Consider the following 57671-nt stretch of genomic DNA (forward strand, 5'->3'; position numbering starts at 1 on the left):
GAGCGCGGCGCCGTCGGTCGCGGCCTCCGCGAGCGGCGCAGCGACCGGCGCGCGCCCGGTGGCGACCGCCTCCGGCGCGCCGATCAAGCCAGGCACCCTGCCGCGACCACCGCGGTCGACCAGCGAGGACGATATGCTGAGGAGCCGCCATTGAGATCGTTTCGAGCACGACACGCGGGCGCATGGCTCGCGCTGCTCTCCGGGATGAGCCTGACCTCGCCGCTCTGGGCCCAGCCGACGGCGGCGGACAAGGCGCTCGCCGAGGGGTTGTTCCAGGACGGGAAGAAGCTCATGGACGAGGACAGGCTCCAGGAGGCGTGCCCCAAGTTCGCCGAGAGCCAGCGCGTGGATCCCACGGTCGGGACGCTGCTGAACCTGGCGGTCTGCCACGAGAAAGAGGGCAAGACGGCCAGCGCGTGGGCCGAGTTCAAGGAGGCGTCCGCGCTCGCGGCGAGCGCCGGGCAGCAGGATCGCTCCCAGTTCGCGGCCAAGCGCGCGTCCGACCTGGAAGCCCGGCTGACGCGCCTCGTCCTGGAGGTCGCGCAGGCGGCGCCGGGGATGGCGATCACGCTGAACGGCAAAGAGCTGAGCGCCGCCGCGGCCATCGGCACGGGCATCCCCGTGGATCCGGGCACGGCGATGATCGAGGCCAGGGCGCCGGGCAAGCAGCCGTGGTCGCAACAGGTGACGCTCGATCCCGGTCCCAGCACGCCGCGGGTGATCATCCCGCCGCTCGCGGACGTTGCCGCTCAGGCGAAGGCCGCGCCCCCTGCCCTGCCGGCGCCGGTCGTCCGGCCGGAGGCTGCGAAGCCCGGGGCGGCCGGCAGCCCTCTGCGCACGCTCGGCTTCGTCGCCGGCGGCGTCGGGCTCGCCGGGATCGGCGTGGGCGCGGTGTTCGGGATCATGGCGTTCCAGGAAGCCGGGGACGTCGAGGTGGGCTGCAGCGGCAACTTCCGCTGCAGCCGCGCGGACGTCGAGGCGAACGAGAGCGCCCGGTCGACCGCGATGGTGTCGAACATCGCGGCCGGCGCTGGTCTTGTGTGCCTCGGCGCCGGCGTCGCGATGGTGCTGATGTCGCGTTCGCCTGAGAAGCCCGTCGCGAGCGAGCGCGTCTGGCTCTCGCCGAGCGTCGCATCGGATGGGGGGCGCGTGACGCTCGGAGGCCAGTGGTGATGCGAAGGTCGAGGAGCTCTGCCGTCATGCTCGCGCTCGCGCTCGCGCCGGGCCTCCAGGGGTGCGCGGAGATCGCGGGGATCGAGGATCGCGAGGTGACCCCGCTGATCGTGATCGCCAGCAGCCAGGCGGCGCCTCAGGGCATCGCGCTCGACGAGGAGGCGATCTACTGGACCAACGCGAGCGACGACCGGAGCCAGGGCGGCGCGCTCCGGAAGCAGATCAAGGATGACCGGGAGGTCGTCGACCTGCTCGCGCCTTCCAGCGAGGCGCCCGGGGTCATTGCCCTGGACACGACGCACATCTACTGGTCGAGCACCGACCAGGCGTTCACCGGCGACTGCGACGGCGGCAGGGCGGAGCGGGACAAGCTGTGGAAGCTGCCGAAGACAGCGCAGTTTCCGGCGGCTGGTGGGGAGCCGCTGTGGGGCGTCTGCGGCAACGTGACGGAGATCGCGCTCAGCGCCGACAACATCTACGGCGCTCGCCCCAGCGGCGACCGCATCAGCTGGATCCCCAAGGGGGGCGGCACCCGCAAGGATCTGACGGAGGGCGGCGCGCCCGTCGGGGTCGCGGCCGACGGCGCCGTCGTTTACTGGACCAATCGCGCCGACAACACGCTCTGGGTCGACAACAGGAGCGACGGCGCCGACGCGGAGCAACTCTGCACGAGCCCCGCGGAGCCGGGTCTGCTCGTGCTGGATGAAGCCAACCTCTACTGGCTCATCCAGACCAACGTGTTGCGGTATCCGCGGAGCCCATCGGACGGCGACGCCCCGGTGCCCCTCCTCGACGACCTGTCGAGCCCTCCCACCGGGATCGCCGCGCACGGGGACCATCTCTACGTCACCGTCAGGGCGGCGGGGAGCGTCTACCGGATTCGCAAGGACAGGGCCGCCGATGCGGAGATCATCGCGACGGGTCAGGGGGGCCCGACGGGCATCGCCGCGGATGGGACAGGCGTCTACTGGACGAACACCGACTCCGGAATCATCGTCAGGTTCAACGACGAGTGATCGCGGCCGCCGCGCGCGGGCCGCTCGGTGTCCCGGGATCAATCGATCTGCAGATGGTAGTGGGGCGGCCGCGACTCCTCGAGCGCGAACACGCCCCCGACCTCGTCGACCCCATCGAGAAACGCGCGCTTCTCGGCCGGCGTCATGTCCCGGTTCCGGATGTCGACCGCGCCCTCCCTGAGGTGCGCCGAGATGAACACGCCGCGGTCGACCTGGGCGCGGATCACCCGCTCGAGGGCCGCGATCACGGCCTCGGAGGGCTGCTCGTCCGAGAGCTCCTCCTCGTAGGCGCCCTTGATCTCGCGCGCCGCCGTCTTGTCCTTGTAGAGGCCGAGGACATCGGCGCCGTGCCGGAAGAGATCGTGCATCGCCTCGGCCTGCCGCGCGGGGTCTCGCGTGCCGCTCGTGACCACGAGCTCCTTTCCGGTCCGCCGATGATAGGCGGAGGCGATCTCCGCGACCTTCTGCTCCACGGCGGGCGCCAGATCGACGCCGGGCAGGATCACGTAGCGGCGCTCCTCGTCGGCCTCCGCCGACGTCGCGCCCCGCGACCGGACGAGCGCGGACGGATCGGCGTCGGCCGGCTCGACGTCGGAGGGATCGTCCTCGGTGTCCTCCGGGACCTGCAGCGACAGCACCCTGGCCGCGGGTCCATCGGGCAGCCAGAAGTCGAGCTCCACCTGCTCGGCGAGAGCGCAGGCGAGCGCGAGCGAGCGCCGCGGCCCGGCGGCGTCGGGCTCCCGGGCGACGCGGGAGACGCAGCCTCCCGCGGCGAGCGCGAGGACGAGCACGGCGGCGCGACGGGCGCGCCGGAGCAAGGCGGGGTGCGAGCGCAACATGCGAGCCACGGGCGCCTCCTACGTCGTGATCGTGAACGAGGCGCGCGCGAGCTCCTTGCCCGCCGCGTCGCTGACCGTCACCGACCAGAGCCCCGCCGCGCGCGCCTTCCGCGTGGCCGCCCAGGTGCGAAAGCGCCGCTGCGCGCCGACCGCCAGGGGGATGCGCAGCGGTGCGCTCCCGTCGGGCGGCGTGAAGACGACGCGGATCTCGGAGGCGGCCAGGTCCTTGTTCGAGAGCTCGACGAAGGCGTAGATGCGGTCGATCTCCGCGCTCGCGAACGAGGTCGCCGGCTCGACCGGCTCGCGGCCGGAGATGCCCTTCGAGACGACGAGCCGCGTCACCTGGAGCTCGGGCGCCGCGGGAGCGCCCTCGTCAGCACCGCCGTCTTGCGCCGGGCGCCCGGCGCCCTCCGCGGCGCGCGCCTCGAGGGCCGACCCCGACCTGCGGCGCCGCTCCCGCGCCGGGCCACGGGCCGCGCGCGCTGCGCCGAGGCGATCTGCGTCGCTCCGGCCTTCCTCCACGGCAGCGCCGTCGGCCGATCGCGCCTCGCCGTCCTGCGCCGCTGCGCTCGCTTGCCCCTCGGCCCCGCCGCCCGGCCGCCCCTGGGCCGCGCGGCTCAGCGCGGGAGCCTCTTCCCGGGCGATCCGCGCGATCACCTCGCTCGGATCGCTGCAACCGAGCGCCGCCCCGCCGAAGGCGGCGACGGCGAGCGCCAGGACCATGGTTTTCCGCGTCGTTCCCCGGGTGTTCACACCGACGAGGTGCCACGATTCAGCGGAGCGGGCGAAAAAACGGCAACCCAGCCGCCGGAGGGCCCGCCGCCTGCGCTGGGCTCACGAAGCGCCGCGGGTGCTGAACGGACGCTGGGTTCGGCGCGAAGCGCCGGCAAAACGAAACCAGCTACACATGGAAAGAGGCCCCATCAGGGATGAGATAACGCACCGCGTTGCAGCGCGGTTGTGTGCGCTCCCCCGGGACCGCTGGAACGGAAGGCGCTCCGGGCGCCGAGCGTCAGCGCTTCGGACGGGGCCAGCGCCTACCGTTGGCCAACTCACTCTCTTGTGTGGGACCAAAGCTCGCGATCGCGCTGTCTTCGATCATCAGGATGAGCAGGCCTCCGCTCGCGCCTCGTGCCGTCGTCGCCCGGGATCCCTGGCTTGTCTCCCGTGGCGAGTGGTCCGAGCTTTCCGCTGCGATCTGCTTCATCTCCAACTCCTTCGACACTTCAGTCTGGCTGTTCACGCCCCGGCTGGCTGGCCAGCCTGTACTTCCGTGCACCGCGTCTGGGGCGAAAAACTGACCTGGGCGCGAGAGCGCCGAGAGTCGCAGAATAGTCACGGCTTCGAGCGAAAATCATCAGGAAAGAAACTCGCCCGAGGATTTCTGTCCGGCACAGCTTCTACGTTGGCACCTTGGCGCTTATTGGCCGTGGCGCAAGGGCACAGGTGCTTCAGCGGCGGCCGAAGCCGGACAGCTGGCGGGTTGCGGCCACCACCTCGTCGCAGTCGATACAGCGCATGAGCCCGTCGACGAGCTCCATGCTGCCCAGGCTGCCGCACTCCGGACAGCGGTTGGCGAGCTGGTGCTTGCTCTCATCGCAAAGCCGGTTCTGCTCCGCCTCGGCCTCCGCCTCGACGCGGAAGATCTCGGCCGGCGAGCGGACATCGCGCTTTCGGTCATCCATGGCGCGCAACGTATCACGCGCGCCGCGCGCCCCGCGAGCGCCGCGCGCCCCGGCACACGGGGACGCGCGCAGCCGCGCGACCGCCGCATCCGCCTACCGCAGCGACTCGAGCAGGCTCCGGAACGCGGAGCGCGCCGACTGCACCGTCTCGTCCGGGCCGACCATCCTGAAGAACCAGTTGCCGCGATCGGGCGTCCTCACCGCTGCGCCGACGAGCCGGTAGCCGTCCTTCACCATCTCCACGGGCGCGCGCCTGCGGGCGCCCGCCTGAGGCCCGAGCGGGATCTTGTAGGTGCCGGCCACCTCGACCAGCTCGACCCGCATGCCGCGAACCTCGAACGAATCGCGCCTCGCCTTCGCACCGACGTCGCCGTCGAACTGCGCGAACCACTCCCTGAAATTCGCCTCGACGTCCCCTTGGCTCCCCATGCCGAACGAGAGGACCTGCACCTCGACGTCGTCCTTGTCGTCCGCCGCCCTCCGCACCTTGTAGAGGGCCTTGCGCGGGCCGGCGCGCGGCGCCTCGAGCGCCGCCCAGCTCCCCGGGACGTCCCACGCGAGCGGCGCTACGGCCGGCGCGCCGGAGACGGCCGGCGGCGGCTCCGGCTCCGGCTCCGCCGCGGTCCGCGAGCAGGCCGAGACCGCGAGCGCCAGGATCGCGGCTCGGGCGAGCGACGCCCGACGTGTGTGCATGGAGGCCGGTTCTACCACCGGATACGAAATCGGGTGTAAGCCATTGGCACCGCTCGCACGTAGAAGAGACGCCCCGGCCAGGGAGAGGAGACGGCGCGCATGGACCAGATCGGCGAGTACCTCGTTCGACGCCTCGTCGGCGAGGGGGGGATGGGCAAGGTGTACGAGGGCGAAGAGCGCCTGTCGCGCCGGCGCGTCGCGCTGAAGGTGCTCCGCCCGGAGCTCGCCCGGAGCGAGCAGGGGCGGCGGCTCTTCCTCAACGAGATGCAGATCCTCGCGCACCTCGAGCACCCGAACATCGTCCGGAGCCTCGCCAGCATCGAGGCCTCCGGCGAGCTCGTGATGGTGCTCGAGTACCTGGACGGCCAGACGCTGCGCTCCGTCCTCGGCGCCGCCGGCCGCCTCCCCTGGCCGGAAGCGGTGCGGATCACGGCCAGCGTGGCCAGCGCCCTCGCTGCGGCCCACGGACAGAAGCCGCCCGTGATCCACCGCGATCTCAAGCCCGAGAACATCATGGTTCAGAAGGACGGCAGCGTGAAGGTGATGGATTTCGGCATCGCCAAGGTCGTCGAGGCGATGAACCAGACAAACACGCAGAGCGTCGGGACCCTGCAGTACATGAGCCCGGAGCAGATCGACGCGCGCTCCATCGATCACCGGTCGGATCTCTACTGCCTCGGGCTCATCCTGTACGAGGCGCTCTCCGGGCTCCCGCCGTTCCAGTCGGCCTCGCCGCGGGAGCTGCTCAACCTGCAGTGCACGGCAGAGCCCCCGCCGCTCGGTGACGACGTGCGGAACGGGCTTCCCCGCGGCATCGAGCAGCTGCTTTTCCAGCTGCTCGAGAAGGCGCCCGAGGACCGACCGTACCTCGCGCAGGACGTCGTGGATCGGCTGGAGCCGTTCCAGACCGCCGCGATCGCGCCGCGCAGCACGGCGAGCGGCGAGCGCCCGGCCGGCAGCCACGACCGCGCGAGCACGCCGCACCGCGCCGGCAGCCGGGATCGCGCGAGCACGCCGCATCGCGCCGGCGATCAGGACCGCCTGAGCACGCCGCACCGCGCTGGAGACCAGGACCGCGCCAGCGCGGCGGGAGCAGCGCGCGTCACCGGCGGAGCGGGCGCGCCGCGCGCCGACACGATCGCGCTCGTCGAGCAGATCGACCGGAAGCGCGACGTCCCGGCCGGGCTCGCGATCGCCATCATCGTGGCGCTGTCGGCGCTCGCGGGCCTCGGGACCTGCGCGATGCGCTCGACGAGCGGCGCGCCAGAGCCGCCCGCCAGCGCCGCGACGCCGGCCCCGCCGGTGGGGGCGCGATGAGGAGAGCGTCGCCGGAGCAGGCGGGCTACACGGAAGGCGCGCCCCTCCCGGCCGTAGGCTGCGCAACGCGCTCGCGCTGCGGCGCGGCCGAGGAGCTGTGGCGGCTCGGCGAGGCGGACCGGGGCGGCCCGGCAGGGCCCGAGCGCGAGGCCGTCGCGGCGCGCCTCCTGGAGCTCGGCAGCGCAGGGATCGGCGGCTTCATCGACGGCGGCATCGCCGCGCCGGCCGAGGGCGCGGCCGCCGCCGCGAGCCCGGACGGCGCGCGCGTCTGGCTCGTGCGGAGGCTCGCGGGCGCCCCCCTCGCGGATCGGATGCGCGCGCGGCGCGGGCCCTTCCCGTTCCAGGAGGCGCTCCGGCTCGCCCTCCCGATCGCCCGCGCGCTCGCCGCCTGCGAGCGGGCCAGCCTGTTCCCCGGGCCGCTCTCGCCCGACGCGCTCCTCGTGGACGACGCAGGCCAGGTGACGCTGCCCGCGAGCGCGCTCGTCGGCGCGCTCGTCGGGGCGTCGGTGAGCGGCGGCGGCTCGGCGCCCCACGCCGAGGGAGCGCGGGTGTCCTCGGAGATCCCGCCGCTCTGGACGCCGCCCGCGCAGGCCGACGGCGCGGTCTGGGACAGCGCCGCGAACCGGTACGCGCTCGGGCTCGTGCTCTACCGCCTGCTCGCAGGCGAGCACCCGTTCGCGGGCGCAGGCCTGCGGCACGCGCTCGGCGAGGCCGCTCGCCGCGAGCCTCCGCCGTTCGTCGAGAGCGTCGCGACGTCGCTGCCCGCGGGCCTGCAGGGCCACGTCTTGCGGCTGCTCCATCCAGACCCTGCGCAGCGGCCGCCGCGCGCCGAGGCGATCGCGGACGCGCTGAGCGGGTTCCTCGAGGGGGACCCGCCGGCGCGGCCGGCGCAGGTCGCCCGGGCGTCCCGCCGCGCCGGCGCGGCGGCCGAGGCGAGCGCCGGCGCGGCGCCGCGCGCGCCGCGGGGCGAGCCGCGCGCCCGCCGCCCGCCGCCCGGGCCCGCCGGCGCCGCGGCGCGGCTGTGGCGGCTCGCGCCGCTCGGCGCCGGCGCGCTTGTCGCGTCGGCCGCGCTCGCGCTCTCGCGGGCCGCGCCCGGGCCGGCGGCGCCGCAGGCGGTCTCCGTGGCGCCGGTCGTGCCGCTCGCGCAGGCGCAGACGGCCGCGGAGGACTGCGCGGCGTGCCACGGCCGCCAGGCCGCGGAGTGGCGCCGCTCGGTGATGGCGCACGCGGTGAAGAGCCCGCTCTTCAACGCGCTGGAGAGCCTCATCGAGGAGCAGGTCGGGCGCGACGCCGACTGCCCGAACGGCGCGGGCATCCTGCGCAAGGCCGATCCCGCGCGCGCCTGCCGCGACAGGCGCAGCGGCGTCGTTGTGACCGGCTCGGGCGGCGAGCACTGGTGCGTGAACTGCCACAGCCCGGCGGAGAACCTCGACGTCGCCATGCCCGCGTGGGACGGCCGCCCCGGCGGCGATCCCCGCACGCGCCTCCCGGTGCGCGACCTGCTCACCCGCCGCGGCATGGAGGGGATCTCCTGCGGCTTCTGCCATCAGGTGCACGGCCCTGTCGGCCCGCGCGGGCGCCCCGGGTACCAGGGCAACGCGACGTGGACGTCCTTCGTGACCGGCGCCGTCTTCGCGGCGCGCCCCGAGGACGCGCGCGGCCTGTTCGGGATCGCGAACAGCGGCTACGACCTCCGCCCCGAGGAGCTGCTGCTCCCCGGCGGCCCGGGCGCCGACCGGCGCGCCGGGACCTCGCCGGCGAGGCCGGCGGGCGCCGACGACCCCGTCGTGCACGGCCGCCCGTCGGCGAGCGCCAGGGCGTACCTGCGATCGAGCGAGTTCTGCGGGGCCTGTCACGACGTGCGCCTCTTCGGCAGCGACAGCCTCGCGGCGGCGCGGGGCGAGCACTTCAAGCGGCTGCGCAACGCCTACACCGAGTGGGCGGAGTGGGCGAGGTCCGAGGAGCGCGCCGGCCGCACCGCGGCGAGCTGCCAGGACTGCCACATGAGCACCTACCCGGGCGTCTGCGAGGCGCTCCCGGCGGGCGCCGCGCCGGCGGCGGCGCCGGATCCCGGGTGCCCGCCCGGCACGCGCTTCGCCCCGCGCCCGCCGGGGGCGCGGCCGCGTGGCCGGATCGCGGATCATTCCACCGCTCCGGCGGACGTCGTGACCCACTACTTCTCTGGCGTGGATGTGCCGCTGTCGGACGAGTTCCCGGAGGCGCTCATCGATGAGCCGTCGCTCGATGTGCACGGCATCCCGGCCAGCGCCCGCCGCCGCCGCGATCTGCTGCTCCGCCGCACGTTCCGCTTCGAGCTCGGCGCCGCGCGGCGCGCCGGCGCGGCCGGGGGTCGCCTCGAGATCCCGATTGAGATCGAGAACACCGGCGCGGGGCACAAGGTGCCGGCCGGCTTCAGCCAGGAGCGCGAGATCTGGGTTCACCTCGTGGTCAGGGACCGAGATCGGCGGGTGATCTACGAGGTCGGCCGGGTCGACCGCGCAGAGGAGGACCTGAGAGACAAGGTGTTCACCCGGGTGACCACCCACCCAGACGCGAACAACCCGTTCGGGCCGACGAGCGTGCAAGGGGGGTTGTTCGGGGCAGACGTGCGCGACGGGCCGGACGTCCCGCTCTGGGACCCACCTCCGCGGCTCGGCGGCACCTCGTTCCGTGGGCGAGGGCTCATCAACTTCCAGAACGGATTTTTGCGCTGCGTCCGCTGCATCGGTGTCGTGGCCGCGGACGGCAGCTGCCGGCCCGGGCCCGGCCAGGGGCTGCACCACGCCGACCGGTACGCGGACGGCGACTACGATCCAGACACCGGCGCGTGCGGCTCGAACCTCACGGGCCCGAACGCCTTTCTGGAGATCTATTTCCCCGTCGGGGCGCTGGACGCGAGCCGCGGCGTCGTCAGGGGGCCGGACGCGATCATCGATACGCGCTCCGTGCCGCCCGGCGTGCCGATCCGGTACACGTACGAGCTCCCGGCCGGCGCCCTTCGCGGCCCGTTCCGGGCCGAGGCGAGGCTGCTCTTCCGGGCGTTTCCCCCCTTCCTGATCCGCGCCTTCGCCGGGTACGAGCGGGAGCAGGCGCGGCGCGGCCTCAGGCCGTCCGGCCCGCTGGTCGCCGAGTCGATGCTCGCGCGCCTCGAGATCGTCGAGCTCGCGCGGGCCGAGATCGAGATCCCCTGAGCCGAGATCACCGCGATGGAGCAACCGGCGAGGCAGGCCGCTCGGCGAACGGGCGAACAAAAAGGGGCGAGCCCCTACCCCGGCCCGCGGGGTAAGGGCTTCGCTGGTCGGGAGCTGAAGGGCTCAGCTCGCCGTGATCGTGAAAAGCATCCCCGGCGATCAGGGAGGGGGCGGGGGATCCTCGGTCGACATCGGGTCCGGCAGCTTGAACAGCCTGCCGATCCGGAAGGGCCGCGTCATGGGGGAGTAGTAGCTCGTCGTCGACGACGTGACGCTCCACGTGTAGCCGAGCAAGTAGCCCGTGATCGCGTCGGTGTACACGCGCATGGTGGCCGTCCCGGCCCCCGCCTTCATATTGCCGCCGGTGCACGGTCCGCTCCACCGGCTGTCCGAGTAATCCTTCTCCGGGTCCGCCGCCGGGGCGAGGCACCCGTGCGACGAGGAGGTCGAGTCCACGATCGGCACGGCGAACTGCCTCGTACCCGAGTAACGCGGCTGGATCTGCGGGAAGATCTCCTTGGCCGGGCCCGTGATGATGACCGTGTGACCGGCGTAGGTGGAGGTGGCGCCGATGGCGAGGACATCGCCCTTCTGGATGTCGACCGCCCTGTTGACGCGGCGGAAGGACGTCTCGTCATCTGGAGATGGCGGGGGCGCGCCGGTCGCCGGGCTCATGTTGATCCAGTCGAAGAGGTTATCGGACGTAAGGCCATACGCGCCCCAGATTCTGCGAATATCGCTCTCCGCGTACCCCTTCGCCTTCTGCAGCGACATGATGAAGAAGCACGCGCCCTTGGTCCTGCCGGACCAGGCCGGCACCTCGACGGTCGCTCCATCGACGCTCAGGACCTGCGGCTCCTCCCAGGTCATGAAGCACTTCTCGGCCCCGCTGGCGAATTGGTTGTGGTCCGTGCCGTCCTGCTCGCCCGCGCTCTCCGCGCTGTCGACGAAATCGAGGGCCCAGTCCACGTGGTCCTTGGCGCTCGCGGACGCCGAACCCAACATGATGAAAGACGCGGCAGCCAGGGATGCAACAGCCAAACTCGTCGTGCGCCTGCTCATACTTCTACCTCGTTGGTTTGAATGACCTTGCATGTGCACTCTGGAACAGATGCTAGTCATTTCATGCCGAACCATCAAACGAACCCTGGCGCCGAAGATGCCGAGTCTAGCAGGATGGATATTCACTATGATCGGCTTAGGTGTCAAGGCTTTTTCGGGGCGCTCATCCTTTTTTTGCAGTCGTTCGAGCGCTCGCGAGCGCTCGAACGTGAAGTAAGACCATGTCGTCCCTTACGACAGCTGATGCGCGATGGTATGAAGCGAGTCGCACGCCGGGCGCCGCGTTTCCGGCTGTGCTCGGCGGACGGGAGCCCTGCTTCTGCTTATGCACTCATCGGACCACAGTGACGTCGGCGCGCGCGGCGCGGCGCACGACCGCCCCGACGCCTGGCCGCCGGGGGTGTTCAACGCCCCCTTGCTGCGAGGCCTCGACGAGCGCGCCCGGCGCGAGATCGCCGAGGCAGGTAGGCTCCGCTCCCCCGCGGCCGACGAGGTCGTCTATCGCGCCGGCGACGCGGGCGATGCGTTCTTCGTCGTCGCTTCCGGGCGCATCGCCCTGCGCGCGACACGCCGCGGAGACGATCGCGATACCGAGGTGCGCGCCGCCGCTGTAGGCGATGTCCTCGGGGAGGAGGCGGTCGTGGGGATGTCGCGCAGGACCACCGCGGTCGCGCTCGCGCCCAGCGTGCTCGCGGAGATTCCGGTCCACCTGTTCCGCCGCGCGGCCGGCCGCTCCGGCAAGGCCGAGGTCGCCGAGAAGCTCGAGCGCGGCCTGCGGAGGAGCGCCACACGCGACCTCCTGAGCACCCTTGCCTTCACGCGCGATCTCGATCCAGAGGACGTCGAGATTCTCCTTGACGCGGTGAGTCACCGTCGCCTCGAGCGCGGTCAGGCCATCTATCGTGCCGGGGATCCCGCGACCGAGCTGTGGCTCATCGCCGACGGAATGGTGCAAATTCAGACCGAGGACGGAAATCGGATTCATGTGCGCGCGTACCTCACCCGGGGCGATTTCTTCGGAGACGTGGAGCTCGACGAGGGTCGCTGCCGGACGGCGAGCGCCGTGGCCAGCGGCGCCGCGGCGCTCCTGTCGGTACCGTCGAAGACGTTCGCCGCGCTCGCGCGGAGGCACCCTGATCTGATCCCGCGACTCCGGCGCATCACCGGCGAGCAGCACGCCGCCCAGGAGGCGATCGTCGCCGGGCAGGCGCGCAACAACACGGCGCATCTCTTCCGGGACCTCTATCGCCTCCAGGTGGCGCGGTCGCTCCTCGTCATCGATCTCGATACGTGCGCCCGCTGCGGGCACTGCGCATGGTCCTGCGCCGACGTACACGGGGTCTCGCGACTCGTCCGCCGTGGCGACAAAATACGCGCACAGGTGGACGACGACGCGCATGGAGCGCTGGAGGAAGCGCCGCGGAGCCTGCTCCTGCCGAACTCCTGCCAGCACTGCGAGAGCCCCGCCTGCATGATCGAGTGCCCGACCGGCGCCATCGGCAAGGACACGGGGGGCGAGGTGTTCATCCGCGACGCGCTCTGCACCGGCTGCGGCGCCTGCGCCAAGGCGTGCCCCTGGGAGAACATCGCGATCGCGCCGCGCCCCGCCGCCGCGCCGCGCCCGGGCGGCGCGGGCTTCCCGGACCTCGCCGTCAAGTGCGATCTGTGCCGCGAGCACGACGGCCCCGCATGCGTGAAGGCCTGCCCCACGGGGTCGATCTTCCGCGTGAACCCGGCGGAGGAGATCGCCGACGTGCGCGACCTGCTCGGCGGGGCGCGGCGCGAGCAGGAGCGCTCCGCAGGGCAGCGGGGCGACGCGGCGCTCCTCGCCGGGAGCGCGATCGCGGCGGCAGGGCTCGGCGCGGCCGGGCTGTCGGCGCACGCCCACGGCGGGGCGCGACCGGGCGAGGGCGCCGCGTGGTGGGCGGGCGCCGCCGCGGCCGTGGGGATCGCGCTGCTGCTCTTGTACGCCGTCCCGAAGCGCGCGGGACGGCGCGTGTGGATGCGGCCCAGGCGGCACGACGCCGCGGCCGAGGAGGCCAGCGACGCCGCGCCCGTGAGGAGCCGACTGCGCCCGCAGCTGGCCGGGCACCTCGCGATCGGCCTCGTCACGGCCGGCCTCGCGCTGGCGCACGCGCCGTGGCCGCGGTCCGGCCGCCCGACGCTCGGCGCGGCGCTGCACCTCGCCTTCTGGGCGACCGCGGCGGCCGGCGCCTTCACGGCGCTCGCGTACCGGCTCGCGCCGCGGCGCCTCGCCCGGATCGAGCGCACCGCCGCGCTCCCCGAGGACTTCGCCGCCGCCCGCCGCGAGCTCCTCGACCGCTTCTACCGCGAGGTGAGCGGGCGCAGCGATCTGGTCAAGAAGATCGTCGAGAAGGTCCTCGTGCCCTACCTGAAGAGCCCCCTCGGCCCGCTCGCGCTCCTCGCCTCGGGGCGCGGGCTGCGCGAGGAGGAGCGCGCGCTGCGCGCCCGCATCGACGCCATCCTCGAAGGGCGCGGCGCAGAGCGCCTGGCCGGCCTGGCGGAGCTCACCCGGATCGCCGTGGAGCTGCGCGCGCTCCCGGCCCAGCGCGCGCTCCTCGGCGCGCTCCGCGGAGGGCTGCCGGCGCACATCATCACGTTCGGGGTCGCCGCCGCGCTGCTCGTGCTCCACGCCATCACGGCGGCGAGCGCCCCCCGATGAGCGCGCGGCGGACCGGGAGCGCGCGCACGCCGCCCCACACGGCCTCGGGCGCGGCGCGCGGCCCGCGACGCGCGCCGCGGTCGGCCGACCGCGTTTCTGACGCGCTATGCAATCGTTGCGAGGCACGGCATTTCTTTGTGCCTTGCGCACGTCGCCGCGCGCGGCGACGTCCGCGCCTCCGCGCAGCGGCCGTCTTTTTCGCGGCAGGCAGCGCGCGGGCGAGAGGCCTGGACTTTGCCTTCAACGCCCAGGTACAATTTTCCCGACACCACCCCAGTGGAAGGTAGAGAAGCTGATGGCTGGTCCCTCGACCAAGTGGATGGGAGCGCTCTCCCGATCAGGCTCCGCCGAGGCGTGGGCGCCGAGAGCGCTGCTGCTGGTCACGCTGCTCACGGCGTCGGCGGTGATCGCCGGGGCGTGCAGCGGAGACGACAGCGGCCCCCCGGGGCCGCAGGACGGGACGGGCGGGCCCGACGCGGGGACGGGCACGGGTGACCCGTGCGTCGACGGCGAAGAAATCGAGTGTCACATCACCGTCGGTGAGCACGAGGGCGTGCTGACATGCATGGACGGCATCCGCCGGTGTCAGGACGGGCGCTACGGAAGCTGCGAGGGGACGTTGACGATGCGGAGGTCGCCGCTCGGGCCTTCGCCCCGCGGGAGCGGCGAGAGCGGGTATCCGCGCCCGCTCGCCAACTCGGAGGCTTCCGACGCGGGTCTCTGCGCGACAAACCCGTGCGACCCGTCGTGCCAGTCGTTCGAGGAGACGCCGGACGGGGGGCCCATCGACCTCTCGGGGGCCGGCACCACGTACACGTGGTCGGTCGGGGACATCAACGAGCTGCCCGAGGGCGTCGCGCGGCAGGGCACGCACCAGCCCTGCACGACCAGCGAGGATTGCCAGTTCGACCAGTACTGCGAGCACCCCGCGCAGGGCGCGTGCGCCCACAATCCGTGCGAGACGGGCCTCTCGCTCCTGTCGACCTGCAGCGGCTGCGTCGCGAAGGTCTGCGAGGCGAACCCGAACTGCTGCACCCAGACGACCATCCCGGCCGACTGCGGGCATGACGCCTGCGAGTATGCCCCCGGCGTCGCGACCCACATGACCGCGACGTGCGGTGACCCGTGCATCGCCAACATCTGCGCGGCCAACCCGCTCTGCTGCGACTTCAGGTGCACGTCGACCATGGAGTGCACGGCCGTCTTCGGAATGAACTTCACCTGCCCTATCGTGCTGCCCGGCACCCCGCGACGTTGCCTCCCGCTCAGCGGCGTGTGCCCGTCGGGAAGCGTCCTCTCCAACGGCAGGTGCGCGGGGACCTGGAGCTCAGAGTGCGTCAATCTCGTGGCTACCGAGTGCCCTGGGAAGACGTGCGCCCCAGCGACCCAGGTCTGGGACGCCACGTGCGTCGACCTTGTCGAGCAGCTGTGCGGCTCCACCTGCAGCACCGATCCAGACCAGCAACGGGGCCTCTGCAAGGCCTACCTACCGAACCAGACGAACCCCGCATGCACCGGCGTGGATCTCACGGTCGGCGTGCCCTGCGGCGGGACGATCCCGGTCTGCAACCGCGGCAACACGCCGGCCCCCGCGGGCATCGCGATTCACCGCTACGCCGCGGGCGCGGGCCAGCTCCCTTCCTCGGCGCCGAGCCAGGTGCTGGACTCCTGCAGCCCGAGCGGCGGCACCCCCGCCTGCACGACCGCGCAGCCGATCGCCCCGGGCGAGTGCATCAGCGTGGCCGGCTGCACGGGCGTCGCCGACGGCATGGAGCTCATCGTCAACCCGCCGGGCCCAGGGCAGATCGCCGAGTGCGAGTGCGCCAACAACGGGAGCATCTATCAATCGGCCATGTGCGAGTCGCCGGGCTGCATCGCCACGGCCAGCGTCTCGCTGATCAGGCCGGCCACCCTGTTCGTGGCGCTCGATCGATCCACCTCGATGGTGCAGAACTCGTCGGGAGAGGACGTGAGCGGCTCCCGATGGAACCCGGCGCGCGAGGCCCTCAGGGAGTTCTTCCGCGATCCGGCGTCGGCGGGGCTCGGCGTCGCGTTCCGGTTCTGGCCGCACGACAACCCCGGCCCTTGCAACGACAACCCCGGCTGCCCGTCCGTCGACGACGGCGGCGGCTGTGCACTGCCGCTCGTCCCGTTCAACGGCGCCGCAGCCGACAGGTTGACCGAGCAATCCGCGATGATGGGCGATCAGCAAGAGCTCAAGCTCCTGCAGGCGTTCATTAATTTCCCGGTGGCCGACGGCGATACGCCGATGTTCCCGGCGCTCAACGGCGCCACGACCTGGGCGATCAACTACAAGAACGCCCACCCCGAGGAGGAGGTCGCGGTCGTGTTCGTGACCGACGGCATCCCGTCGCACTGCGATACCGTCCCGAACCACATCGGGGACCTGGCGGGAAAAGCCTTCGAGAACCACGGCGTCCGCGTGCACGCGGTGGGCTTCGGCAACTCGAACGCCGAGATCATCAACCTCATCGCCGCTCGCGGCGGCGGACAGGCGTACAACCTCACCGCAGGCACGACGCTGCAAGGCAGCCTCCTCGACGCGCTCGTCTCGATCCGCGGAGAGGCGCTCCCCTGCGACGTGACGGTCCCCCTCGCCGGCGTCGCGGATCCCGCCTCGGTGTCCGTCGTCCACGTGAACAACGCCGGCACCGAGACCGTCCTCATTCCCCGGGCCGGGCTGGGCAGCTGCGGCAACGGCTGGTACTTCGCCGACGCGACGAACACGAGCGTCAAGCTCTGCCCGCAGACGTGCGCCGATCTCCGCGATAGCCCGGGGAAGGTCCGCGCGACGGTCCCGTGCGTGACCACGAGCCTCACGCCCATCACCACGAGCTGGGAGCGTTACCACGGCGTCTGTCCGCCGGGGACCAAGACCCAGTGGGGGTATCTCAGGTACAGGACGGCGACGCCGGGCGACTCGAGCGTCGAGTTCTTCGTGCGATCGGCCGACGATCCCGACGATCTCAGCGGGGCGACGGCGCGGCTCGCCGCCACCGCGCAAGCGGCGCCGACCGACACGCGGATCTGCGATGAGAGCTCGGCGCCGCCGTGCGCGATCGATCTGTTCGACGTGCTGGAAGAGCTCCCGGACGCCCGGACCGAGTACCTCGAGATCCAGATGAGGCTCAACCCGACGAGCACGGGCGGAGGCGGTGTTCAGGTGCAGGACTGGGAGATCACGTATTCATGTCCGGATTCCGAGTGAGCCGCCGCATCACGGCCTTCGCGCTGCTCTCCGCCGCGGCGATCGCCGCGGCGGCGTGCGGCGAAGACGACGACAACCGGCCGAGGCCGTCTCCCGCCGGCGGAACGGGGGCCGCCGGCGGTGAAGGCGGCGGCGGGGGCGGCGGCGAGGGCGGCGGCGGCGCCGCGCCCGGCGCCTGCGGCAACGACGCCGCCGAGCTGGACGAGGCGTGCGACGGGCCCGATGTCAGGAACGCCACGTGCCAGAGCTTCGGCTTCGAGAGCGGCCAGCTCGGGTGCAGCGCCGAGTGCACCGTCGACACGTCGGGCTGCGCTGGCGTCGAGGGGTGCCAGGACGGCCGCGACAACGACGGCGACGGCAGCGCCGACTGCGCCGATCCGGAGTGCGCGGCGGCGTGCGCGGACCTGTGCGCCGCCCCGGTGGCGCTGCCGGATCCCGCGTTCGTCACCGGCGACATCAGCGGCCACGCGGCCGTCGAGGGCGGGTGCACGGCGGGGCTCCCGGGCGTCGCCTACACGTTCACGGCGACCACCACCGGGTTCCTCGACGTGGTGCTGACCCCGGGGACCGACGCCGCGCTCATGGCCGTGCTGCGCGGCGCCTGCGACGACGCCGCGACGGAGCTCCATTGCGGCGGCATCAGCGCCGGCGCGGGCATCGAGAACCGGCTCACCGTCCCCGTCCGCGAGGGCGATGCGTTCTATGTGGTCGTCGCGGGCGCGGCGGACGAGGGGCAGACCGGCGCGTTCGAGCTCGGCGTGAGGAGCCGCGAGACGGTCTGCGGCGACCGCATCCAGGATCCGGCCGAGGAGTGCGACAACCTCGTCGGTCAGCCGGACGACGGGTGCACCGACGACTGCCGGCTCGAGGTGACGGAGGTCGAGCCGAACAACGCCATCGCCTCGGCCAACCCCCACGCGGTCCCGTTCTTCGCCTCCATCGATCCGCCGGATGACGTGGACGTCGTGCGCGTCACCGTGCCGAGCGGCCCCACGGTGCTCATCGCGGAGACCTCCGACGTTACGAGCTCCGACTGCCTCAACGGCCGGCTCGACACCGCGGTCGAAATCCTGGACGAGAGCGGCGCGCTGCTCGTGCGACGCGAGTTCGGGGGCGTCGGCCACTGCGCCCGCGCCGTCGCGCCGGCGCTCCCGGCGGGCGACTACTACGTCCGCGTCACGGCGAACGTCGCCGCCGACCAGGGGACTCCCTACCGGCTCATCGTGACGCTCGTTCCCGAGGTCTGCGGCGACGGGGTCGCGACCGAGGGCGAGCAGTGCGACGACGGCAACACGACGGCCGGCGACGGGTGCAGCGCCGCCTGCCGCTTCGAGCTCGACGAGGTGGAGCCCAACAACACGCCAGCGCAGGCCGGCGCCCACGCCGCCCCGTGGCTCGCGGAGATCTCTCCGGCAGGCGACGTCGACGTGGTCGCCGTGAGCGTGCCCGGGCCGAGCTCGACCCTGATCGCAACCGTCAGCGACAATGGCACCGGGACGTGCATGACCGGGCAGCTCGACAGCTACATCGAGATCCTGGGCGACAATGGGGCCGCCGTGCTCGCATCGGACGAAGACTCGGGGCTCGGCTATTGCTCCTCCGCGTTGGTCACCGGCCTGGCCGCGGGCACCTACCATGTGAGGGTCAGGGCCGCAGAGATCGTCCCCGACGCGACCTTCTTCTATCGACTGAATGTCACGATCCTCTAGCCCGGGCGGCCGGGGGAGCCGTACGGAGGCGCCGTCCGGCGGCGCCGCCGGGGAGGCGGCGCGCTCGCCCGACCCATCGAGGACGCTCTACCGCGCCGACCTGTCGGATCCGCGCCAGCGCGCCGCCCAGCCGCGGGAGGTCGTCCGCGGGCGCGCCGCGCGCCGCGCCGAGTCGACCTCCGACGTCACCCGCTTCCGCGGCGTGCTGCCGGCCACGCTGGCCGGCGCCGTCGCGACCGGCGCGGCGGCGCTGCTCTTCCCGCCGCCGGGGGGGCATGCTGCGCCGGGGCCGCTCTCGCTGCCCCACGCGCGCGCGCAGCTCGCGTGCGCGTCGTGCCACGTCGAGCAGGCGCCCTCCGCGCCGCGCGAAGCGGCCGCGGGCGCGCGCCTGGACCAGGCCTGCACGGGGTGCCACGGCGACCACGGGTCCACCCGCAGGAGCCACGCGCAGCTGCTCGCGAGCGGCGCGCTGGGCTGCGCCACATGCCACCCGATCCACCGCGGAGACCAGGGCGTCGTGTTCGACCCCACGAGGCCGCCGGTGCGCTTCGCGCCGGGCGCCGAGGTGGAGCTCCCGCCAACGGCCTTCCGCCCGAGCCAGCCGACCACCGTCGCGATCGTCACCGCCGGGAGCTGCACGCCGTGCCACGACCTCGCCGCGCCGCGCGACCCGATCGCGCGCTGCCTCGTCGCGGCGCAGGCGCCGCTCGGCGACGCCCGGCCGATCACCTGCTTCGACGAGCACCGCCCCGCCCTCCCCGAGGACGCCGCCATCGTCCGCGCCGGCAGCAGCGGCGGCCGCCGCGGCAGCAGCAGCAGCGGCGTCTGCAGCGGCCAGCACACCGAGGACCGCGCCCTCGCGTGGGACGCGGCGCGCGACGCCGCCGCGGCCTTGCCGGTCGTGACGGGCGCGGCGCCCCACGGGAACGCTCCCCCCGGCCGCGCGCTGCCCCCCGGCCGCGCGCTGCTCTGGATGGGCGCCGGCCTCGCCGCGGCCGGCCTCGCGTTCGCGGGCGCCCGCGGCGCCCACGCGCGGCGCGCGCGGCGGCCTTCGCGCGGCCCCGAAGCCGCCGACGCGGCCGAGGCGATGCTGCGCCCCGCGGCGCGCGTGCGCCTTCCCCGCATCGACACGACCACCTGCCTCGGCTGCTACGCGTGCGTCGACGCGTGCCCGTACGACGTGCTCGCCATCGAGCGGTACGTCGCCGTCGTGGCCCGCCCCGAGGCGTGCTGCGGCCTCACCCTGTGCGAGCAGCGCTGCCCCAACGGGTCGCTCACCATCGAGGGCGGCGCGCCCATCGCCGATCGCCCGCGCCTCGGCGACGACCTCGGGAGCCTCGACGTGCCGGGCCTGTACCTCGCCGGCGACGTCACCGGCCTCCCCCTCATCAAGAACGCCATCCACCAGGGCGCGCACGCGGCGACGCGCGTCGCGGAGGACCTGCGCCAGGCCGGCCCGCGCGGCCCGGGGCTCGATCTGATCATCGTCGGCGCCGGGCCCGCCGGGATCAGCGCCGCGCTGCGCGCCAAGGAGCTCGGCCTCTCGTTCGAGGTGATCGAGCAGGGCAGCGTGGCGCAGAGCATCCAGAGCTTTCCGCGCGGCAAGCTGGTCTTCGATCAGCCGCTCGACCTGCCCATGACCGGGAAGCTGTGGCTGAAGGAGTCGACAAAGGAGGAGCTCCTCTCCCACTGGCTCCGCATCGTGCGCAAGGAGCGGCTCCCCATCCTGCAAGATACCCGGATGGTGTCGGTCGCGCGCCTCGGCGGCCATGACGCGCGCTCCGCCGGCGAGGCCGCGCCAGATTTCGTCGTCGTCACCGAGCCGCGCGACGGCGGGCCGCGCACCGAGCGCCGGGCGCGACGCGTGCTGCTCGCCCTCGGCCAGCGCGGCTCGCCGCGCCGCCTTCCGTGCGCGCTGTCCGCCGAGGTGGAGGGGCGCGTGTACTACCACCTCGCCGATGCGCGGAGCCTCGCCGGCAGCCGGGTGCTGATCGTCGGGCTCGGCGACGTCGCCATGGAGGCCGCCATCGCGCTGTCCCGCCAGCCGGCCACCGAGGTCACCGTCGTCTACCGCGGCGGCGGGTTCCGGCGCGGGAAGACGCGAAATATCGAGGAGATACGGCGACTTGCGGCCACGTCCCGCCTCTCGCTCCGGTTCGAGACCGACGTCGCCGCGCTCGCCGGGGATCCGCGCGGCGCGCTCGTGGCGACCCTCGCCTCGCCGTCGGGGGCGCTGGCGCACCCCTGCGACGCCGTGCTCGTCCTCATCGGGAGCATCCCGCCGTGGAGCGCCCTCCGCGCCGCCGGGATCCGGCCGACCGTGGAGCCGTCAGATCGTTCCGGGCCCGACGACGTAGAAGGGCTCACGCCTGCGGTCCCTCCGGCGTGAGCCCGGCATGAGGGCGTAAGATCGAGGGGCGCAGGCAGTTCTCTGGAGGAGCCATGAAGCCGACCCATGTCGCCCTGTTCTCCGCCCTCGGCATGATGTTCACGAGCCTCTCGGTCTACTCGCTCGCACCGTCCGGGGGCCGGGGCGCGACGGAGGGGACCACCGAGGTGACCGCCGAGCCGCCCCGCGTGGTCCCGGAGGTGGCGGGCGGCGCCGTGGCCGCGGTCGACCCGAGCCGCTTCACCGCCGGATCCAGGCTGATGCTGGAGGGGCGCGTCGGTCACGCCCGCCTCCCCCGCTCGGCGCAGGAGACGTTCCTGAGCTTCGAGGTCCGCAGCGACGGGTCGCCCACGAAGACGCAGGCGCAGGCGAGCCTCTCGCTGGTCATCGATCGCTCCGGCTCGATGAAGGGCACCCGCCTCGCCAACGCCGTCCAGGCGGCGACGACCGCCGTGAGCCGCATGAACGACGGCGACGTCGTGTCGGTGGTCACCTTCGACACGAGGACGACCGTTGTCGTCCCGCCCACGACCGTCGGGCCGGACACGCGCGGCCGCATCCTCGCGAGCGTCCGCGGCATCTCGCTCGGCGGCGACACGTGCATCTCCTGCGGCATCGAGGAGGGCCTCTCGCTGCTCGGGCAGACGGGCGGCGGCGTGAGCCGGATGCTCGTCCTCAGCGACGGCGACACGAACCACGGGGTCCGCGACCTCCCGGGCTTCCGCGCGATGGCCCAGCGGGCGCGCGATCGCGGCGTGAGCATCACGACCATCGGGGTCGACGTCGATTACAACGAGAAGATCCTGTCGGCGATCGCGCTCGACTCGAACGGCCGGCACTACTTCGTCGAGAACGACGCCGCGCTCGCGCGCATCTTCGAGGCGGAGGCGGAGCAGCTCACCGCCACCATCGCGAACGGCGCGGAGCTCGCGATCGATCTCGCGCCCGGCGTCACGCTCGATCGGGTCTTCGATCGCTCGTTCCGGCGGGCCGGCGACCAGGTCATCGTGCCGCTCGGCGCGTTCGCGGCGGGCGAGGTGAAGACGGTGCTGCTCAAGGTGCGCCTCGACGGCCTCGGCGGCGACGGGCGCGGCGAGTCTCCCATCGCCGACGTCGGCCTCGCTTACCGGGACCTCGTCGCGAAGACCGACGCCCGGTGCGAGGGCAAGCTCGGCGTCGCGATCGCGGACCGCGACGCCGACGCGAGCGAGCTCGACGCGCTCGTCGCGGGGCGCGTGCAGCGCAGCGAGACGGCGGCGACGCTGAAGCAGGCCAACTTCCTGTTCGAGCAAGGTCGGCTCGACGAGGCGCGCAGCAAGCTCGACGCGCAGCAGCGGTCGCTGCGGAGCGCGGCCGACAAGGCCAAGCGCAGCGCGCCGGCGAGCCGCGCGAAGGACGTGGCGTCCGATTTCGAGGGCCAGCTCGCCGCGCTGGAGCGGGCCGACACGGGCTTCGCCACGCCGCCGCCGGCCGCCCCCGCGAAGCCGGGCGGCTTCGCGCAGGCCCCGGCGGCGCGGCCGGCCCCGGCGAAGTCCCGCGAGGGCAAGGCCGCCGTCCGCCGCAACGAGGCGGACGCCTTCGATCTCGCCCGCTGACGCGCGGCGCGACGCGGCGCGGGCGGCGGCGGCGCGGCGAACGCCGGCGCCGGCCAGCCGCGCGCGCGCCGCGGCCCGGGCGTTGACGCGGGTCGGGCTTTCGGGTTTTGACTCCCGGCGGTGGGCGTTCGATCTAGGCCGAGCCGGCCGGGAAACCGACGGATGGGTGGCGACGGCGCGCAGGGCTCGCCCCCGCGCGAGCCCTCGCCGTCGAACCGGAAGACCACCCCTGCGCGGCGCGCGCGCGGCGCGGGGCAGCGCGCGCCCGCGTCGCGGCGCCCGGCGCGGCCCTGGCCGAAGCGCGGGCGGGCGCTGCTCCTCGGGTTCGCGGGCGCGCTCGCGGCGGCGGGCGCGGCGCTGCTCGCGCTGGTGATCGGCTTCGGGCGCATGAGGACCCCGGACCGGGGGCGCGTCGTGGAGATCAACTGGCCGGAGGGGCTCGACGCGGGCGAGGCGGCCTCGCTCCTCTGGGCCGAGGGGCTCGTGGAGAGCGAGCGCGCGATGGCGCTCTACCTCGGCGCCACGGGCGGCACCGAGGGGTTCGTGCCGGGCCCGCACCTGCTCTTCGAGGGCGCGACGCCGCGGGAGCTGCGGCAGCTGCTCACGCGCGCGGAGGGGCGCCCCACGGCGAAGGTCACGATCCCCGAGGGCTGGAACCGCTTCGACGTCGCGGCCCGGCTGGAGAAGCTGCACGTCGCCGGCAGGAAGACGTTCCTCGCCGCGACCGCGGACGGCGCGTTCCTGGACGCGCTCGGCATCGAGAACGGCGGCGCCGTGGGGGCCGAGAGCGCGGAGGGGTACCTCTTTCCGGCGACGTACGAGCTCGCGCTGGACACCGACGCGCGCGAGGTCGCGAAGCGCCTCGTCGCCGAGTCCGACCGGCGCTGGAACGCGCTCGTGGGCGAGAGCAAAGACGGGCTCGCCGCGCTCCAGGCGACGCTCGGCTGGGGTCGCCGCGAGGTGCTGACGCTCGCCTCCATCGTCGAGAAGGAGGCGGTCGTCGCGGAGGAGCGGCCGCTCATCGCGAGCGTGTTCCTGAACCGGCTCCTGGATCCGACGTTCCGCTCGCGGCGGCTCCAGTCCGACGCGACGGCGCTCTACGGCTGCGTCGCGTGGCCCGAGCAGGCGCCGTCGTGCGCCGAGTGGGGCGGCAAGCCCACGCCCGCCGTGGTGCGCGACCCGAGGAACCGCTACAGCACCTACGCGCACGCGGGGCTGCCGCCCGGGCCGATCGCCAACCCGGGGGCGCCGTCGATCGCGGCCGTGCTCGCGCCGGCGGCGACGAAGTACCTCTACTTCGTGGCGGCCGGCGGGGGTCGCCACAGGTTCAGCGAGAGCCTGGACGAGCACAACAACGCGGTGCGGAAGCGGCGGGACGCGACGGGGCAGTAGAGAGAGAACAGAAAAAACGCAAAGGCGCCGAGGCGCACCGCGCCGTCCGCGCTTCCTGGATCGCCGCGAGCCGCAGTAGATTCGCGCGCCATCATGCGCCGCCCCGCCCCGCTCCTCCTCGCGCTCTCTGCTCCCCTCGCCTTCGCCGCCGCGGCAGCAGGCTGCTCGCCCCGCACCACGCCCCCGAGCGAGCGCACCGACCGCAGCGTCGCGCCCCCGACTGCGGCGACGCAATCCGCGCCCCCGAGCGCCGCGCCGTCGCCGCCCTCCGCAGCCGCGAGCGCAGCTCCCGCGGCGAGCGCCGCAGCCTCCGCCGCGCCCGCCGCCCCCACCGCCAGCGCCGCGGCCGACCCGACGGCCCCGGCCGACGCCGCGCCGCTCCCGAACGTGAAGGTCGCGAACATCGGCATGCACATCGGCGGCGGGCCGCACGACGACTTCACCAAGGAGCCGATCAAGCGCTCGGTCGCCCCTCACTTCGACGACTTCCGCCGCTGCTTCGCGCTCGCGGAGGACCCGGCGAAGGCCGGCGACTTCGGGATCGACCTGCGCATCGAGAAGGACGGCGGCAAGGCCGAGGTGCGCAAGCCGCGGACGGCGCTCAAGGGCGAGGCGTTCACGGCGTGCGTCGTCGGCGTCTTCGAGCGGATCGACTTCCTCAAGCCGAGGAAAGGCCCCACCGTGGTGAGCTACTCGCTCCGGTTCACCCCGTGAGCCGGCCGCAGATCACCCGTGGCGCCCGATGTTCGGCAGCGACCCGCGCGAGGCCTCGACGGCCGTCTCGCCGGCGCGGTCGAGCGCGTACTTGAAGAGGATCGGACCGACCACCTCGTTCAGCGCCACGCACCCGACGACGAGCGCGCGGAAGCCGGCGCCCAGGCTCGGGAACGCGCGCTCGATCGTCAGGCTGATGCCCAGCGTGAGCCCGGCCTGCGAGACCAGCCCGCACCAGGCCCACTTCCGGAGCACCGGCGGGTCGTCCGCGAGCCGGTTGCCGATCCGGCTCGCGACGAAGGTCACGAGGGCGCGCGACACGCCGAAGAGCAGCGCGACAGGCCACATCAGCCGGAGCAACGGCAAGTCGAGGTGCGCGCCCGCGGTCGCGAAGAACAGCACGAACACCACGCTCGCGGCGTCCTCGACGGCGTGCACCAGCTTCTCGCCCTGCTTCGACAGGTTCGCGACGACGAACCCGGCGACCACGAACACGAGCAGCGCGTCGAAGCGGAGGTACCGCAGCACCTCGGTGGCGCCGAAGCCGAGCGCCACGAACACAAGGATGAGCTGCCGGCCGATGAGCCGCATGTAGGCCGCGAGCGCGAGCCCGAGGGTCGTGCCGATCGAGATGCTCCCGAGGATCTCGCGGCCGAGCAGCTCGATCTCGTGCATGGACATCGTCGTGCCCGGCTCGATGAGCGGCCGCACCGTGGAGAGCGCGATCGCCGTCACGACGATGACGACGATGTCCGACGTCATCACGAAAGCGAGCGTGTTCATCGCGACAGGCCCCGTCGCCCGCGTCTGCGAGAGGATGCCGAGCACGGCCGAAGGGCTGCGGGTGACCGAGATCACGCCCCAGAGGATCGCCACGCCGAGCGCCGCGGTCGTCGAGAGCTCGGCGGCGAACGGGACGAGCGAGCGCGCGGCGTAGAAGACGCCGGTCATCGCCACGAAGACGAGGACGGTCTGGACGACGTTGTGCAAGAGGAGGCTCTTCAGGCTCTTCTTGACGATCTCGATCCGGAGCTCGGCCCCGCCGGCGAGCGCGATGAGCGCCAGCGCCAGCGTGTTGACCCGGGAGATCTCCTCGACGGCGTGGTGATCGACGAGCTTGAGGACGTGCGGCCCCGCGATGACGCCCGCGAGGATGTAGCCCGAGAGGTGCGGCAGGCCGAGCGGCTCGACGAGCTCGCTCGCGAGCGTGCCGGCGAGCAGGAGGAAGCCGATCGAGGCGATGGTGCCCGCCAGCCCCTGGTCGTGGGGGACCGCGCGCGTCGTCGCGTAGAGCACCCCGAACAGGATCACCAGCGCGACCGCGTGCGTGAGGTGGTTCAGCGGCCCCTTGGGGGCCGACCCATGATGGCGGGCCGCAGGCGCGCCTTGTGGCTCGGCGGGCCCGGCAGGCCCAGCGGGCGCGGCAGGCCCGGCGGGCGAAACGGGCCCAGCGTCAGGAAGTGCTGCAGCGCTCACGGTGACACCTCCTAGCCCTCCCCCCGCCTGGCCGCGGACGACGGCGAGGCATCCCCGTCGCCCGGCGGGGCGTCACGCGCGGCGCGGGCCAGCCCGCGGCCGAAGAAGAGCGACTCCCGCTCGGGCGCGGCGAGCTCGCCGGCCTTGCGGAGCGTGGCGCGCAGCGCCTGCGGCCCGACGAGCTCGCCGAACACGGCCGCGGCCGCCGCGGCGAAGAGGACCGTGTGCCCGACCGGGCCCGGAAAGCGCAGCGCGAAGGCGAGGCCGACGCTGATGGCCACCGCGCCGGACGAGAGCAGCCCCAGGCCGAGCCACGGCGACGTGCCGCGGGCGTCCGGCGACATGACCCGGAAGGCGAGGCCCGTCCCGAGCTTTCCAGCGACCCGCGCCGCGAGCGCAATCCCCACGATCCAGGGCAGGAACGGCGCCGCCTTCGGGTTCACGTGCGCGCCCGCGAGCAGCAGCGCCGGCAGGATGACCGGCCGCTCGGTCGGCGCGACCATCGCGACGATCTCCTCGCGGTGCCGGGAGATCGCGGCGATCGTCACGCCCATCGCGAACGTCGCGAAGAGCGGCGACAGGCCGACCCGGGCGCTCGTGCCGATCGTCAGCAGCGACGTGCCGAGCAGCACGCCCCAGCTCTGGATCAGGCGGAAATCGCTGCCGAGGAGCACGACCGCGATGAGCCCGAGCACCACGCCGATGAGCGCCGTGACGATCGTCCACCCCCAGAACGGGAGCGGCCAGTGGCCCGTCGCCTGCGGGACGAGCGCGAACGCGCCGCCCATCATGAGCAGCGGCCCGAGGTCGTCGCAGTCGGCGATGTCGGCGATGAGGTCCGAGAGCCTGCCGCTCGCGCTGTAGCGCTGCGTGACCCAGAGCACGGCGTGCCGCGTCGTCTCGGCGGAGACGGCGCCCACGCCCGCCGCGAGCAGCCCCCGGTCGCCGGGCTCCAGCGACGGCGCGCCGCGGGCCGCCGCGAACCACACCGCGGCGGCCACCGCGCCGCCGGTCAAGAGGCTCATCAGCACGCAGAGCGCGATGCGTGACGGGCGGACGCGGCGGTTGCCGACGAAGCCGAAATCGAGGCCGACGACCATCGCGAGCCAGCCGAGCGCGACGCCCGCCACGGGCTCGAACGCGGCGAGCGACGAGGGCTCGAGCAGCCCGAGCGCCGAGGGCCCGAGCACGAAGCCGAGCACCACGTACTCGGCGCCCGAGGGGAGGCCGATGCCCCGCAGCACGCGGCCGCTGACGAGCGAGCTGCCGAGGTACGACAGCACGAGGAGCCCCATCAGCAGCCAGATGGCGTTCACGAGGCCGCGCCCCGGTCCTGCGGCGCGCTGCGCGGCGCGGCGCCGGAGGGCACAGGCGCGCGCCCGAGCCGGATGCCCGCGGCGAGCAGCGCCTGCGCCACGGCGGTGAGCCAGCGGCTGCGCACGTCGTCGCCGTCGCAGGCCATCGTGGCCCGGAAGTGCGCGCCCCCGTCGTCGATCGCGACGAGCGCGGCGCGGGCGCGGCTGCCGAGGCCCGAGCCCGTCTTCAGGAGCAGCTCCCGCACCCGATCGAGATCGGCGGAGGGGTCGACGCTGATCTCGAGGGTCACGAGGGGCGGACGGCCGCGGACGCGCGTCGGATGGAACAGGCTGAGCAGGTGGGGCACGCGCACGACGCACCCGTCCTCGTCCTCGAGGCGCGCCTCGAGCAGCGTCAGCTCGCGGACCCGCCCGGACCGGCCGCCCACGTCGGCGACGTCGCCGACGCGCAGGCGCCGCCCGAAGATGACCGAGAGGCCGACGGCCGCCGAGGCGATGAGCGGCGTGCCGGCGAGCCCGGCCGACGCGAGCACCACGAAGCCGACCCGCGTGATCGGCCCCTCGTCGGTGCCGGTGATGAGCGGCGCCGCGAGGAGCAGCGCGGCCACGAGGATCCCGAAGCGGACGAGGACCCCGGTCGCGACCGCCAGATCGGAGGGGAGCCACCCGAGCGACGTCTCGCCGCGGCTGACGCTCCCGAAGAACAGCCCCACGAAGCGGATGACGACGATGACCGCGAGCGTCGCGAGGATCGCGAGCACGAGCACGGGGACGCTCCGCGCGATGCGCCCCATGAGATCCGACATCGGCGCGAGCACGAAGCCGGTGAGCTTCTGGCTGTAGTTGCGCGTGGACTCGAACAGGGAGAGCGTGAAGAGGATCCAGATGTAGGCGATGCCCAGCCGGACGAGGATGCCGGCGGCGCCGAGCGCGACCGAGAGCGCGCCCTGGGACGCGGCGGGCCGGAGCATCTCGATGCCGCGGACGTGCAGCGCCGGGAGCCGCTCCGGATGCTCGGCGACCCAGGCGCGCGACCGCTCGACGAGCTCGCCGACCTTGCGGAGCAGGAGCAGCGCGATCAGCCCCGAGAAGACGAGCAGCGAGAACGAGAACACGCTCGTCGCGAGGCGGCTCCGGCTCTGCTCCTTGGCGAGGACGTCGCGCACCGTGGCGGCGACCGCGGCGGCGTGGACGGAGACCGTGGCGTTGCCCGCCGCGACGGCGTCCTCGGGCCCGAGGTGGATGAGCGGGCTCTCGCCGACGTAGACGATCGCCACGCCCGCCCGCTCGTCGACGCGGACCTCGGGGACCTGCTTCTCCTGGGCGGCGCGCTCCAGCACCTTCGCCGCCTCGCGGGCGCGCTCCGGGGGAGAGAGGCTGCCCCGGTGCACACGGACGGCGAACACCGTGCGGCCGAGCAGCTCGACGCGCGCCTCGGGCTGCTCGGCCGCAGGCGGCGGAGGCTGGGGGTCGGGAGCGGGCGGCTCGCCCGGGTCAGCGCTCGAAGCTGCCGGCGCGGGCGCGGGCACGGGCCGCGCCGGCCGCGCGGGCGCCAGCACGACCTGCGCGACCGGCGACGGGGCCGGCACAGGCGACGGCGCGACGTGCACGAGCGGCGGCGGCACGGGCGGCGGCGCGGACGCGAGCGGCGCCGCCGACGCAACCTCCGCGGACTCCAGCGCGGGCGCGAGCGGCGCCGGCGTGGAGGCGACCTGAGCGGGCGCGAGCGGCGCCGGCGGCGCGGAGGTGACCGGCGCGGGCGGCGCCGACGCGGCCTGCCCAGGCGCCGACGCGGACGCTGGCGCGGGCGGCGCCGACGGCGCGGAGCTGGCCGGCGCAGGCAGCGCCGGCGTGACCTGCCCGGATCGCGGTGCGACCTGCGTGGCGGATGGCGACGCGGAGACGACCGGCGCGCGCTGCGGCGGAGGCGGCGACGCGCGCTGCTGCGACGGCGGCGCGGGCGCGCCCTGCGCGAGCGGCGACGGCGAGAGCTGCGCGAGCGCGCCCGGCGCCGCCTCGGCAAACGCTGGGCCGGCGGGAGAGACGAGGCCGGCAAGCGCGACCAGGAGCGCGGGGAACAGCCGCTGCACGTCGGCACTCTCAACCGTAGGCGGGGCGCCGGTCAAGGCGGGACATCGACGAAGGGCCTCGTGAACCACGGGGCGCCGGCGCCGGCGCGATCGCTCGAGGCCCGAGGGCCGCTCGAGACGATCGCCTCGGCCGCGCTCGCCCGATGACGGATCGCCTTGCCGCCGATGCAGGGCGCTGGCAGGGCGCCCGCGTGGCAAGGACCAAGAAATCCGTGGCCCCGTCGCTGCTCGTCGGCGACATCGGAGGCACGAACACCCGGCTCGCGCTCTACGACGCCTCCGGCGGCAAGCCGCTCTCGGAGGCGGTCTTCCGCAGCCGCGAGCACGCGAGCTTCGAGGAGATCGCCCTCCCCTTCCTCGTCCGCAGCGACGCGCCCCACCCCGCGGTCGCCGTGCTCGGCGTCGCCGGCCCCATCAAGGAGCACGCCGCCACCGTCACGAACCTGCCCTGGCGCCTCGCGGAGCGCGAGCTGTCGCGCCGGCTCAAGATCGCGCGCGTCCTGCTCGTGAACGACCTCGTTGTCGGCGCCCGGGGCTGCCTGCACATCCCCCGCGCCGCCATCACGCCGCTCACCGAGCACCGGCCGCGGCCGAAGGGGAACAACCTGGCCGTCATCGCCGCCGGCACCGGGCTCGGCGAGGCCCGGCTCATCTGGGACGGCGCCCGCCACCTGACGCTCCCGACCGAGGGAGGTCACGCCGACTTCGCCCCGCGCTCCGCCCTCGAGACCGAGGTGTGGCAGTTCCTCGCCGAGCGGCACCCGGATCACGTGAGCTACGAGCGGGTCCTCTCGGGCGACGGGCTCGGCGCCCTCTTCGACTTCTTCGCCGCCCGCGCCGCCCGCGTGCCGCGCGCGATCGAGCGCCGCCTCGCCGAGGGCGATCGCAACGCGGCGATCTCCGAGCTCGGGCTCGCGCGCGCGTTCCGGCCCGCCGCGCGCGCGGTCGACCTGTTCGTCGAGATCTACGGCGCCGAGGCGGGCAACCTCGCCCTGCGCGAGCTCGCGCTCGGCGGGGTCTTCGTCCTCGGCAACATCGCGAGGAACCTCGTCACCGCCCGGCGCGAGCTGTTCATGAAGTCCTTCCTGAAGAAGGGCCGCCTCGCGCCGCTCCTCGAGGGGGTGCCCGTCGCGGTGGTCACCGATCCCCTCGTCGGCGTCCGGGGCGCGCTAACGTTCGCGAAGGAGCTCGCCGCGCCGGCCGACGAGGCGCCCCGGCGCGGCGCGTCGTCCAGGAAGCCCTGAGCGCAAGCGCAGGGCTAGCCCGGGCGCTCCCTACCCGGCCGACGCCGCCGCCGCGTCGAGCAGCCAGACGAGCTGTCCGGCCCCGCCGCGCACGACGCGCGCCGGCACCTCGTCGGCCGGCCCCGTCCGCTTCGCCTGCTCCAGGACCGCGCGCTTGCTCGCCCCGCGGGCGAGGAGCAGCTTGAGCCGCGCCTCCCGGATCACCGGGGACGTCAGCGTGAGCCGCGGCTCGAGCCCCTTGTCCGGCTGGGCCGGGATCGCGGCCACCAGGCGATCCTCGATGCCGACCGCGCCCGTCCCGGGGAAGAGCGACGCCGTGTGCGCGTCGTCGCCGATCCCCAGCGTCATCAGGTCGAACGCCACCGCCGACGCGACCCCGAAGCGCGCGCGCAGGAGCTGCTCGTAGCGCGCCGCGGCCCCGGCGAGATCGGGCGCCTCCCCCTCCATCCGGAAGAAGCGCTCCTCCGGGATGCGCGCCGCCGCGAGATCCCGGCGCGCGGCGCCGTAGTTCGAGCGGGGATGGTCGGGCGCGACCGCGCGCTCATCCACCCAGAACCACTCGGTCTGCGCCCACGGGAGCGACAGCGCCGCGAGCCGCTGGTACGCCTCCGACGGCGTGCTCCCGCCCGACAGCGCGATCCGCGCGACGCCGCGCGCCTCGATCGCCGCCGAGATCGCGCGCGCCATGAGCTCCGCCCCGAGGCGCGCGAGCTCCGCCGCGTCCGCCGCGACGCATGTCTCCTCACCACCACCGTTCATCTCGGTCCTCCTCTCTACCTCTGCTCCGGGCCTGCTCAGAGGGCGCTCCACGCCGCGGCGGCGAGCACCGCCTCGCGCAGCAGCCGATCGCCCTCCAGCGAGTCGATCGTCTTCGTCAGCACCCACGTCTCGTCGCGGTAGCCGAGCGGGTGGAGGTGCTCGGCCGACCGCGCCCCCTCCATCGTCCACCGCACCGTGGCGGGCGCCTTGTCGAGCCGCACGCACCCGAGCGCGAGCGGCTCGCCGCGCAGCGACGTCCAGAGGCGCACGCCGTCGATCCGCCGCCACGCCTGCTCCTCCGCCGGCGGCCCGTCGACAAGCGCGATCTCGATCGGCGCGCCGTCCGCCGCGCGGGCGCGGCCGACCACGCCGGCGCCGCCGGATTGCGCCGGCCCACGCGAGACGAACGTCCATCCGAGCCGCGAGCCCATCCAGCCGAGGAACAGCGCCGCCGGATCCGGCTTCGACCCCGCGCTGCGCGCGATCTCCACCCGCCGGATCGCGCGGCACGCCTCCGGCATGTCGTCGAAGAACCGGGCCACGAGCTCGCGGAACGAGAACGTCCGCACGTACGCCCGGTCCGCGAGCGGCGCCCTCGTCCGGCGCGCCACCTCCGCGATGCGCTCGATGCACGTCTCGGCCGAGTCGAACACAAGCCGATCGCAGATCGGCGCGAGCGCGTCGCCGAGCACGTTCGGCGCGCCCGGCGCGAGCTCGACGATCACAGCCACGTCGGAGATCGTCAGCGCGCTCACCACCGACGCGACGCGCTCGGCGGCGGCTACCCCGAACGTCAGCTCCACGCGATCGTAGCAGATCGGCACCTCCCCGGCGCGGCGGCACGTGGCCGACCAGTCGGCCTGGACGCTCAGCGGATCGAGCCGGTCGTCGAGCGTGATGAGCAGCGTCCGGCCCGCGTGCGTCTCGGCGAGCTCCTCGGCCTGCTCCTTCAGGCGCTCGACCTCGGCGCGGCTGCCCACCGCGACGAAGTTCATCGTCGACGCGCGCGTCTTCGGGGCCGGCTCCGGCCGCGACTCGTCGGGCGCCGACCAGAACTCGGCGAGCTCCGCCTCGACCCGCTTGATGACCGCGGCGATGCCCTCCGCGCTCACGGCCGCCTCCAGGCCCGCTCCGAGGGCTTGCGGTCGCCGCGCGAGCCGCACGGATCGGCCGTCGGCTCGACCAGGGCGTCGGCCTCCGGCGGGCCCCAGGTGCCCGCGGCGTAGCGCGCGATCGGCGCGTTCTGCGTCCCCCACCCCTCGAAGATCGGATCGACGAAGCCCCACTGCGCCTCGACCTCGTCGGCGCGCGTGAACAGCGTGGCGTCGCCGCGCAGCGCGTCGAGCAGGAGCCGCTCGTAGGCCTCGGGCGTGCTGGAGCCGAACGCCGCGCCGTACCGGAAGTCCATCGTCACGCCGCGGAGCGCGATGCCGCTGCCCGGGATCTTCGCCGCGAAGCGGAGCGAGATGCCCTCGTCGGGCTGGAGGCGCATCACGAGCGCGTTCGGCTCGTCGGTGGCGCCGGGGGCGCCCTTGAACAGGCCGTGCGGCAGCGGCTTGAAGTGCAGCACCACCTCGGCCACCCGCTTCGCCAGCCGCTTGCCGGCGCGCAGGTAGAACGGCACGCCGCCCCAGCGCCAGCTGTCCAGGTGGAGCTTCATCGCGACGTAGGTCTCGGTCTTCGAGTCCTTCGCCACGTCGGGCTCCTCGGTGTAGCCGGGGACCTTCTCGCCGCGCACGATGCCGGGCGCGTACTGGCCGCGCACCGTCGACGACAGCACGTCCGGCCCCTCGATCGGCCGGAGCGTCCGCAGCACCTTCACCTTCTCGTCGCGCACCGCGTCCGCGTCCCACGACGACGGCGGCTCCATCGCGACAAGCGTGAGCAGCTGGAGCGCGTGGTTCTGCACGATGTCCCGCGTGATGCCGACCTTCTCGTAGAACTTGCCGCGGCCCTCGACGCCGATCTCCTCGGCCACCGTGATCTGCACGTGATCGACGTGCTGCCGCGACCAGAGCGGCTCGAAGATCGTGTTGCCGTACCGGAGGACGAGGAGGTTCTGGACCGTCTCCTTCCCGAGGTAGTGGTCGATCCGGTAGATCTGCGACTCGGCGAGGTGGGCGAGCAGGTCGCGGTTGAGGGCGCGGGCGCTCGCCAGGTCCTCGCCGAACGGCTTCTCGACGACCACGTGCTGGAACGGCGCGTCCTTCTCGTGCGACGGCGGCGCGACGAGGTCCGCCGCGCGCAGGCCGCGCACGATGGGCGCGAACTGGTCGGGCGCGACGGCCAGGTAGAACACCCGGTTCTTGCGGGTGCCGCGCTCGGCGTCGAGCCGCACGAGCTCCGCCGCGAGCCGCGTGTAGGTCTCGGGCTCGTCGAACGCCCCCTGGACGTAGCTGATGCCCTTCTCCAGCTCGCTCCAGGCGGCCTCCTCGAGCGGGCGCCGCGAGTACTTCCCGACCGCCTCGCGCATCTCCTGGGCGAAATCCGGCTTCGGACGCCGCGCCACGCCGACGACGGCGAAGCCGCCGGTCAGGAGGCGGCTGAGCGCCAGGTTGTAGACCGCGGGCAGCAGCTTGCGCCGGGTCAGGTCGCCCGAGGCGCCAAAGATGACGAGCGCCGCCGGCGAGGCGGTTCGCTCCTCGGGCATTCCTTCGCGAAGCGGGTTCTTCTCGGCTTGGGTCATGATGGATGAGCTCCGGTCGGTGACGACGGGCACGATGCTCGCGCGCCTCCGCGGCGTAGGCTAGCGCCGATCGCGCCGACGGAAGGCCGAACGGCGCGCCTTGACGCGTCTGACGACGGCCGCGCGCGGGCGTACGGGCGGAGCGCGGGGCGGCGCCGAGCGTGCCCGCCGGCTCGCGGCGCCCTTCCATCCGATCGCGACAGGTACTAGGCTCCGCAGCGCGATGGCCGCGCCGGTGCTCCCGCGAATCCGCGTCCCCCACCCTCACGTTCGGTGCGACATCCAGGTGCTCGCCGGCAGCCCGCACGTCGCCGGATCGCGCGTCCCGGTCCGGCGGCTCTGGGCGTGGCACCGGGGCGGCGCGTCGGTCGAGACGCTGCTCAAGCGGTACCCGAACCTCGGGCCCGCGCGCGTGCTCGACGCGCTCGCGTTCGCCTATGACAACCAGGAGCTCGTCGAGGCCGACATCGCGCGCGAGCAGGCGCTCTTCGAGAAGAAGGGCGGCCCCACGGTCGGCGCGCGCCCGCTCTCGCAGCTCCCCCTCCCCTTCGACGACGACGAGTAGCGACGCCCCGGGGGAGCGCCGCGACGTACGGCGTCACCTGACGTCACCCGGCGTCCACCGGTGTCAATCGACTTCGCCGCTCGGCGCGCTCAGCTTGTTTCTTTACAGCCATCGTGACTTCGGGCAATAGGGCGCTCTATCGCTGGGGCCCGGCGTGCGGGGGCTGCTCGGCATTGCGAGCGACGGCCGCGCAGGATCGCGGCTGTCCCGGCTTTCAAGGTCGCGGTCGTTGGTGTAGGGTCCGCGCCCCAAGGGGTACCCATCGTGGTGCCGGAGGGTTTCAGAGATGAGCGTCAATCGATGGAAGTTGTTCGCGATGCCCGTGGCCCTGCTCGGGCTGGCTTCGCCTCTCCTCGTGAACTGTGGTGGCAAGGGGTTCCCTGGCGCGGACAGCCTGCCCGGGCCCGCCGGTGACCTGGCTTCCGCCGCGAGCGGCTGCGATGAGCTGAAGAACGGCGGCATCGCCGACCTCAAGTTCGAGGGCGGCGCCGATGTCCAGGGCAAGATCAAGGGCTTCCTCGAGGCCGCGGCCTCGCTCGACAAGCTCACGGCGGACATGGAGGCGGACCTCATCGCCTCGTGCGGCAAGCTCGGCAAAGATCTCGGCATGAGCGACGCCGACCTCAAGGCCGACGCGGGCGGCGGCAAGGGCGCCGAGAAGGTCTGCAACGCGGTCTCGGCCAAGGTGAACGCCGCCGTCAAGGCGAACGCCGAGGCGAAGCTCGCGGTCCAGATCGAGCCGCCGAAGTGCTACGCCGACGTCACCGCCATGCAGAAGTGTCTCGGCGACTGCGGCTCGCCCGTGCAGCCCGGCAAGCTCGAGGCGAGCTGCGAGGGCGGCGAGATCAGCGGCAAGTGCGACGCCGAGTGCAAGGGCAAGTGCAGCGTCGAGGCCGGCGCGGCGTGCTCCGGCACCTGCAACGCGAGCTGCTCGGGCAAGTGCGACGTCGGCTTCAAGGGCACCTGCGGCGGCAAGTGCGACGGCAAGTGCGACGGCAAGGAGTCGAAGGGCGCGGCCTGCGCGGGCACCTGCGACGGCAAGTGCGACGCCAAGGCCGAGGGCACCTGCTCCGGCACCTGTGAGGGCTCCTGCTCGGGCTCCTGCGAGATCAAGGCGGCGGCCAAGTGCTCGGGCTCGTGCTCGGGCGGCTGCAGCGCCGAGATCAAGGAGCCGAAGTGCTCGGGCGAGTTCAAGCCCCCGAGCATCGACCCGAGCTGCCAGATGCAGTGCACGGCGAAGACCGCCGGCACCGCGTCGTGTGATCCGCCGAACGTCCGCATCGTGGCGAACGGCAAGGTGAACGCCGACGCACAGAAGCTCATCGCGGCGCTCCGGACGTCGCTCCCGGCGATCGCCAAGGTCCAGCTCGGGACCGGCAAGAAGCTGGCGGCGGCCGTGTCCGGCGTCGGCAAGGCCGGCGTCGAGGTCAAGGACGCGGCGCTCCAGGCCGGCGGCAAGGCGGTCGCCTGCGTCGCCGCCGCGGTCGACGCGTCGGCCAGCGCGACGGCCTCGATCGACGTCAACATCAAGGCGAGCGCGAGCGTCAGCGGCTCGGCCAGCGGCTCGGCCAGCGGCGGGACCTGATCCCCGGAACGGTTTGAGTCCGGACGCGGCGGCGGTCCCCCTCCTGGAGGGGGTCGCCGCCGTCGTCATTTCCGGCCCCGATCCTGGGGGTCGAAGCGCAGTTTTGGATGCGGGCTCACCTTCCCTGTCGCCGCGCGAGGGCGCGCGGGGCGCGAAGATCCCGGCGATCACCAGAATTGCCGCCCCAACGTGACACGCACGTTTCGTGTCCAGACACGCGCGATGCAGCAAGCCGTCGAGGCGCGACGCGCCCCGAGGCGCCAAATGGCCGTGAAGAGGGCCATTGCGCGGCGTCACGGCGCCGCGTCCGGAGTATCATGAGGCTTCTGCGAGCGATGACGGAGTACTCGGAAGGGCAGGAGCGATGGTCGGCGGTCCCTTGATCGAGCGCGGCGCCACGATTGGCGAGTACACGATCGACGAGCCGCTCGGCGAGGGCGGATTCGGCGCCGTGTTCCGCGGCCACGACGAGTCCGGGAACGACGCCGCCATCAAGATCTTCAAGGAAGTGAGCGCCCAGAACGTCGGGCAGCTCTTCGCCCAGCAGAACGAGATCGAGGCGCTGCTCCGGCTGCGTCATCCGTCGCTCGTGAAGCTCTCCTCGTACGGCGTCCTGGACGGCGTCGGCCTCTATCTCGCGATGGAGCTCGTGCGGGGCGAGACGCTCGACCGGTACCTCACGCGGATGGGCTCGCTCGATACGATCGAGGCCCTGCGCATCGCGCGCCGCGTGGCCGAGGCGCTCGCCCACTGCCACGCGCTCAACGTGCTGCACCTCGACCTCAAGCCGAGCAACATCGTCCTCACCGATCCGTACGAGCCCCGGCTCAAGATCCTCGACTTCGGTCTGGCCACGCTCACGGTGAGCTTTCAGCCCGAGCACGTCCGCGTCAACGCGGGCACCATCGCCTACCTCGCGCCCGAGTGCCTGAAGCGGGGCGCGCTCGCTCGCCCGAGCCCCCGCATGGACCTCTACGCGGTCGGCGTCATGCTCTACGAGCTGCTCGCCGGCCGCCTCCCGTTCGCGGACGGCACCGTCGACAGCGTCATCAACCAGAAGGTCTACGGCACCCTCGTGCCGCTCGCCCACGTCGCCCCGGAGACGCCGGCACCCGTCGTCGCGCTGGTCGAGGAGCTCATGCACCGCGACCCCGCGCGGCGCTCCTCGAGCGCGGCCCGGCTCTGCGCGCGGCTCAAGGAGCTCTACTACGTCACGCTCCACGGCACCTCGCAGCCCCCGGCCCCCGAGGCGGCCGAGCGCGAGCGCGACGCCGCCGCGCCCGACGCCCTCGACGACGCGCCGTTCATCGGCCGCGAGCTGGAGCTCGGCCGGCTCACGGAGCTCCTCCAGAGCGCGGTGCTCGGCGAGCCGCGGCCGGCCGTGGTGGTCGGCGACACGGGCGTCGGCAAGAGCCGCCTCGTCACCGAGCTGCTCCGGAGCGCCGAGCAGACGGGCACGGCCATCGTCGCGTACGGCAGGTGCCGCGAGCTCTCCGGGCTCGTCCCCTACTCCGCGATCCGCGAGGCGCTGACGCAGATCGCGCTCTGGCTGGAGCGGCACACCGACAGCCGCGCGGCGCGCATCCGCCGCCTGGTCAGCCTCGTGGTCGCCGACGACGCCGCCCTGCTCCAGGGGCTCGTCCCCGAGCTCATCCGCGCGGTCGGGCTCGCCGACGCGGGCGGCGCCATCGGCCCGGGCGGCACGCGCTGGATCGCCGATCTCCTCCTGCGGCTGCTCGGCGCGATCTCCGAGGAGATCCCCGTCATCCTCGCGATCGAGGACGTCCACTGGGCCGACGAGGCGACGCAGGACGTCCTCCTGCGGATCTCGGACCACCTCGCCGAGATGCCGGTCCTGCTGCTCGGCACGGCCCGGCCGCCGTTCCCGGGCGCGCGCAGCGTGGCCGGCTCGACGCTGCCCCCGCCGGCCTCGGCCGGGGTGCGCGGCTCGCCCGGCTCGTCGCCGATGACCCCGCGCACGGCGGGGTGGCTCGCGTGGAAGAACGTCGAGCGCCTCGACCTCGGCCCGCTCCCGCCCGAGGCGAACCGGGCGCTGCTCTCCGCGCTCGGCCGCGGCGCGGGCGACGACCTCGTGCAGGAGCTCGTCCGCCGCGTCCCGCTGCTCGCCGCCGGCAACCCGCTCTTCAACATCCAGGTCGTCCGCAACATGGAGACCGAGGGCTTCCTGCAGCGCGGCCGGAGCGGCGCGCTCGAGCTCTCCCGCGCCGACGCGCACTACCGCGCCCCCGCCTCGGTCTCGGACGTGCTCTCCCGCAGCATCGAGGCGCTCGACCCCACCACGGTCCAGGTCCTCGGCGTCGCCGCGCTCATCGGCCGCCAGTTCCTGCGCGACGACCTCGTCGAGCTCGGCCTCTTCGACCCGGCGCAGGTCGACAGCGCCCTGCGCGACGCCGCCGCGCACTACGTCTGCCTGAGCGAGGACGGGCGCCTCACGTCGTTCTCGCACGACGTGGCGCGCGAGCAGCTCTCCGCCCGCGTGCCGCCCGAGGAGCGCGGCGAGGTCCACCGGCGCATCGCGCGGCGCATCGCGCTGCGCGGCGGCGATCCGGGGACGCTCGCGCACCACGTCGAGCGCGCCGGCGAGCTCGATCGCGCGGCGGAGACCTACCTGCTCGCGGCGGTCGAGGCCGACCGCCTCCAGGACCCGCACGGCGCGAGCCGGCGGCTCAAGCAGGCGCTCGCGCTGCTCGAGCGGCTGCCGCTCGACCCCGCGCGGATCGATCTCCGGGCCCGCTGCGCCCACGAGCTCGCGCGCGTCGCGTGCCTGCTCGGCAGCACGGCGGAGCCGCTCGATCTGCTCCGCCGCACGCAGGGCGCGCTCCCGGAGACGCCGCTCGTCACCGCGGCCCTCTCCAGCGCCCTGTCGCGCGTGCACTACGTGCGCGGCGAGTTCGCCGACGCCGTGGCGCACAGCCGCAAGGCGCTCCAGGCCGTCGGCGCGAGCCCCGAGCTCCGCCCGTACCAGTGCCTGCCCGCGAACATCCTCGGGCGCGCGCTGTGCGCGGCCGGCAAGGTGGGCCCGGCGACCGAGCCGCTCCGCCGCGGCTGCGAGCTCGCGGAGGCGGCGGGCGAGTACATCGAGCTGTGCCACTCGCGCGGCATCCTCTGCGTCGCGCTGAGCCAGGCGGGCTTCTACGCCGAGGCCGAGCAGAGCGCCGCCGACGCCGCGCGCCTCGCCGAGCGCCTGCGCGACCCGGTGCGGCTGCTCGGCACGTGGTTCTACTACGCGGTGCTCGCCGAGGGCCGGTTCGACTGGGATCTCGGCGTCCGGTCGACCGCGCAGCTCCTCTCGTACGCCGAGGAGCACGGCCTGAGCGGGCTCTACCTGTACGTCGGCACGATGTACGCGGGCCGGCATCAGTTCCACGTCGGCCACCTCGCGCGGGCACGCGTGCTGCTCGCCAACGCGTGCAACCTCAGCGGCGTGCTGGGCATCGGCATGGGGCGCGGCTGGGCCGAGGGGTACCTCGGCGACGTGCTCTTCGTGCAGGGCCAGCTCCCGGAGGCGCTCGCCGCCTACGAGCGGGCGGTCGAGATCGGCTCGGCGGGGACGGGCGACGCGTACGCCGTGGGGCTCGGCCGGGTCGGCCGGATGCACGCGCGCGCGCTCCTGGGCCGCGACGTCGGCGAGCTCAGGGCGTACGGCCGGGAGACGCTCGATCTCATCCGCGCCTCGGGCAACCGGACGCAGCTCGTCACGGCGCTCGAGCGCTTCGCCGAGGCGTTCGACGCGCTGGGCGACGAGCAGGAGGCGCGCGACATCCGCGCCGAGCGCGAGGTGCTCGTCGAGGAGCTCGGCCTCACGGAGCCGACGTTCTGGCCGCGGCCCCCGGTCGAGGCGGCGTTCCAGGGCCTCCCGCGGGCGTACTGGGCCGAGCTGCCGCGTGAGATCCGGTCGGCCGGCCCGAGCAGCATGGGCACGACGCAGATCGTCGGCGCGACGGTGGCGGAGCTCGCGGCGGCGGCGACGATCGCGATCCCGGACGAGGAGATCGGCGTGCCGACGTACGTGGCGATCCCGCGCCTGCGCCACGTGACGCTGCTCGAGACGCTCGCCTCGGTGGAGGGCTTCGTCCCGCGCTTCGACGGGCCGGAGATCCCCCCGGTCGCGAAGTGACGGCGGCGGGGGGCGAGGGCGCTGCCGTGGCGCCGGCCGGTCCTGTGGAGGTCGTGCGCACGGCGCTCGCCCACGCCTGGGCGATGCTGTTCCTCGTCGTCCTGCTCCCTGTCGGCCTGCTCTGCTTCCCCTTCGATCCGCGGCAGCGGATGCACGATCGCCTCTCGGTGGTCTGGGCGCGCGGGGCGCTCTGGCTCGTCGGCGTGCGCGTCGAGGCCGAGGGGGTCCTGCACGCGCGGCCGGGCGAGCGCTACGTGATCGCGGCGAACCACCAGAGCACGCTCGACATCCTCGCGTTGCTCGTGGTGCTGCAGGGGCGCACGCCGTTCCGCTTCCTGGCGAAGCGCGCGCTGTTCCGGGTGCCGGTGCTCGGCTGGGGCATGCGCCTCTACGGCCACACGCCGGTCGACCGGCGCGCCCGGGGCGCCGCGGCGGATCTCGGCGCGGCGCAGCGCAACCTCATGCAGCGGTGGTCGACGGTGTTCTTCCCCGAGGGCACGCGGAGCGCGACGGGCGGCCTCCTGCCTTTCCGGCTGGGCGCCTTCCGGGTCGCCGCGGCCGCGGGCGCGCGCGTCTTGCCGGTGACGCTCGTCGACGCGGGCGCGCTTCAGCCGAAGAGCCGTTACGCCGCCGCGCCCGGCGTCCTGCGGGTCGTCGTGCACCCGCCGCTCGATCCGCCCGGGCGCTCGCTCGAGGAGCTCCGCGCCTCGATGGAGGCGTGCAGGGCCGCCGTGGCCTCGGCGCTGCCGGCGGCGCTCCGCGAGGGGGGGCGAGGCGGGGCGCGGGGAGTCGGGGGAGCCTCACGCCTGAACGGGTGACACCCGGTGACCGGAAAGCGGGCAAGCCGCGCTGATCGCGAGAGGAGAACCCGCTCGCGGCCACCTCGGCGAGCGCCCGGGGTCACGCGCCCCGCGAAAAGTCGCTCTCCACCTGCTGCGCGAGCTCATCGCAGCTCCGGTACGCGTTCCGGTACGGCTCGGCGGACAGGTTCTTCAGGAACCGGAGGACCGACCGCGTCACCGCGTCGATCTCGTCGCGGGGCGCCATCGGGTGAGAGCGCCATTCGTTGAACCGCTCGACCACGTCGCGAGGCTCGACGGGCAGACACCTCGCGACCGGGCTCGGATCGGGATCCGGATAGGAGGCCAGCGTCTCGACCTCCTCCCGCGCCAGATCGAGCGCCCTGCGAGGGTCTGCCTCGCGCAGGAGGAGCGCGTAATCCCGGTACGGCGTGTGGTGCGACGGGGGCAGCTCCAGCGCCTTCTCGTAGTAGAGTCGCGCCGCATCCGGGTTGCCCAGGCGGTCCCGGTACAGGTTCCCGAGCCTGCCATACGCCTCGACCGTCCCCGGATAGAACCTCTTGATATCGTAGTAGTCCCGGTGCGGGGCGTACGAGTTCCTCGGGGAGAAATCGGGCTCGAGCTCCGCGAAGCGCGCGTAGTGGCGCGCGGCCTGCTCATGGGCGCCCCGCCGCTCGTGGAGCTCTCCCAGGTAGAAGTGGTTGACCGCGTAAAGGCGCGGATCGTGGTAGGCGCGCGACACGCCGTCCGGATACCGCTCCTTCAGGGGCACGCGGGGCATGACCGGGACCGCTCCGGCCTGCCCGCGGGTCATGAGCGTCTCCGCCAGGTGAAGGGAGCGGAGGAGATGGCGCTCCGCCTCGTCCGACTCGTGATAATGCCACAGGAACTGGCTGCTGATGACGTAGGCCCCCAGCGGATGGATGGCGTCCTCGTTCATGAAGGGGTCCGAGTGGTCGTAGGGGACCTCGGACTGGAACGAACGCTCGATCTCGTCCCGCCAGCGCTCGAGGTGGCGCAGCGACTCGAGCGCGCTCTCCAGGGACATGTTCAGGCTCCGCTCGGAGTACCACCAGTAGATCCCGTACGGCATCCGGAGAAAGGCGACCGCCTGCCGGAGCGACCCCTGCTCCTCGGCGGACAGCCCTCGCCGCTTCGTCACCTCGTACTCGACGCGATCGAGCCCGGGGTACTTCCAGCGGACCTGCTCCTCTTCTTCGCATTGAAGCTCGGTCTGCAAGAGGTCGATCACGGTGGTGACGTCCACCCGGACCGACTCCTCTTCTTCCCCTTCGAGGGCGGCTTGCAGGACGGGGACGAACCGCGCCCAGCCGGCCCTGTTCTCGTAGGTGCACCAGGCCGCCTGGGCCCTGACCTCGGGGCGGGGAGACCGCAGCGCGCGCTCGTACAGCGCCAGGATCCGGTCGTCGAGCTCGTCGTCATGACGCGCCACCTCCGCGACGAGCTCCAGCGGGACCGGCGTCCGCTCCACCTCGCGGTCGGCCAGGTCGATCAGCTCGTCGAGGGTGTACTGCGGGAGCCTCTCCCGGACGAGCTGCGCGACCGCATCGAGCAACTCCGAGCGCAGGACGCTCGTCTCCAGCCGGTAATACCGGAGCCGCTTCGATGCCACGAGGACGAAGCGGACCCCCTCGGAGGCATACTCGACCGCCGGAGTCCGGTCCGCCGTTCCCTCCTCCTTGCGGGTGACGGTGAAGGCGAGGGAGTGCGTCTCTCCAAGGCTCGTCACGAGCTCCTCCAGCGCGCGGAGGAGCGCCTCCGGGAGCCGCGACGGCTCGTGGGCGCCTCGGAGGACTGTCGTGAACCGGCTCATCCGCGTCCACTCCCGGCGACCCGCCGCCCTCCGTCATCCCCCGGGTCCATGAACCATGGATTCAACCACAGAGGCCCCCGCGGACACAGCGGTTTCTCCTCTGTTTCTCTGTCCCCGAGACCTGCGCCGGGCGCGACGGGCGCGTAGGACATCATGGCGAGCTCGAGCGCACAGGGTCAACGCCGCGGGCGCGCCCCGGGCCGCGTCGACAGGCTCGCCCCACGAAGCGGTTTGCACGAAAAAAGTTGGTGCGAGCGCGTAATGGACAGAAAGGTTAGGTGAGAGCCATGAATTTCACCGAGGTGATGCGCGAGCTCGAGCGGCTCGGCACCGAGCAGAACCGGAAAGTCTACCGGCGCCACGGCGCGACCGATCCGCTCTTCGGCGTGAGCTTCGCCCACATGAACACGCTGGAGAAGCGGATCAAGCGCGATCACGAGCTCGCCGAGGCGCTCTGGGCGACGGGCAACTCCGACGCGCGGACGCTGGCGGCGGCGATCGCCGATCCGGGGCGCTTCACCCGGGACCAGCTCGAGGCGTGGCTCGACGGCCTGCGCTCACCGCTCCTCGTCGACCTCTTCGTGAAGCACATCGCCGCGAAGACGCCGTTCGCCCGCGAGGCGATGGCGCGCTGGACCGCATCGGACGACGAGTGGATCGGCCGGGCGGGCTGGACGCTCCTCGGCGTGCTCGCGACCGGGGACCCGTCGCTGCCCGACAGCCTGTTCGAGGAGCGGCTCTCGGTGCTCGAGGCGTCGATCCACGAGGCCGGGAACCGCGCCCGGGAAGCGATGAACAGCGCGCTCATCAGCATCGGCTCGCGGAGCGAGCCGCTGCGGGGAAAGGCGCTCACGGCGGCGAGGCGCATCGGCAAGGTCGACGTCGATCACGGCGAGACGAGCTGCAAGACGCCGGACGCGACCGCGTACATCCAGAAGGTATGGGCCACCCGGAAGCCGGCCGCCGCGCCTGCGGCCAAGCCGGCCAGGGCCGGCGCCGCCAGGCCGGATGCGGCCAAGCCGGCCAGGGCCGGCGCCGCAAAGCCGGCCAGGGCCGCCTCCGCCACGCCGGACGCCGCAAAGCCGGCCAGGGCCGGCGCCGCAAAGCCGGCCGCCGCCAAGACGGCCAGGAGGGTCAAGGCGCGCGACGGCGCCGACAAGGCCGCCCCCGCCGCGGAGAAACCGAAGCGCGGCGCCTCGCCCCGCGCCGCCCCGCGCCGGGGCTGATCCCGGGACGCGCGCCGCCCCGCGCCGGGTCGCTCACGTCGGGTGCGCCGCCGCGATGGCCTCGTCCGGCGACCCGAGCAGCTCCTTGCGCGTGAGCCGCTCGACGACCTCGCGCGTGAGGATGAGGTGGTCCTCCTCCTCGTGCAGGCGGCGCCGGAGCTCGTCCCTCGCCTCGCCGTCGTCCGCCTCGTCGGCGAGCTCCAGCAGGAGCTCCCAGCCGGCGTTGTCGACGAGCTCCGCGGTGAGCAGCGCATGAAAAAGGTGGGTCGGGTTCTGATCCCCGTCGAGCACCACCTGCTCGATGCCCTGTGACTCGATCGCGATCAGCCGCGACATCTCGGTCTCGGCGTGCGCGTCCCCGCCGAGCGCGCGGATCTGCGCCTCGAGCCACTCCTCGTGCTCCTTCTCCTGATCCCGGTGGGTCTTGAGCTGGCCGAGCAGGTTCAGCAGGCCGGGATCGGCCGTGCGGCCGACCTTCTCCAGGATGGAGTCGTAGAGCTTCACGCTCGCGCGCTCGAACGTCAGCCGCTCGTTGAGCAGGTCAATGGCCTTGTCCTTATTCACCTGTGCAAGCTTGTGCATGGATGCCTCCGGCCGGGGCAGATGCGATTCGCAGGCCGCCGCGCCGCGGCGGGCGCACCGGCCGGGCGCGCGCCGCTCCGAGGTGCTCGCTCAGGTACTCCACGAGGGTGCGGTTCGCGAAATGGCTCCCCACCGGCGACCGGCAGCGGCGCCGCTCGCCCGGGAACACGCCCCTGTCGAACCGCCGCCCGCGGCCATGAGCGCCTCGATCCTGCGGGCCGTGTGCGCGAAGTGCACGTGTTCATCCATGAGCCCGTGCATCAGGCAGCGCTGGAGGGCACGTCGTATCGAGCGCGCTGCCTCTTCGGCGACGATAGGCCCGCGCGTGCGCGCGCGTGGACCCGAGGCCCGTCAGCTCGCGATGCGCCGGAGCACGATGACCGGCCGCCCCGCGTCGCGCGAGCGATCGAGATCCACCTTGCAGTCGAGCATCCAGTCGTTGTGGTCTTCCGGATCGGCGATGATCTGCTGGACCGCCCAGGAGCCGCCGTCCTCGGCGGGGTGGATGATCGTGTTGCTCGGGCTCCGGGCCGCCGGGTCGGTGCGGATCGCGGCGTGCTCCGCGTGATATCCGCGGAGCGCCTCCTCCAGCCGATCGGCGGTCCAGGGCGCCTCCTCGCCCTCGACCATCTCGGCGGCCACCTCGTAGTCGCGGCGGGAAAGCGCGCGCAGGAAGAAAAACAGCTCGTTCCTGACGAGCACCGTGAACTCCTTGGCGTTGCGCGTGACGTCGAACGCGGTCGGCTCGACCGTGCCCGAGGCCCCCGCGCGCGGCTGGTACGTGGGGTCGCGCAGCCGCTCCCACTCGTCGAGCAAGCTCGAGTCCACGCCGCGGATGAGCGCCCGGAAATAGGCGATCATGTCGGTCGTGTCGCTGTCCTTCGCGTAGTCGGGCACCGTCTGGACCAGCGCCTTGTACACCTCGGACACGTACCGGAGGAGCAACCCCTCCGCCCGCTCCAGGTTGTACTCCCGGATGTACTCGCCGAACGACAGGTACTGCTCGTACATCTCGCGCGCCACGCCCTTCGGCCGGATGTTCTCCTGCCCCACCCAGGGGTGCCGCCGCGCATAGTCGTTGAACGTCCCGTAGATGAACTCCCGGTTCGGCTTCGGATAATCGAGCTTGTCGAGCTCCTGCATCCGCTGCTCGTACTCCACCCCCGCCGCCTTGAGCTCCGCGATCTTCTCCGTCTTCAGCCGATCGAGCTGCTTCTGCAGGATGAGCTCGGGGTTCTCCAGGATCGACTCGACGAGCGTGAGCAGATCGAGCGGATACGTGCCGCTCTCGGGATCCAGCTTGTCCACCGTCTCGAGGACATAGAGCGAGAGCGCGTGGTTCAGCGAGAAGTCCTCCTGGAGATCCGCGTTGATGCGGAGGCGCTTGCCAGGCCCGTCCTCCCGGGGGACGAACTCGATGATGCGCGCCTCCACGAGCGAGCGGAAGAGGAGCATCGCTGTCTTGCCGTGCTGCCGCCGGACCGCGGGCCGGTCGTGCGTGCTGCGGATGAGCCGCTTCAGCGCCCGACACCCGCCCTCCTCGCGGCCGAGCACGTTGACCAGCAGGCCGTGCGTGACCTGGAACCGCGACACGAGCGGCTCGGGCGGCGACTGGATCAGCCGCTCGAACGTGGCCCGATCCCAGTGCACATAGCCCTTCTCCGGCGGCTTCTTCTTGACGATCTTCCGCCGCTTCGCCGGGTCGCTCCCCGCCTTCGCCTCGAGCCTCATGTTCTCGATGACGTGCTCCGGCGCCTGCGCCACGACGCTCCCCTGCGTGTCGAACCCCTTCCGGCCAGCCCGGCCGCCGATCTGCTGGAAGTCACGCACGCTCAGGACGGCCGTCTTCTCGCCGTCGAACTTGCAGAGCTTCGTGAACAGCACCGTGCGGATCGGGATGTTGACGCCGACGCCGAGCGTGTCCGTGCCCGAGATGATCTTGAGATGCCCCTGCTGCGCCAGCTTCTCGACCAGGAGCCGGTACTTCGGCAAGAGCCCCGCGTGGTGGAGCCCGATGCCGTGCCTGACGAAGCGCTGCACCTCGCGGCCATAAGGGCTCGAGAACTTCACCCCGGCGAGGGCGGCGGTGATCGCCCGCTTCTCCTCCTTGGTGCAGTAGTCCTGGCTCATCAGGTTCTGCGCCTCCTCGGCGCAGGCACGCTGGGTGAAGCTCACGATGTAGATCGGCGCCTTGCCGTTCTTGACGAGGTTCGCCACCGTCTCGTGGAGCGGCGTCTCGCGGTACTCGTAGTCGAGCGGGACCGGGCGCACGGTCGACTTGACGACGGCGGTCTGCTCGCCGGTCAGCCGCGTGATCTCCTCCTGGAAGAACTCGGTGCCTCCCAGCGTGGCGCTCATGAGCAAGTACCTCGCCTGAGGCAGCGTGAGCAGCGGGATCTGCCAGGCCGCCCCGCGATCGCGATCCGAGTAGTAGTGGAACTCGTCCATGATCACGTAGTCGCAGAGCGCCTTCTCCCCCTCGCGGAGCGCGATGTTCGCGAGGATCTCCGCGGTGCAGCAGATGATGGGCGCGTCGCGGTTCACCGACGCGTCGCCGGTCAACATACCCACGTTCTCGGGGCCGAAGTCGTTGCAGAGCGAGAAGAACTTCTCGCTGACGAGCGCCTTGATCGGGCACGTGTAGTACGACTTCATGCCCTCGGCCATGGCCTTGAAGTGCATCGCGGCCGCGACGAGCGACTTGCCCGAGCCGGTCGGGGTGTTGAGGATGACGTTCTTGCCGCCGAAGATCTCGAGGATGGCCTCCTCCTGCGCCGGGTAGAGCTCGAGTCCCCGCTCGGCCACATAGTCGAGGAAGCCGTTCAGGAGATCGTCGGCCACGAAGTCGTGGGACGACGGCGGGAGGCGGGCGCGGAGCGGAGCAGCGGATTGATCCATGGCGGCTGGGACGCCCATCGAGAGGGGCGCACCCTGCAGAAGCCTGGTTCCAGGGAAAAATGCAAGCAAACTCCTCCATGTCCCGGTCGGATCACCGAGCTCCACGCGAGCTCTGGACAGAACGTACTCCGGGGACAGCCCCGGTGAGCCGAGGGCGTGGGCTCGATCCGGCTGCCATGCTGCCGCGCCCCGGCGTGTTCGTGATAGCGTGACCGGACGAAACGGGGGAGCCGCGCGCACGTCCGGGGGACAGGTCGAGCGCGTCGGTGGCCGGAAGACCGGAAGAGTAGACAGACAGCAATGGGGGAGAGCACCGGACATCCAGCCTGGGCGATGCGAGGTCCGGGCAGGGGGAGCGTGCAGGTCGACGCGCCGAGCGGGCGGCTCCTGCGCATCAGCAGCTCGCTCTGCCAGCTGCTGGGCTGCGCTGAGCGGGAGTTGCTCGAGAAGAAGCTGCTCGACCTGGCCCTGCCGGAGGACCGGGCAGGCGCGCAGGCGGCGTGGCGCTCGCTGCTCGACGCCGACGCGGAGGAGCTCACGTTCGAGATGCGCTGCCGCTGCAAGGACGGCGGCGTCCGCTCGCTCCAGATGACTGGCGTCTTCGTCCGCGACGCCCGGGGCCGACCGTATCGCGCGGTGGTGTTCGTCGAGGACGTGACCGACCGGAGGCGCGCAGAGGAGCGGGCGCTCGCGGCGGAGCAGGCGCTGGGGGAGGGTGAGGGCAGGCTGCGGAAGCTCTTCTACAGCAACATGGCCCCGATGGCCTTCTGGATGCCTGACGGGCGGATCGTCGAGGCGAACGACGCGTATCTGCGGCTCGTGGGCCACCCGCGGGAGGATCTCGCGGCCGGCCTGGTCCGCTGGGATCCCGACCTGCCGCCGGAGGAGCGCCCCGCCGACGACCGTGCCCGGGCGGAGCTCCTGGCGAGCGGGTGGACGTTCACACCGTTCGAGACGACGCATGTGCGGCCCGATGGCACGCAGATAAGGATGCTCGTGAGCGGCTGTCTGCTGCCCCGGGTCGAGCGGTGTATACGGGCAGGCGAGCCGTTCGAGGAAGAGCTCTGTTATCTCGGCGCGGACGGCACGGTCCACCCCATCCTCAACCGGGGGGTCCCGATCCGCGACGAGCGGGGCGAGATCACCTCCTGGGTCGGCCTCTGTCTGGACATCGGCCGGCTCAAGCGCACGGAAGAGGCGCTGCGCGAGAGCGAGCGCCGGCTCCGCGCGGCGCTCGACGACGCGCGGCGGGTCATCGCGGAGCGCGAGCGCCTGGAGGACGAGCTCCGCCGGCGCGAGCGGCAGCTCACGTCGCTGATGGCGAACTCGCCCGACGTGATCTTCCGGCTCGACCCGGAGATGCGGTGCACGTTCGTGACGGCCTCGATCGAGGCGATGACCGGGCTCCCGCCCGAGCACTTCCTCGGCAAACACGGCTCCGAGACCTGGCTCCCGAGGGAGATGTGCGAGGCCAGCGACGCCGCCTGCGGCGAGGCGGCGAGGACGGGCAAGCAGCAACGGATCGAGTTCAGCCTGGGCGAGCGGAGGTGCCGGACGCGCTTCATCCCCGAGCTCGGGCCCGACGGGGCGGTGGAGTCGTTCATGGGGATCACCGAGGACGTCACCGCGGCGTGGCAAGCCGAAGGGGAGCGCCAGAAGCTGCTCGAGAGCGAGCGCGCCGCCCGCGACGAGGCGGAGCGCGTGAGCCGGGTCAAGGACGACTTCGTCGCGACGCTCTCGCACGAGCTGCGCTCGCCGATCAACGCCATCCTGGGCTGGGCGCGCATCCTGCGGAGCCGGGCGCCGGAGCCGCAGGCGCTCGCGCGGGGGCTCGAGGTCATCGAGCGCAACGCGCGGCTCCAGGCCGACATGGTCTCCGAGCTGCTCGACATGAGCCGGATCGTGTCGGGGAAGCTGCGGCTCGACGTCCAGCCGGTCGATCTGCCGGGGGTCCTCCAGAGCGCGCTCGAGGCGATCAAGCTCGCGGCCGAGGCCAAGGGGATCGCGATCCACGCGAGCGTCGATCCCGAGGCGAGCTCGCTCCGGGGGGACCCTGCGCGGATCCACCAGGTCGCCTGGAACCTCCTGTCGAACGCCGTGAAGTTCACGCCGGCGGGCGGGCGGATCGACGTCGCGCTGCGGCGCGCTGGCGCGCACGCCGAGCTGTCGGTGACCGACACCGGCCCGGGCATCGCCCCGCAGTTCCTGCCGCACCTGTTCGAGCGCTTCCGGCAGGCGGACGCGTCCTCGACGAGGCAGCACGGCGGGCTCGGCATCGGGCTCTCGATCGTGAAGCACCTTGTCGAGCTGCACGGCGGCGCGGTGGGGGTCGCGAGCCCGGGCGAGGGCCGGGGCGCGACGTTCACGGTGAGGCTGCCGCTCGCCGGCGTCTCGCAGCGGGCGCCCGGCGCGGCGCAGCGGCCCACCTCGGCGCGCGCCGAGGCGCTGGCCGACTACCCGGCGGCCGATCTCACCGGCGTGCGGGTGCTGGTGGTCGACGACCAGCCGGACGCGCGCGAGGTCGCCCAGCGCGTGCTGGAGGACTGCGCGGCGAGCGTCACGACGGCGGGGTCGGCCGCCGAGGCGATGGCGGCGCTGGAGCGGGAGCGGCCCGACGTGCTCGTCAGCGACCTCGGGATGCCGGGCGAGGACGGCTTCCAGCTCATCCGCCGGATGCGGGGCCTCGGCGCGGCGCGCGGGGGCGCGACGCCGGCGGTCGCGCTGAGCGCGCTGGCGCGGGCCGAGGACCGGGCGCGGGCGCTCGGCGCGGGGTACCAGGCGCACGTCGCGAAGCCGCTGGATCCGGCGGAGCTCGTGGGGGTGGTCGCGGCGCTCGTCAGGGAGCGGGCGGCGAGCTGAGAGGCGGTTGTTCCCGGGGAGCTCTTTGGATAGGTAGAGGCGTTCACGGCATCATCCCGGGGGCGATCGCGAGCAGACCATGGTCCAGCAGATTTCGGTGAAAGAGCTCTTTCTGAAGCTGAAGGCGAGGGAGCCCGTGGTCCTCCTCGACGTGCGCACGCCCGGCGAGCACGAGATCGCCGCGCTGCCGGACAGCACGCTGATCCCGCTGAACGAGCTCGCCGAGCGCGCGGACGAGGTCGCGCCCGCCGAGGGCGCGCTGGTCGTCGCGTACTGCCACCACGGCGTCCGGAGCCTCTCGGCCGCCGCGATCCTCGAGAAGCTCGGCCACGAGCGCGTCGCCTCGCTCCAGGGCGGCATCGACGCGTGGTCGATCCACATCGACGAGAGCATTCCGCGGTACTGACGCGGGGCGCGGGCGCGGCGGCGCGCTCGCGGGCGGGTCTAGTTGAGGGCGGCGGCGCCGAGCCGGAAGTAGAGCTTCCGGCGCGCGCCGCACGCGCTGCAGGCCACCTGCGCGACGCGGAGGCGGACGCCGTCGAGCGTCTCGGCCGTGTGGTCCTCCATGCGGAGGGCGCCGCGGCAGCGCGGGCACGGGATCGACCGCGCGGCCACCTCGACCTGCGAGGCCGCGTCGAGCGCGATGGCGCGCCCGGGGGAGTGGCCCGGCTCGAGCAGCGCGAGCCGCTCGATGTCGCGGGTGAGCTTCGCCGACGTGCGATCGATTTCGCGCCGGGCGGCGCGGGCCGAGAGCTTCTTCTTCGCCATGGGTCTCCCTTTTGTGCTCGGGGTCTGGCCGCTTGGCTACCTGTCGAGCGTGAGGTCCGAGGGAGCCGACCTCTTCGGCGGGTTCGCGGCGCTCTGGGCCGGGCGCACCGGGGGGCGCCTCCCCAGGTCCCGATGGATGATGTCTCGCGCGTGCGCCTCGGCGACGGCCTCGCAGCCCTGGATCACGTAATCGACCGCCTCGGACACGGGCAAGGGGCCGCGCGAGTCGAGCTCCTGCTGGAGATCGCGGCCGCGCAGGTACTCCATGACGAGGTAGGGGATGCCGAGCTCGGCCGTGCCGACGTCGATGACGCGGGCGACGTGCTCGCTCCGGATCGCCGCCGCGGCGCGCGCCTCGCGCAGAAAGCGGGCGCTGGCGCCGGGCAGCGTCATCGTGCGGGGGAGGAGGAACTTGACGGCCACGCGCTGGCGCAGCGAGATGTGCTCCGCGGCGAAGATGGCGCCCATGGCGCCTCGGCCGAGGCTGCGCTCGAGGCGGTATTTCTGCGCGAAGACCTCGCCTATCGCTGGGATGCCCGCCGTTGACGCGGGGGCATCCGGCTTCGATGGCCCGACCTCCATCGGCACACTATAGCCGCGCTCACACCTTTTTTGGCACGAAGATGCGGGGCGTCGGCGGCGGATGCGGCGAAACGCGGGGGTAACGGAACGCGGTCGCCGCCGATGATCAGCATGGGGACGCGGGACGCCTCCGACCCCGCGAGGAGCGCGCGTACCGCGCCCTCGAGCTCCGCCAGCGAGCGCAACTCAGACACCAAGGCGCTCCGCGAGCAGGGTCCAGCGCCGGCGCACCTGTTCCACGTCTTTGTCCGCGTCGGTCGAGCTATCCAGTCCCCGGGCCACGCCCATGAGCATGGCGAGGTCGCGGAACTTCTCGGCCGGAGACATCGCCGCGAGCTCTGCCTGCTCGACCTCCACGCCCCTCTCCCAGCGCTTCTTGTAGGCCCGGATGTCGTCCGCGTTCATGCGTTGATCCTACCACCTGAGACACGCTCGACGTCCGATCGTCGATTTCTCTCCAGATTCGCTCGCCGCGCGCAGGCTCCGCCCGCACGGGACGCGCGCCCTCTCGGCGATCGGCCGCGCTGTGCGGGCCGCGGAGCCGAGGGCGCCACCATGCTTCAGCGCGACGATGGGATCGACCTCGTGCGCCGCCAGGGTCCCGTGCCGAACGGGGCAAGGTCCCGCGACAGCTCCGCAACGCTCTGGATGCGCAGCTCCGGCTCCTTCTCCAGACACCGCAGGATGATGTACTCGAGCCGGGCCAGCAGGTCGCTCCGGTGCACCCGCGGCGGCGTGGGGCCTGGCTGATGATGGCGACGTAGAGCGCCGAGATCTTCGATGTGGCGAGGGGAAAACGGGCGGTCAGGAACTGGTAGAGGATGACCCTGAGCGATCAGATATCGGCGCGCGCATCGACGTGCTTCGAGCAGCGCACCTGCTCGGGCGACATGTAGGAGGGAGAGCCGAGCATCATCTCCGACGCCATGAGCTTGCCGTCCTCCTCGGCGGCGGCGTCGGCCGCCTTGGAGAGGCCGAAATCGAGCACCTTGACGAGGGGCACGCCAGTCGCGCTGGCCGTGAGGAAGAGGTTCCCCGGCTTCAGATCGCGGTGGATGATGCCGCGCGCGTGCGCCTCCGCCACGGCCTCGCAGGCCTGGATCACGTGGTCTACCGCTTCGGACACGGGGAGCGGGCCGCGCGTGTCGAGCTCCTGCTGGAGATCGCGGCCGCGCAGGTACTCCATCACGAGGTAGGGGACGCCGAGCTCCGCCGTGCCGACGTCGATGACGCGGGCGACGTGCTCGCTCCGGATCGCCGCCGCCGCGCGGGCCTCGCGCAGGCAAGGCGCGCTCGCGCCGGGCAGCTCCATCGCCCGGGGGAGGAGGAACTTGACCGCGACGCGCTGCCGCAACGAGATGTGCTCCGCGGCGAAGATGGCGCCCATGGATCCCCGGCCGAGGCTGCGATCGAGGCAGTATTTCTGCGCGAAGACCTCGCCGATCCCTGGAATGCCCGCGGTTGAGGCGGGGCATCCGGCTTCAATGGGCCGACCTCCATCAACCAACTATGACCGCAACGCCGTCAATTTTTGACGCGAAGATGGGGCCGCAGGGCCGGAGGTACGGCGGGTGGAGGGCGCGACGCGGGAGTGGGAGACTTGCGCACCTTTTGCCGGAGGCCGTTGCCGTGTTTCCGACGAGGGGAGGGCGAGCGGCCGTCGCGCAGATCTCAACGCCGTTGCTTGATTGGACGAGCTCCCTGCGCAGCCCTCCCGCATGGGCGCTGCACGGGATCTCCGCCCCCCTGACGACGTCTAATGACGCTGCCGGAGGCCGCGCCCGTTGGCCGGTCACGGCGCCGCGATGGGCGCGTTCATCGGCGCAGCAACCGTGAAGCGCCGGGCCGCGTCCCGGATCAGGTCAGGGACGCCTCCGCCGACGATGGGCGAGACGCCGTCGGGGTCGACGTTCTGGTGCACGAGCCCGATCTCGTCGTCGCCGGCGCCCAGCTCGATGTTCTCGATGCGGCTCCCTTCGCCGACGTCGCCATCGATCAGCATGCCCAGCCGTGCGTTGCCGACAAGCTTTAGGTTGGAGATCTCGGCCCGGGCGCCGTTCTGCCATACAATGCCGTCGCCGATGGTATCCCTGGCCCCCCCGACGATGGCCATCGTCGCGAGCTGCGTGTTCTGGACCTCCGTCCAGTTGATAATGATCCCGCCCGTCGTTTCGCCGCTCATGCCGATCCCGACGCCCCGGCTATCGTGGACGCGGCAGCGCTGGACCGTGACCTGGTGGACGCCAGTGGCCGAAAGATTCTGCATCCACAGGCCGACCGCGTGCCCCACGAGCTCGACGTTTTGCGCCTCGCTGCCGCCGAGTGTGGCGCTCGCCCCGTCAATGAGCACGCCGTACGACTTGTCGAACGGCGTCGTATCGCGGACGCGCAGCGACGGCGCAGTGAGCGAGGTGCACCCGAACGCTGCCAGCCCACCCGGCACCTCGATGGAATCAGGGTTGCTGGGATCCACGATATCGACCTCCGACAACATGGCGGCGACGCCGACGAGCGAGACCCCGACGGTCCCGTTCTCCCGGAACCGGGTGTTGTTGACTTTCACCTCCGGCGATGCCGCGCAATCGCAGCCATTTGCGCACTGCGCCCACAGCCCGGGGCCGCCCGATGGGCCCACGAGGGAGGTCCTCAACGTCACCGCCCCAGGATCGAACGCCCGGATCCCGTGGCCCTGCGACGCTTCGATCTCCGATGCCCGGATCTCGACGGAGGCGCCGGCGCCGACCCGAATCCCGTCGGCGAAGCCGCCGGCGACCACCTTGACCGAGTCGACGAGCACCCCGACCGCTCCGTCGGCCACCACGATGCCTCCCGGGCCGACGCTGACGCCGCGCACACGCGCGCCCGATCCGGGGCCGACCGTAACGCCTGCGACGTGGACCAGGGCGGCCCCCCTTCCCAGCAGGCTAACGCCGCGGGGCAAGGTGATGTCGCCATAGTCGCCGGGCCGCACCGTGATGCAGGCGCGCGGCGGCGCCGCCGCGAGCGCCGCCTGCACTGTGGGGTCGTCGCCGGCCTCGATGACGGTCGCGCAATCACCCCCGTCGGTGCACGCGTCTCCCTCGCAGATCGGCTCAGGCGAGACCCCAGCACATTCCCCGCCCACCAGGCGGTCCTCCGGGCACTCTCGCGCTCGGAGGATCGGCTCAGACTGATTGCACCGCAGCTGGAGCAAACCCAGCCCGACAAGAAGCACGTGGACGCGACCCGAGTAACCTGTGCTCATCCCGAATCTCCTCCTCTACCGATCAACCGACCGCCGCACGCGTTCGACCATCGTGCCGTCGCGCTCGCGGGGCGTCCAGGCAGGGTTGTTCTCCAAGGCGGGGACGCTACGGCTCGCAGATCTTCTGAACCGAGACGGTACCTGTCGCTCGGAAACACGGGAAGCCGCTCTCGCTCTTGCCCACCCAGAAGATCTTGGTTTCGTCGAGCGGCCAGGCGCCGGAGTAAGGGTTCAGCGACAGATCGATGGTCTGCGTCCGCTGTCCGACCGTCGCCGGGGCTGTCGTCTTCACGACGTTCGGCACGACGCTGGGAGAGCACGTGGGCCCCGTCCCCACGTAGACCGTCAGCGTCGCGGGCGAGAGCCACGCCGAGTCGTCCTGCTTGCGCACGAAGAAGCGGATCGTCGTCGGCGAGATCATCGCCGCCGCCAGCTTGAGCGGCATGCTGCCGTCGCCCGCGCAACCGGCAGGGCCGAAGTCGCAGGTGTCGCTGTTCGAGGGATCCGAGCAGCTGCGACCGCGGATCGAGAACTGGCCGTAATCGTCGTCCCCGCAGGTCGCGATGCACGCGCCCCACACGCAGCTCGAGTCGCAGGTCTGCGTCCCGCCGTGGCAGTTCTGGACGTCGCCCGGCGCGCACGCGCCCTCGCCCGAGCACGACGACCAAGCGGACCAGACGCCGCCGTCGCACGTGCGCGTGCGCTCGCCGCAGTTGCCGCAGCTCTCGGCGGCAGGGCCCACGCAGTCGGTGACGCACGCGCCGTCGGCGCATCCGCCGGGGCACGGAACGGGAGCCCCGTAATCCAGGCAAGCGTCGTCGTCGAAGTCGCCGCACTGCTGCAGCGTGCTCGCGTCTACGCACCGGGGCTCCCCGGAGCAGTCGTCCTGGCACGCGACACCTGACCCGCCGCTGCCCGCCGCCGGCCCGTCACTCCCTGGCGCGAAGCCTCCTCCCGCGCTGGCGCTGCCCCCTGCCTCGTCCCAGCTGCTCCAGGGACCTCCCCCGGCGCCGGGTACGTCGTCGGCGCACTGGCACGCCTCGTAGCCGGATCCGTCCGCGGAGCAGACCTGAACACCGTCTCCGCCTCCGGGACAGTAGCAGGCGGTCTGGGCACCCGGCGCGCAGAGCGGCGCGTGCAAGCTGCAGCGCGCGAGGAATAACGAGCCCAGGGCGAGGGACACGGCGGTGAGCGTCACGTGACGGCGATCTCGAATCGAGCGGTCCATCTTGGTCGAGCCTCCTTCCGGCGAACGGACGCGAGCGCGCGGCGCGCGCGTCGACCCATCGGCGCCGAGACCGGCGGGTTGATAGATGGACAGCGCTCCGGCCGGATGTGAGGCGCTCGGAGGACGATCGGGCAGGGGCTCGGGTCAGGGGGGCGTGGGAGCGGGGTCGAGCATCCGCGGCGGCTGCTTTTCGTAGCTCCCGTTATCGCACTTACGCGGTTCGTCCGTGCAGCTGAGGCAGGTCATCGAGGCATTCAGAGGAAAATGATACGATTGTTCTAGGTGCGCCACGGCGTTGAGATCGACACAGTTGCAAAGGATTCGCGTCGAATCGACCCAGACATCCGAGCCGAAGGCGGATACACCAACGCCGTCATTCGCCACGATGCGACAGTCATAGATTCTAGCGCTGGCACGGTTGAACTCCGACACGACGACGATCCCGTCGCCGTAGTCTTTGCTCAGGGGTTCCATTCGTGTCTCTCGCACCGATGATCCCTCAATTACCGCATCTGAACCGATGACCGCGATTCCCACACGCGTGTTTCGCTCGACGGTCGAGCGGAGGATTGTCGCGTCGCCCCTCAATTCAGGCACCGGGCCGTACTGAAGGCCGTACTGAACAACAATTCCGTCTCCTGCCGTGAAGTCCGAGCGAGGCTTTGTGTCGCTCACCACGGTTCCCTCGATCGTCACCTCCGATCCCGCAACGAAGATCCCTGTTTCATGGTTGCGTTCCACGATACAATCGCTAATGGTTGCGTTCGCCCGCTGAGCCGCCTCACCGTCATTTTGCACGGCGATGCCCCGTCCGAGCTTGCCGTCCGGCGCTCGCTGAGTCTCGCGGACGATCGTCCTCTGAACGAGCGCGCTCGACCCATCAATCAGCACGCCTGCATAGGGGTTTCGCTCGATGATCGAAGATATCATCGCAAGCTCGCCGCGCTCGGTGCTCCCCGGCGCGACTTGGACCGCCACACCCACGCCGAACGAGCTACCGACCAGAGGCAGCGTGTCGCGCACGACCGTCGCATCGAGACGGATCGTGGCGCCCATGGCCACGACTCCGGCCGAGTGATTCCATTCTATGACAGAGGAGCTCAC

Annotated in this window: 41 protein-coding genes and 1 pseudogene (2 of these 42 only partly in view); 20 read left to right on the forward strand and 22 right to left on the reverse strand. The window is 72.8% G+C overall.

The features are described from left to right. The 3 genes in view from WMF28_RS21665 to WMF28_RS21675 are tightly spaced (at most 26 nt apart) and all read left to right on the forward strand, a layout consistent with a single transcriptional unit that may run on beyond the window. Nucleotides 1–154, forward strand: partial view of a serine/threonine-protein kinase gene (locus WMF28_RS21665; RefSeq protein ID WP_437604162.1) — the end only. The gene continues 1295 nt to the left of window position 1, outside the view; the window shows 154 of its 1449 coding nt (coding positions 1296–1449); the start codon falls outside the window, past its left edge; it ends in the stop codon at nt 152–154. Next, entirely contained in the window at nt 151–1173 is a 1023-nt protein-coding gene (locus tag WMF28_RS21670; protein ID WP_437604163.1) for a hypothetical protein, read from the forward strand. Before WMF28_RS21665 ends, WMF28_RS21670 begins: the two co-directional genes overlap by 4 nt. Before the next feature lie 26 nt (nt 1174–1199). Continuing rightward, complete coding sequence (locus WMF28_RS21675; protein WP_437604164.1) at nt 1200–2189, forward strand: hypothetical protein; 990 nt, start codon at nt 1200–1202, stop codon at nt 2187–2189. Nucleotides 2190–2227: 38 nt separating this feature from the next. On the opposite strand, the gene WMF28_RS21680 is transcribed toward WMF28_RS21675, so the two are convergent. The 4 genes from WMF28_RS21680 to WMF28_RS21695 all read right to left on the reverse strand — a co-directional run bounded on the left by WMF28_RS21680 (nt 2228) and on the right by WMF28_RS21695 (nt 5406). After that, nucleotides 2228–3028 carry a hypothetical protein gene (locus WMF28_RS21680; RefSeq protein ID WP_437604291.1) on the reverse strand — a complete coding sequence of 267 codons (801 nt, stop codon included), beginning with the start codon at nt 3026–3028 and terminating at the stop codon, nt 2228–2230. Nucleotides 3029–3046: 18 nt separating this feature from the next. Continuing rightward, entirely contained in the window at nt 3047–3751 is a 705-nt protein-coding gene (locus WMF28_RS21685) for a DUF2914 domain-containing protein (RefSeq protein WP_437604165.1), read from the reverse strand. Nucleotides 3752–4479: 728 nt separating this feature from the next. After that, nucleotides 4480–4713, reverse strand: a complete 234-nt coding sequence (locus WMF28_RS21690; RefSeq protein ID WP_437581800.1) for a hypothetical protein — start codon at nt 4711–4713, stop codon at nt 4480–4482. A 93-nt stretch (nt 4714–4806) separates the two neighbouring features. Next, on the reverse strand, nt 4807–5406 hold the full coding sequence (locus WMF28_RS21695; protein WP_437604166.1) for a hypothetical protein: 600 nt from the start codon (nt 5404–5406) through the stop codon (nt 4807–4809). 99 nt (nt 5407–5505) lie between these two features. On the opposite strand from WMF28_RS21695, the gene WMF28_RS21700 reads away from it, so the two are divergent. Continuing rightward, nucleotides 5506–6723: a serine/threonine protein kinase gene (locus WMF28_RS21700; protein ID WP_437604167.1), complete on the forward strand. Its 1218-nt coding sequence runs from the start codon at nt 5506–5508 to the stop codon at nt 6721–6723. Then, nucleotides 6720–9914 carry a serine/threonine protein kinase gene (locus WMF28_RS21705; protein ID WP_437604168.1) on the forward strand — a complete coding sequence of 1065 codons (3195 nt, stop codon included), beginning with the start codon at nt 6720–6722 and terminating at the stop codon, nt 9912–9914. The genes WMF28_RS21700 and WMF28_RS21705 overlap by 4 nt, the downstream gene beginning before the upstream one ends. Nucleotides 9915–10073: 159 nt before the next feature. Here WMF28_RS21705 and WMF28_RS21710 read toward each other — a convergent pair whose 3' ends face one another. Next, nucleotides 10074–10919, reverse strand: a complete 846-nt coding sequence (locus WMF28_RS21710; RefSeq protein WP_437604169.1) for a hypothetical protein — start codon at nt 10917–10919, stop codon at nt 10074–10076. 382 nt (nt 10920–11301) lie between these two features. On the opposite strand from WMF28_RS21710, the gene WMF28_RS21715 reads away from it, so the two are divergent. Then, complete coding sequence (locus WMF28_RS21715) at nt 11302–13659, forward strand: cyclic nucleotide-binding domain-containing protein (RefSeq protein ID WP_437604170.1); 2358 nt, start codon at nt 11302–11304, stop codon at nt 13657–13659. Nucleotides 13660–14256: 597 nt separating this feature from the next. On the opposite strand, the gene WMF28_RS21720 is transcribed toward WMF28_RS21715, so the two are convergent. After that, a complete protein-coding gene (locus tag WMF28_RS21720) occupies nt 14257–14880 on the reverse strand; it encodes a hypothetical protein (protein WP_437604171.1) in 624 nt (207 codons plus the stop codon). A 298-nt stretch (nt 14881–15178) separates the two neighbouring features. Between WMF28_RS21720 and WMF28_RS21725 the strand changes: the two genes are divergently transcribed. From WMF28_RS21725 to WMF28_RS21750, 6 genes are all read left to right on the forward strand, one after another. Further along, a complete protein-coding gene (locus WMF28_RS21725; RefSeq protein WP_437604172.1) occupies nt 15179–16888 on the forward strand; it encodes a vWA domain-containing protein in 1710 nt (569 codons plus the stop codon). Next, entirely contained in the window at nt 16870–18597 is a 1728-nt protein-coding gene (locus tag WMF28_RS21730; protein ID WP_437604173.1) for a DUF4215 domain-containing protein, read from the forward strand. Before WMF28_RS21725 ends, WMF28_RS21730 begins: the two co-directional genes overlap by 19 nt. After that, complete coding sequence (locus WMF28_RS21735; protein WP_437604174.1) at nt 18581–20986, forward strand: NAD(P)-binding domain-containing protein; 2406 nt, start codon at nt 18581–18583, stop codon at nt 20984–20986. Before WMF28_RS21730 ends, WMF28_RS21735 begins: the two co-directional genes overlap by 17 nt. Before the next feature lie 53 nt (nt 20987–21039). Then, complete coding sequence (locus tag WMF28_RS21740) at nt 21040–22581, forward strand: vWA domain-containing protein (RefSeq protein ID WP_437604175.1); 1542 nt, start codon at nt 21040–21042, stop codon at nt 22579–22581. A gap of 162 nt (nt 22582–22743) precedes the next feature. Then, entirely contained in the window at nt 22744–23973 is a 1230-nt protein-coding gene (gene mltG / locus WMF28_RS21745; RefSeq protein WP_437604176.1) for an endolytic transglycosylase MltG, read from the forward strand. Between the two features lie 93 nt (nt 23974–24066). Beyond that, nucleotides 24067–24687 carry a hypothetical protein gene (locus WMF28_RS21750; RefSeq protein ID WP_437604177.1) on the forward strand — a complete coding sequence of 207 codons (621 nt, stop codon included), beginning with the start codon at nt 24067–24069 and terminating at the stop codon, nt 24685–24687. A gap of 12 nt (nt 24688–24699) precedes the next feature. On the opposite strand, the gene WMF28_RS21755 is transcribed toward WMF28_RS21750, so the two are convergent. The 3 genes from WMF28_RS21755 to WMF28_RS21765 are packed head-to-tail and all read right to left on the reverse strand — an operon-like array spanning nt 24700 to nt 29569. Further along, nucleotides 24700–26163: a cation:proton antiporter gene (locus tag WMF28_RS21755; protein WP_437604178.1), complete on the reverse strand. Its 1464-nt coding sequence runs from the start codon at nt 26161–26163 to the stop codon at nt 24700–24702. 11 nt (nt 26164–26174) lie between these two features. Then, nucleotides 26175–27479, reverse strand: a complete 1305-nt coding sequence (locus tag WMF28_RS21760; protein WP_437604179.1) for a cation:proton antiporter — start codon at nt 27477–27479, stop codon at nt 26175–26177. Continuing rightward, nucleotides 27476–29569, reverse strand: a complete 2094-nt coding sequence (locus WMF28_RS21765) for a mechanosensitive ion channel domain-containing protein (protein ID WP_437604180.1) — start codon at nt 29567–29569, stop codon at nt 27476–27478. Before WMF28_RS21765 ends, WMF28_RS21760 begins: the two co-directional genes overlap by 4 nt. A 143-nt stretch (nt 29570–29712) precedes the next feature. Here WMF28_RS21765 and WMF28_RS21770 point away from each other — a divergent pair, with 143 nt between their 5' ends. Then, nucleotides 29713–30813 carry a glucokinase gene (locus WMF28_RS21770; RefSeq protein WP_437604181.1) on the forward strand — a complete coding sequence of 367 codons (1101 nt, stop codon included), beginning with the start codon at nt 29713–29715 and terminating at the stop codon, nt 30811–30813. A 30-nt stretch (nt 30814–30843) separates the two neighbouring features. Here the strand turns inward: WMF28_RS21770 and pgl are convergent, their stop codons facing one another. Genes pgl through zwf form a run of 3 tightly spaced genes read right to left on the reverse strand, consistent with a single transcriptional unit; the run spans nt 30844 to nt 34258 of the window. After that, nucleotides 30844–31572 (reverse strand): 6-phosphogluconolactonase, encoded by a 729-nt coding sequence (gene pgl, locus WMF28_RS21775; protein WP_437604182.1) that lies wholly within the window; start codon nt 31570–31572, stop codon nt 30844–30846. A 35-nt stretch (nt 31573–31607) separates the two neighbouring features. Beyond that, complete coding sequence (locus WMF28_RS21780; RefSeq protein ID WP_437604183.1) at nt 31608–32684, reverse strand: glucose-6-phosphate dehydrogenase assembly protein OpcA; 1077 nt, start codon at nt 32682–32684, stop codon at nt 31608–31610. Then, complete coding sequence (gene zwf, locus WMF28_RS21785) at nt 32681–34258, reverse strand: glucose-6-phosphate dehydrogenase (RefSeq protein WP_437604184.1); 1578 nt, start codon at nt 34256–34258, stop codon at nt 32681–32683. Before zwf ends, WMF28_RS21780 begins: the two co-directional genes overlap by 4 nt. A 235-nt stretch (nt 34259–34493) precedes the next feature. On the opposite strand from zwf, the gene WMF28_RS21790 reads away from it, so the two are divergent. The 4 genes from WMF28_RS21790 to WMF28_RS21805 all read left to right on the forward strand — a co-directional run bounded on the left by WMF28_RS21790 (nt 34494) and on the right by WMF28_RS21805 (nt 41364). Beyond that, on the forward strand, nt 34494–34823 hold the full coding sequence (locus tag WMF28_RS21790; protein ID WP_437604185.1) for a DUF433 domain-containing protein: 330 nt from the start codon (nt 34494–34496) through the stop codon (nt 34821–34823). 286 nt (nt 34824–35109) lie between these two features. Continuing rightward, nucleotides 35110–36408, forward strand: coding sequence for a hypothetical protein (locus WMF28_RS21795; RefSeq protein WP_437604186.1), 1299 nt, complete (start codon nt 35110–35112; stop codon nt 36406–36408). Nucleotides 36409–36772: 364 nt separating this feature from the next. Continuing rightward, on the forward strand, nt 36773–40546 hold the full coding sequence (locus WMF28_RS21800; RefSeq protein WP_437604187.1) for a serine/threonine-protein kinase: 3774 nt from the start codon (nt 36773–36775) through the stop codon (nt 40544–40546). Beyond that, entirely contained in the window at nt 40543–41364 is an 822-nt protein-coding gene (locus WMF28_RS21805) for a lysophospholipid acyltransferase family protein (RefSeq protein WP_437604188.1), read from the forward strand. The genes WMF28_RS21800 and WMF28_RS21805 overlap by 4 nt, the downstream gene beginning before the upstream one ends. A gap of 82 nt (nt 41365–41446) precedes the next feature. On the opposite strand, the gene WMF28_RS21810 is transcribed toward WMF28_RS21805, so the two are convergent. Further along, nucleotides 41447–43180 carry a hypothetical protein gene (locus WMF28_RS21810; protein ID WP_437604189.1) on the reverse strand — a complete coding sequence of 578 codons (1734 nt, stop codon included), beginning with the start codon at nt 43178–43180 and terminating at the stop codon, nt 41447–41449. Between the two features lie 287 nt (nt 43181–43467). Between WMF28_RS21810 and WMF28_RS21815 the strand changes: the two are divergent. Then, nucleotides 43468–44118, forward strand: a pseudogene (locus tag WMF28_RS21815) (DNA alkylation repair protein); the annotation flags it as partial. Between the two features lie 321 nt (nt 44119–44439). Here WMF28_RS21815 and WMF28_RS21820 read toward each other — a convergent pair. Both WMF28_RS21820 and WMF28_RS21825 read right to left on the reverse strand, forming a co-directional pair. Then, a complete protein-coding gene (locus WMF28_RS21820; RefSeq protein WP_437604190.1) occupies nt 44440–44988 on the reverse strand; it encodes a DUF892 family protein in 549 nt (182 codons plus the stop codon). Nucleotides 44989–45339: 351 nt separating this feature from the next. Next, entirely contained in the window at nt 45340–47886 is a 2547-nt protein-coding gene (locus WMF28_RS21825; protein ID WP_437604191.1) for a DEAD/DEAH box helicase, read from the reverse strand. Between the two features lie 300 nt (nt 47887–48186). Here WMF28_RS21825 and WMF28_RS21830 point away from each other — a divergent pair, with 300 nt between their 5' ends. Together WMF28_RS21830 and WMF28_RS21835 are read left to right on the forward strand one after the other, a co-directional pair. After that, the gene (locus WMF28_RS21830; protein ID WP_437604192.1) at nt 48187–50745 is read left to right on the forward strand and encodes a PAS domain S-box protein; all 2559 of its coding nucleotides are present in this window, start codon (nt 48187–48189) and stop codon (nt 50743–50745) included. A 79-nt stretch (nt 50746–50824) separates the two neighbouring features. Further along, on the forward strand, nt 50825–51151 hold the full coding sequence (locus WMF28_RS21835) for a rhodanese-like domain-containing protein (protein ID WP_437494623.1): 327 nt from the start codon (nt 50825–50827) through the stop codon (nt 51149–51151). A gap of 38 nt (nt 51152–51189) precedes the next feature. On the opposite strand, the gene WMF28_RS21840 is transcribed toward WMF28_RS21835, so the two are convergent. From WMF28_RS21840 to WMF28_RS21870, 7 genes are all read right to left on the reverse strand, one after another. Further along, on the reverse strand, nt 51190–51513 hold the full coding sequence (locus WMF28_RS21840) for a hypothetical protein (RefSeq protein WP_437604193.1): 324 nt from the start codon (nt 51511–51513) through the stop codon (nt 51190–51192). A gap of 36 nt (nt 51514–51549) precedes the next feature. Continuing rightward, nucleotides 51550–52095: a protein kinase domain-containing protein gene (locus WMF28_RS21845; protein ID WP_437604194.1), complete on the reverse strand. Its 546-nt coding sequence runs from the start codon at nt 52093–52095 to the stop codon at nt 51550–51552. Nucleotides 52096–52281: 186 nt separating this feature from the next. Continuing rightward, nucleotides 52282–52500 (reverse strand): hypothetical protein, encoded by a 219-nt coding sequence (locus tag WMF28_RS21850; protein WP_437604195.1) that lies wholly within the window; start codon nt 52498–52500, stop codon nt 52282–52284. A gap of 430 nt (nt 52501–52930) precedes the next feature. Beyond that, nucleotides 52931–53602 (reverse strand): serine/threonine-protein kinase, encoded by a 672-nt coding sequence (locus WMF28_RS21855; protein ID WP_437604196.1) that lies wholly within the window; start codon nt 53600–53602, stop codon nt 52931–52933. Nucleotides 53603–53887: 285 nt separating this feature from the next. Further along, on the reverse strand, nt 53888–55111 hold the full coding sequence (locus WMF28_RS21860; RefSeq protein WP_437604197.1) for a hypothetical protein: 1224 nt from the start codon (nt 55109–55111) through the stop codon (nt 53888–53890). Between the two features lie 334 nt (nt 55112–55445). Further along, nucleotides 55446–56480: a hypothetical protein gene (locus WMF28_RS21865; protein WP_437604198.1), complete on the reverse strand. Its 1035-nt coding sequence runs from the start codon at nt 56478–56480 to the stop codon at nt 55446–55448. A gap of 231 nt (nt 56481–56711) precedes the next feature. Next, nucleotides 56712–57671, reverse strand: partial view of a right-handed parallel beta-helix repeat-containing protein gene (locus WMF28_RS21870; protein WP_437604199.1) — the 3' portion only. The gene runs 1563 nt beyond the window's last position; only the last 960 of its 2523 coding nucleotides appear in the window; the start codon falls outside the window, past its right edge — the gene reads right to left on this strand; its stop codon occupies nt 56712–56714.

The sequence above is a fragment of the Sorangium sp. So ce590 genome, assembly GCF_051521365.1.
In the GTDB taxonomy this organism is placed as follows: Bacteria; Myxococcota_A; Polyangia; order Polyangiales; family Polyangiaceae; genus Sorangium.

Excerpts from the sequence above, each read along its gene's own strand:
- WMF28_RS21675 (WP_437604164.1), top strand. The coding sequence starts at position 1,200 with ATGCTCGCGCTCGCGCTCGCGCCGGGCCTCCAGGGGTGCGCGGAGATC.
- WMF28_RS21680 (WP_437604291.1), bottom strand. The coding sequence starts at position 3,028 with ATGTTGCGCTCGCACCCCGCCTTGCTCCGGCGCGCCCGTCGCGCCGCC.
- WMF28_RS21685 (WP_437604165.1), bottom strand. The coding sequence starts at position 3,751 with ATGGTCCTGGCGCTCGCCGTCGCCGCCTTCGGCGGGGCGGCGCTCGGT.
- WMF28_RS21690 (WP_437581800.1), bottom strand. The coding sequence starts at position 4,713 with ATGGATGACCGAAAGCGCGATGTCCGCTCGCCGGCCGAGATCTTCCGC.
- WMF28_RS21695 (WP_437604166.1), bottom strand. The coding sequence starts at position 5,406 with ATGCACACACGTCGGGCGTCGCTCGCCCGAGCCGCGATCCTGGCGCTC.
- WMF28_RS21700 (WP_437604167.1), top strand. The coding sequence starts at position 5,506 with ATGGACCAGATCGGCGAGTACCTCGTTCGACGCCTCGTCGGCGAGGGG.
- WMF28_RS21705 (WP_437604168.1), top strand. The coding sequence starts at position 6,720 with ATGAGGAGAGCGTCGCCGGAGCAGGCGGGCTACACGGAAGGCGCGCCC.
- WMF28_RS21710 (WP_437604169.1), bottom strand. The coding sequence starts at position 10,919 with ATGTTGGGTTCGGCGTCCGCGAGCGCCAAGGACCACGTGGACTGGGCC.
- WMF28_RS21715 (WP_437604170.1), top strand. The coding sequence starts at position 11,302 with ATGCACTCATCGGACCACAGTGACGTCGGCGCGCGCGGCGCGGCGCAC.
- WMF28_RS21730 (WP_437604173.1), top strand. The coding sequence starts at position 16,870 with ATGTCCGGATTCCGAGTGAGCCGCCGCATCACGGCCTTCGCGCTGCTC.
- WMF28_RS21735 (WP_437604174.1), top strand. The coding sequence starts at position 18,581 with ATGTCACGATCCTCTAGCCCGGGCGGCCGGGGGAGCCGTACGGAGGCG.
- WMF28_RS21740 (WP_437604175.1), top strand. The coding sequence starts at position 21,040 with ATGAAGCCGACCCATGTCGCCCTGTTCTCCGCCCTCGGCATGATGTTC.
- mltG (WP_437604176.1), top strand. The coding sequence starts at position 22,744 with ATGGGTGGCGACGGCGCGCAGGGCTCGCCCCCGCGCGAGCCCTCGCCG.
- WMF28_RS21750 (WP_437604177.1), top strand. The coding sequence starts at position 24,067 with ATGCGCCGCCCCGCCCCGCTCCTCCTCGCGCTCTCTGCTCCCCTCGCC.
- WMF28_RS21770 (WP_437604181.1), top strand. The coding sequence starts at position 29,713 with ATGACGGATCGCCTTGCCGCCGATGCAGGGCGCTGGCAGGGCGCCCGC.
- pgl (WP_437604182.1), bottom strand. The coding sequence starts at position 31,572 with ATGAACGGTGGTGGTGAGGAGACATGCGTCGCGGCGGACGCGGCGGAG.
- zwf (WP_437604184.1), bottom strand. The coding sequence starts at position 34,258 with ATGACCCAAGCCGAGAAGAACCCGCTTCGCGAAGGAATGCCCGAGGAG.
- WMF28_RS21795 (WP_437604186.1), top strand. The coding sequence starts at position 35,110 with ATGAGCGTCAATCGATGGAAGTTGTTCGCGATGCCCGTGGCCCTGCTC.
- WMF28_RS21800 (WP_437604187.1), top strand. The coding sequence starts at position 36,773 with ATGGTCGGCGGTCCCTTGATCGAGCGCGGCGCCACGATTGGCGAGTAC.
- WMF28_RS21810 (WP_437604189.1), bottom strand. The coding sequence starts at position 43,180 with ATGAGCCGGTTCACGACAGTCCTCCGAGGCGCCCACGAGCCGTCGCGG.
- WMF28_RS21820 (WP_437604190.1), bottom strand. The coding sequence starts at position 44,988 with ATGCACAAGCTTGCACAGGTGAATAAGGACAAGGCCATTGACCTGCTC.
- WMF28_RS21825 (WP_437604191.1), bottom strand. The coding sequence starts at position 47,886 with ATGGATCAATCCGCTGCTCCGCTCCGCGCCCGCCTCCCGCCGTCGTCC.
- WMF28_RS21830 (WP_437604192.1), top strand. The coding sequence starts at position 48,187 with ATGGGGGAGAGCACCGGACATCCAGCCTGGGCGATGCGAGGTCCGGGC.
- WMF28_RS21835 (WP_437494623.1), top strand. The coding sequence starts at position 50,825 with ATGGTCCAGCAGATTTCGGTGAAAGAGCTCTTTCTGAAGCTGAAGGCG.
- WMF28_RS21840 (WP_437604193.1), bottom strand. The coding sequence starts at position 51,513 with ATGGCGAAGAAGAAGCTCTCGGCCCGCGCCGCCCGGCGCGAAATCGAT.
- WMF28_RS21845 (WP_437604194.1), bottom strand. The coding sequence starts at position 52,095 with ATGGAGGTCGGGCCATCGAAGCCGGATGCCCCCGCGTCAACGGCGGGC.
- WMF28_RS21850 (WP_437604195.1), bottom strand. The coding sequence starts at position 52,500 with ATGAACGCGGACGACATCCGGGCCTACAAGAAGCGCTGGGAGAGGGGC.